The organism is Pseudoalteromonas sp. ABE4_541, from assembly GCF_056312285.1.
This window is the reverse complement of record NZ_JBSVEM010000003.1, coordinates 230,686-288,244: the sequence shown is the minus strand read 5'-3', so window position 1 is coordinate 288,244 and position 57,559 is coordinate 230,686. Positions and strand designations below refer to the sequence as shown.

Annotated in this window: 44 protein-coding genes; 15 read left to right on the top strand and 29 right to left on the bottom strand. The window is 42.2% G+C overall.

What is annotated here, in order from left to right; all coding sequences use genetic code 11:
* Positions 1–306: 306 nt before the first annotated feature.
* The 8 genes from ACW689_RS05150 to ACW689_RS05115 all read right to left on the bottom strand — a co-directional run bounded on the left by ACW689_RS05150 (position 307) and on the right by ACW689_RS05115 (position 8,939).
* Positions 307–648, bottom strand: coding sequence for a hypothetical protein (locus ACW689_RS05150; RefSeq protein WP_476288993.1), 342 nt, complete (start codon positions 646–648; stop codon positions 307–309).
* 125 nt (positions 649–773) lie between these two features.
* The gene (locus ACW689_RS05145; RefSeq protein WP_476288991.1) at positions 774–1,073 is read right to left on the bottom strand and encodes a DUF3088 family protein; all 300 of its coding nucleotides are present in this window, start codon (positions 1,071–1,073) and stop codon (positions 774–776) included.
* A gap of 140 nt (positions 1,074–1,213) precedes the next feature.
* On the bottom strand, positions 1,214–1,702 hold the full coding sequence (locus ACW689_RS05140) for a 2-thiouracil desulfurase family protein (protein ID WP_476288989.1): 489 nt from the start codon (positions 1,700–1,702) through the stop codon (positions 1,214–1,216).
* 339 nt (positions 1,703–2,041) lie between these two features.
* Complete coding sequence (locus tag ACW689_RS05135; protein ID WP_476288987.1) at positions 2,042–3,175, bottom strand: alpha/beta hydrolase; 1,134 nt, start codon at positions 3,173–3,175, stop codon at positions 2,042–2,044.
* A 60-nt stretch (positions 3,176–3,235) separates the two neighbouring features.
* Complete coding sequence (locus ACW689_RS05130) at positions 3,236–3,538, bottom strand: YciI family protein (protein ID WP_476288985.1); 303 nt, start codon at positions 3,536–3,538, stop codon at positions 3,236–3,238.
* Between the two features lie 225 nt (positions 3,539–3,763).
* A complete protein-coding gene (locus tag ACW689_RS05125) occupies positions 3,764–5,566 on the bottom strand; it encodes an alpha-keto acid decarboxylase family protein (protein ID WP_476288984.1) in 1,803 nt (600 codons plus the stop codon).
* 60 nt (positions 5,567–5,626) lie between these two features.
* The gene (locus tag ACW689_RS05120; RefSeq protein WP_476288982.1) at positions 5,627–7,597 is read right to left on the bottom strand and encodes an FAD-dependent L-amino acid oxidase; all 1,971 of its coding nucleotides are present in this window, start codon (positions 7,595–7,597) and stop codon (positions 5,627–5,629) included.
* A gap of 556 nt (positions 7,598–8,153) precedes the next feature.
* On the bottom strand, positions 8,154–8,939 hold the full coding sequence (locus ACW689_RS05115; protein ID WP_476288980.1) for a hypothetical protein: 786 nt from the start codon (positions 8,937–8,939) through the stop codon (positions 8,154–8,156).
* A 529-nt stretch (positions 8,940–9,468) separates the two neighbouring features.
* Here ACW689_RS05115 and ACW689_RS05110 point away from each other — a divergent pair.
* Entirely contained in the window at positions 9,469–10,257 is a 789-nt protein-coding gene (locus tag ACW689_RS05110; protein ID WP_476288978.1) for a PhzF family phenazine biosynthesis protein, read from the top strand.
* A gap of 231 nt (positions 10,258–10,488) precedes the next feature.
* On the opposite strand, the gene ACW689_RS05105 is transcribed toward ACW689_RS05110, so the two are convergent.
* The 5 genes from ACW689_RS05105 to ACW689_RS05085 all read right to left on the bottom strand — a co-directional run bounded on the left by ACW689_RS05105 (position 10,489) and on the right by ACW689_RS05085 (position 18,252).
* Positions 10,489–10,860 (bottom strand): hypothetical protein, encoded by a 372-nt coding sequence (locus tag ACW689_RS05105; RefSeq protein ID WP_476288977.1) that lies wholly within the window; start codon positions 10,858–10,860, stop codon positions 10,489–10,491.
* A 632-nt stretch (positions 10,861–11,492) separates the two neighbouring features.
* A complete protein-coding gene (locus ACW689_RS05100; protein ID WP_476288975.1) occupies positions 11,493–14,093 on the bottom strand; it encodes an ExeM/NucH family extracellular endonuclease in 2,601 nt (866 codons plus the stop codon).
* 273 nt (positions 14,094–14,366) lie between these two features.
* The gene (locus ACW689_RS05095; RefSeq protein WP_476288974.1) at positions 14,367–15,167 is read right to left on the bottom strand and encodes a putative porin; all 801 of its coding nucleotides are present in this window, start codon (positions 15,165–15,167) and stop codon (positions 14,367–14,369) included.
* A 142-nt stretch (positions 15,168–15,309) separates the two neighbouring features.
* Complete coding sequence (locus ACW689_RS05090; protein ID WP_476288972.1) at positions 15,310–16,515, bottom strand: hypothetical protein; 1,206 nt, start codon at positions 16,513–16,515, stop codon at positions 15,310–15,312.
* 87 nt (positions 16,516–16,602) lie between these two features.
* On the bottom strand, positions 16,603–18,252 hold the full coding sequence (locus ACW689_RS05085) for a trypsin-like serine protease (RefSeq protein WP_476288970.1): 1,650 nt from the start codon (positions 18,250–18,252) through the stop codon (positions 16,603–16,605).
* A gap of 341 nt (positions 18,253–18,593) precedes the next feature.
* Here ACW689_RS05085 and phnW point away from each other — a divergent pair, with 341 nt between their 5' ends.
* Positions 18,594–19,691 (top strand): 2-aminoethylphosphonate--pyruvate transaminase, encoded by a 1,098-nt coding sequence (phnW, locus tag ACW689_RS05080; RefSeq protein ID WP_476288968.1) that lies wholly within the window; start codon positions 18,594–18,596, stop codon positions 19,689–19,691.
* 684 nt (positions 19,692–20,375) lie between these two features.
* On the opposite strand, the gene ACW689_RS05075 is transcribed toward phnW, so the two are convergent.
* The 7 genes from ACW689_RS05075 to ACW689_RS05045 all read right to left on the bottom strand — a co-directional run bounded on the left by ACW689_RS05075 (position 20,376) and on the right by ACW689_RS05045 (position 30,672).
* Positions 20,376–21,347 carry a transposase gene (locus ACW689_RS05075; protein WP_476288966.1) on the bottom strand — a complete coding sequence of 324 codons (972 nt, stop codon included), beginning with the start codon at positions 21,345–21,347 and terminating at the stop codon, positions 20,376–20,378.
* 514 nt (positions 21,348–21,861) lie between these two features.
* The gene (locus tag ACW689_RS05070) at positions 21,862–22,548 is read right to left on the bottom strand and encodes a UTRA domain-containing protein (RefSeq protein ID WP_476288964.1); all 687 of its coding nucleotides are present in this window, start codon (positions 22,546–22,548) and stop codon (positions 21,862–21,864) included.
* Between the two features lie 123 nt (positions 22,549–22,671).
* Positions 22,672–24,099 (bottom strand): FAD-dependent oxidoreductase, encoded by a 1,428-nt coding sequence (locus tag ACW689_RS05065; protein WP_476288962.1) that lies wholly within the window; start codon positions 24,097–24,099, stop codon positions 22,672–22,674.
* A complete protein-coding gene (gene phnX / locus ACW689_RS05060; protein WP_476288960.1) occupies positions 24,099–24,908 on the bottom strand; it encodes a phosphonoacetaldehyde hydrolase in 810 nt (269 codons plus the stop codon). Before phnX ends, ACW689_RS05065 begins: the two co-directional genes overlap by 1 nt.
* Before the next feature lie 20 nt (positions 24,909–24,928).
* Positions 24,929–26,236 (bottom strand): DUF5690 family protein, encoded by a 1,308-nt coding sequence (locus tag ACW689_RS05055; RefSeq protein WP_476288958.1) that lies wholly within the window; start codon positions 26,234–26,236, stop codon positions 24,929–24,931.
* 72 nt (positions 26,237–26,308) lie between these two features.
* Positions 26,309–29,107 carry a TonB-dependent receptor gene (locus ACW689_RS05050; protein ID WP_476288956.1) on the bottom strand — a complete coding sequence of 933 codons (2,799 nt, stop codon included), beginning with the start codon at positions 29,105–29,107 and terminating at the stop codon, positions 26,309–26,311.
* Between the two features lie 209 nt (positions 29,108–29,316).
* Positions 29,317–30,672, bottom strand: coding sequence for an alkaline phosphatase family protein (locus ACW689_RS05045; protein ID WP_476288954.1), 1,356 nt, complete (start codon positions 30,670–30,672; stop codon positions 29,317–29,319).
* A gap of 330 nt (positions 30,673–31,002) precedes the next feature.
* On the opposite strand from ACW689_RS05045, the gene ACW689_RS05040 reads away from it, so the two are divergent.
* From ACW689_RS05040 to ACW689_RS05030, 3 genes are all read left to right on the top strand, one after another.
* Positions 31,003–33,417, top strand: a complete 2,415-nt coding sequence (locus ACW689_RS05040; protein WP_476288952.1) for an amidohydrolase — start codon at positions 31,003–31,005, stop codon at positions 33,415–33,417.
* 371 nt (positions 33,418–33,788) lie between these two features.
* Complete coding sequence (locus ACW689_RS05035; protein ID WP_476288950.1) at positions 33,789–34,706, top strand: lipase family alpha/beta hydrolase; 918 nt, start codon at positions 33,789–33,791, stop codon at positions 34,704–34,706.
* On the top strand, positions 34,703–35,554 hold the full coding sequence (locus ACW689_RS05030) for a lipase secretion chaperone (RefSeq protein WP_476288948.1): 852 nt from the start codon (positions 34,703–34,705) through the stop codon (positions 35,552–35,554). Before ACW689_RS05035 ends, ACW689_RS05030 begins: the two co-directional genes overlap by 4 nt.
* Before the next feature lie 257 nt (positions 35,555–35,811).
* Here the strand turns inward: ACW689_RS05030 and ACW689_RS05025 are convergent, their stop codons facing one another.
* The gene (locus ACW689_RS05025) at positions 35,812–36,690 is read right to left on the bottom strand and encodes a TolB-like translocation protein (protein WP_476288946.1); all 879 of its coding nucleotides are present in this window, start codon (positions 36,688–36,690) and stop codon (positions 35,812–35,814) included.
* Between the two features lie 397 nt (positions 36,691–37,087).
* Here ACW689_RS05025 and ACW689_RS05020 point away from each other — a divergent pair, with 397 nt between their 5' ends.
* Entirely contained in the window at positions 37,088–37,612 is a 525-nt protein-coding gene (locus ACW689_RS05020) for a cytochrome b (RefSeq protein ID WP_476288944.1), read from the top strand.
* A gap of 15 nt (positions 37,613–37,627) precedes the next feature.
* On the opposite strand, the gene ACW689_RS05015 is transcribed toward ACW689_RS05020, so the two are convergent.
* A complete protein-coding gene (locus ACW689_RS05015) occupies positions 37,628–37,993 on the bottom strand; it encodes a cupin domain-containing protein (protein WP_476289001.1) in 366 nt (121 codons plus the stop codon).
* Between the two features lie 264 nt (positions 37,994–38,257).
* Here ACW689_RS05015 and ACW689_RS05010 point away from each other — a divergent pair, with 264 nt between their 5' ends.
* Positions 38,258–38,863: a cytochrome b gene (locus tag ACW689_RS05010; protein ID WP_476288942.1), complete on the top strand. Its 606-nt coding sequence runs from the start codon at positions 38,258–38,260 to the stop codon at positions 38,861–38,863.
* Between the two features lie 50 nt (positions 38,864–38,913).
* Here the strand turns inward: ACW689_RS05010 and ACW689_RS05005 are convergent, their stop codons facing one another.
* Positions 38,914–39,738 carry an RNA polymerase sigma factor gene (locus tag ACW689_RS05005; RefSeq protein ID WP_476288940.1) on the bottom strand — a complete coding sequence of 275 codons (825 nt, stop codon included), beginning with the start codon at positions 39,736–39,738 and terminating at the stop codon, positions 38,914–38,916.
* Between the two features lie 667 nt (positions 39,739–40,405).
* Here ACW689_RS05005 and ACW689_RS05000 point away from each other — a divergent pair.
* Together ACW689_RS05000 and ACW689_RS04995 are read left to right on the top strand one after the other, a co-directional pair.
* Positions 40,406–40,534: a hypothetical protein gene (locus ACW689_RS05000; protein WP_476288938.1), complete on the top strand. Its 129-nt coding sequence runs from the start codon at positions 40,406–40,408 to the stop codon at positions 40,532–40,534.
* A gap of 79 nt (positions 40,535–40,613) precedes the next feature.
* Positions 40,614–42,551 (top strand): hypothetical protein, encoded by a 1,938-nt coding sequence (locus ACW689_RS04995; RefSeq protein WP_476288936.1) that lies wholly within the window; start codon positions 40,614–40,616, stop codon positions 42,549–42,551.
* A 447-nt stretch (positions 42,552–42,998) separates the two neighbouring features.
* Here the strand turns inward: ACW689_RS04995 and ACW689_RS04990 are convergent, their stop codons facing one another.
* From ACW689_RS04990 to ACW689_RS04970, 5 genes are all read right to left on the bottom strand, one after another.
* Positions 42,999–44,186 (bottom strand): aminotransferase class V-fold PLP-dependent enzyme, encoded by a 1,188-nt coding sequence (locus ACW689_RS04990; RefSeq protein WP_476288934.1) that lies wholly within the window; start codon positions 44,184–44,186, stop codon positions 42,999–43,001.
* 17 nt (positions 44,187–44,203) lie between these two features.
* Positions 44,204–45,067 carry a tryptophan 2,3-dioxygenase gene (kynA, locus tag ACW689_RS04985; protein WP_476288932.1) on the bottom strand — a complete coding sequence of 288 codons (864 nt, stop codon included), beginning with the start codon at positions 45,065–45,067 and terminating at the stop codon, positions 44,204–44,206.
* A 203-nt stretch (positions 45,068–45,270) separates the two neighbouring features.
* Complete coding sequence (locus ACW689_RS04980) at positions 45,271–45,753, bottom strand: aldolase/citrate lyase/malate synthase family protein (RefSeq protein ID WP_476288930.1); 483 nt, start codon at positions 45,751–45,753, stop codon at positions 45,271–45,273.
* A 757-nt stretch (positions 45,754–46,510) separates the two neighbouring features.
* Positions 46,511–46,819 (bottom strand): hypothetical protein, encoded by a 309-nt coding sequence (locus ACW689_RS04975; RefSeq protein ID WP_476288928.1) that lies wholly within the window; start codon positions 46,817–46,819, stop codon positions 46,511–46,513.
* A gap of 351 nt (positions 46,820–47,170) precedes the next feature.
* Entirely contained in the window at positions 47,171–47,914 is a 744-nt protein-coding gene (locus ACW689_RS04970; RefSeq protein ID WP_476288926.1) for a PAS domain-containing protein, read from the bottom strand.
* Positions 47,915–48,069: 155 nt separating this feature from the next.
* On the opposite strand from ACW689_RS04970, the gene ACW689_RS04965 reads away from it, so the two are divergent.
* Genes ACW689_RS04965 through ACW689_RS04940 form a run of 6 tightly spaced genes read left to right on the top strand, consistent with a single transcriptional unit; the run spans position 48,070 to position 54,749 of the window.
* Positions 48,070–49,227: a Gfo/Idh/MocA family protein gene (locus ACW689_RS04965; RefSeq protein WP_476288999.1), complete on the top strand. Its 1,158-nt coding sequence runs from the start codon at positions 48,070–48,072 to the stop codon at positions 49,225–49,227.
* The gene (locus tag ACW689_RS04960) at positions 49,220–50,278 is read left to right on the top strand and encodes a sugar phosphate isomerase/epimerase family protein (RefSeq protein WP_476288924.1); all 1,059 of its coding nucleotides are present in this window, start codon (positions 49,220–49,222) and stop codon (positions 50,276–50,278) included. Before ACW689_RS04965 ends, ACW689_RS04960 begins: the two co-directional genes overlap by 8 nt.
* Positions 50,279–50,282: 4 nt before the next feature.
* The gene (locus tag ACW689_RS04955; protein ID WP_476288922.1) at positions 50,283–51,506 is read left to right on the top strand and encodes an MFS transporter; all 1,224 of its coding nucleotides are present in this window, start codon (positions 50,283–50,285) and stop codon (positions 51,504–51,506) included.
* Positions 51,507–51,514: 8 nt separating this feature from the next.
* On the top strand, positions 51,515–52,129 hold the full coding sequence (locus ACW689_RS04950; protein ID WP_476288920.1) for a gluconate 2-dehydrogenase subunit 3 family protein: 615 nt from the start codon (positions 51,515–51,517) through the stop codon (positions 52,127–52,129).
* Between the two features lie 9 nt (positions 52,130–52,138).
* Positions 52,139–53,869, top strand: coding sequence for a GMC oxidoreductase (locus ACW689_RS04945; protein WP_476288918.1), 1,731 nt, complete (start codon positions 52,139–52,141; stop codon positions 53,867–53,869).
* A 13-nt stretch (positions 53,870–53,882) separates the two neighbouring features.
* Complete coding sequence (locus ACW689_RS04940) at positions 53,883–54,749, top strand: TIM barrel protein (protein WP_476288916.1); 867 nt, start codon at positions 53,883–53,885, stop codon at positions 54,747–54,749.
* Positions 54,750–54,850: 101 nt separating this feature from the next.
* Here the strand turns inward: ACW689_RS04940 and ACW689_RS04935 are convergent, their stop codons facing one another.
* Positions 54,851–57,496, bottom strand: a complete 2,646-nt coding sequence (locus ACW689_RS04935; protein WP_476288914.1) for a M9 family metallopeptidase — start codon at positions 57,494–57,496, stop codon at positions 54,851–54,853.
* Between the last annotated feature and the right edge of the window lie 63 nt (positions 57,497–57,559).

Below are 57,559 nucleotides of genomic sequence, written 5' to 3'. Positions count from 1 at the left end.
TGGTTTCCTCAATCCTTTGAGTGCAGGATCAAAGCTTAGGCGGCATTTTAGTAAGGCGCAAATTTGTGGTGGGTGTCTTTGGTTTCTTTTTGGTTTCTTTTTGGTTTCTTTCTGGGTGGCGCCTTTGGCTTAATAAACCTACATTTTGACGTAGGTCGTCACAGGGGGCGCAGCGCCGCCATCCGTCTAGAAGCAAGCCTACTTTACCGGGTTTGAGCTTGTCTTTTTTATACAAGCCGGCCTGCTGTTTGGACCTAATTCAGAAGGCGGAAAATAAGTGACCCCCTCAGAGGGAAAATAAGCTTGTTATAAGCCTTTGTTTATTTTACGCGACTTATGGTACATCGCCGTCCAGTAAGTTGACATTGCCCCACACCAAACTATTGCGAGTGCGACAATGTACATGAAGCTGTCTGTCTCGGAATTTTGGAATAGGGAATACAAAATCAGCAACCCAAAGGCACTTGCTAAAACTGACGCTACACGAGATTTCTTGGTGAAAATTGCAACAGTAAATAGCATCAATATTACTGCATCATAGAACTTGGAAAATTCAAAGAAAGAGTAACCACCATAGAATACCGATGCAGCAAATAGATATGCCGCCTGATTTTTTATTTGTTCTAGATAAACACTCGACTCTTTCATACTACTCTTGGCTTATAATGCCGTTGTAATCGGCTACAATTGGTTGACTAAAATTTGTGAGGCACGAACAAAGTAAATTGTTATTTGTCCGCATTTACGACCTTGTCAGGTTCACTCTACTCGAACTACGGGTGTGCCGCTGCCCCACCAAGTTCATTTGCTAAATAGTTAATAATTTCCACTGGTTCAGTGATCGTCTTATTATTTTCAAGTATAAGTACAGGAAGCCATTGGTTATCTTCACCCAATATATCCACTACTTCCTTTCTTGGTTTTGAAAACTCGATACGGTGAACTTCCACCATATCCTCCCAGTGTGTGTTTACTGACAATGCACCTTCAATAAGTGCACAGTGTGAACAGATCCACATTTTTCCAGGACCATCTTCAAATGGCATTTTTAAAACAAATAATTTAGGTTTCACCAATTACTACTCCATGTTGATATGCTCAAATTTTCTGAAAGCTTAACGTAGACCGCTGAGCACAAACCATTATACCGTAAACGCTTAACCTGAATAAAACTGAAGTCGCCAAGCGTTGTGAATTCATCTGGAATTCCTTGTTAGCTATGTTTTTCCAATGCTTCTCGGAGTTTAGCTATCGTATACTGGCTGTAGACTTTAATGCCATTGCGCTCTAACAATGCAGTCGCTACTCCTGAGCCATCGATTTTGACCCCGTTGAATGTGCCATCGTAAATCTTTGAACTACCACACGAAGGACTACCCTCTGCGAGTACCGCGTACTGTATTTGCTGTTTTTTGCATAGTTCCAAAGCTCTCTCTGCACCATTTACAAATTGTTTAGTAACATCAACGCCATCATTTGTGACAATATTTGCCAAACCATCTAATACATCAACACCGTTCCCTCTGATGATTTCAGCAGGTGCTCTTGGGATAGGAAGACCTGCTGATACCTCAGGGCAAAAGATCACGAGTTCTGTATTTGACTTAAGCCAAAGCAACTCAGACTCTGGCATTGATAAACAGCTCGCATTGTATCTAACGTTGTTTCCAACCAAACACGAACTGACGAGGACTTTGACCACTGGAATTCCTTTGTATACGAGAAATAGCTAACAGATAATTGGACTCCCTCCTGCTACGTTTATTAGTAGCTCGCTTTAAGCTTGGAGTCATACAGTTATACGCAATACTACAGTGACCGATGTTGGTTTGGCAAAAGATGTTCGGCAGGTTTGCATGTGCGCAAACAATCAGGTTCGCTCAAGAAAACAACTGAGGTCAGGTCTTGCATTTTGTGCATTGATATAAATTTTATCAAAGCCCAGTCCTCACTCATACCTGCTTGCCATCTTGAGCAAAACAACTCATCAACACGATAAAAGCAGATATGAGCGACGACATTAAAAAGCTATCCCTTATTTTCAGTCATTTACTTCTTTCTTACTGAGCTGCTTGTTCTGGCTAAGTATTTCATTTAAAAACAACGATGAATTCGCTTTGGCGAGTTTTACGGCTGTTTTAGACGCGTCTAATGCTTGCTTGGATTGTTTGTTTAGGGTGTAAGCGGTTGCTAGGCTGTCCCATAAAATTTCTGACTTATTAAACACTTGCACGCCTTTTTCTAAAATTTCGACACCCCATTGTGTTTTGCCTTCGTACGCGGCTTTTAGTCCGTATACGTTGTATTGATGTACGCCCAGAGGCATGTTGTAGCCATATTGCTGGCTTTTTTGCTGATAAAATGCATGGATCTGGCCAAGTGGCATCACGTCTATTTCAGGTATAGCATTCCAATCTTTAAAAAGGGTTTTGAGTGCGCTCATATTGGCGGGTAATGGCGTGCTATCGTGTGTGTCATTAGCAAAACGCTCTGAGTGCCAAGTCAGATTGGCAAGTGGTTGAGTGTTTAACGCGTCAAGCATTTTGGTGTAGTTATCAATCATCTCTCCAGGCTCGCTTGCCATGCTCAAAAACCATGAGCGGGCCGCATTAAAGTGTGTACTTTGAAGCGTTTTATAGTGTTTTATTAAACTGCCATTATCCCACCAAAGGCTGGGGCTGATAGAAATATAGTTTTGAAAAATGGCGTCTTTTTGAAGTGCTAGATAGCTGGTGAACAGTCCACCTAATGAGTGGCCAGAGATACTGTAATAGGGCGCAATACGGTATTTTTCTTTTAGTTTTGGGATCAGTTCTTGTTGTAAAAATGCTTTGAATAAATGCGCTTGGCCAGAGCGGCCAATAAATTGCTCATGCTCTGTGGGCGTGAAATATTGCATACGCTTAAGTACGCTGACTCCGACCGTAATCATCTCAGGGGTGATAGCGTAACTGCTTAAAAACTGATTGCTTGCGGTAATATGGTTAAATTGCATTGAACCATCGAGGGTTAACAACAAAGGATATTTAAAGGAGTCGGAATGACGGTAGGTGTCGGGTAACGATATTTGTACGGTAACGGTTTCGTCGATAAATTTTGAAGTAAAAGACAATCGCTCAGTATCTGCGTAAGAAAAATGTGTGAAAACTAAAAATAAGAAAGCGGCTATTCTCATGACAATCCTGTATTTACTGCGTTGGTGTTGAATAATAATGGGGCTGTGACATCTGGCCTTTTAAAGCTTTAATTGTTCTACAGGCACTAAACGTGCTTCACTCACTTCTATTTTTTCCCAAACTTGGTTGGTAACATAAGGGTCGTTCTCAAGCCATGTGTTCAGTGCGGCTCTATCTTCAAACTCTACATGAACGGACGAGCCAATCATTTTGCCATGGCTATCAAGCATGGCGCCGCCGCTTATAAATGAGCCGTTATTAACCATCTTTTTTATGCCAGCCATGTGTTCTTCTCGGCACGCTAAGCGTCTGTTTATCGCATCTTCGTCCATGTAGTCGTAAGCGGTGATGATAAATTGCATATTACATCCTTAATTTTGCTTGAGATTTAGAAGTTAGTTCTTTGATATTGCAGGTGTTTTATATCATACAATGGCATTGATACATAGCAATAGCAGCGGTTTAGAGGCTTAGTTGACTAAAAAGGATTTAAGTCTGCGTGTGTATATTCAAAAGCACACTGATATGATGATTTTGTAAAAGCCCTGCGTGATATGCAGGGCTAGAAAAGCTTAAATTAAACGTGGCTAAAATTTGCCAGCTGGTGGCCAGTTTGGATTGTCTATTTCATCTTCGCCGACAGCGGTGCCAGCTTCTTGGGCTATAGACGAAGGAACATTCTCTTTCGGAATACACACTTCGACCAGATAGTTTGTATCTGGGTTACAGCGAATTTCTTCCATCACCGCGAGTAGTTCACTCATATGCTTGACCTTGCGGCCGACACCGCCAAATGCGTCGGTTAGCTTAGAAATGTTCCAGCTCGGTAACTCGTTGTACGCATATACACTATCGAGAAGCGGATCTTGATAGTCAACAGGTGGTGTTCTGAATGGATTTGGATTAACCAGATACTGCTCAATACCGTAAATGCCGTTGGCAATAACAAATACCACGGTATTTTGCCCATAGGCATGTTGATCTGCGACCGCTTGGCAGGTTTCGTGGAAAGCACCATCACCTACAACAACAATTGAACGTTTGTCTGGATAAGCGCATTTTACCCCTGTGCCGGCGGCTACTGAGTATCCGATTGAAAGCCATGCAGCTTGCGCCACAAAACCATTACGGCTTGGGATCTTAACGCCTTGTGCACCAATTAATGGGAAGCCAGCATCAACAACCATGACATCATCTTCGGTGAGCCATTGACTCATGGTATGAAAGAAATTGTCATATCCTAATGTGCTATCTGAATTAGGGATCGTACAGGCTCTTAACTGGAGCTGTTTGGTTAAGCGAAGCCCTTGCATTTGTGCTGGGTTAGTTTTGGCCAACTCTGTAAACTGTTCGATCAGCTGGTTTAAGTAATCACCTAATTGTACTGACGGATAAAAGTTCGCGCCTACAAATACGCCATCATGCGCTGCCAGCACGGTTTTATCGCTACGAATATCTTCATTGCCAGTATCCTTGCCTGTTGTCCAGGCACCAATACCAACGAGTGCACCGTCGTCACCAACCAATGCGTCAATTTCTTCGTTTTTCAGCGTTACACAACCTTCAAACCAAGGGTGTGTCTCTTCAATGACCGATTTGCTCAGCGCTGAAGTAACGAAATGGATATGCTGATTTGGTAGTGTGTGTGAGTGATTAAGCAAAGCGAGTAGCTCTAAGAACTTATCTTGTAGCCCAAATCGCTGTAACTCAATACCTGCCCAAAAGATGCTGTTTGGTTTGCTAAGCATTAAGTCGACGGTCGCTTTCGCCGCATTTTTTGCTTCACTGACGGTGATTGTTGCGTCAACACCTGACTTTAGCTTTCCATGAGGCTTTTCACACGGTGTACGCCATACATCTTCAGCCACTTCAAAGTAAATAGGGCGTTTTTGGGTCAGCATAGCGGTGATGGCTGAATCAATTTGATAAGGGGCCTGCTGCGCATTGGTGATCCGTTCAGCTGCAACGGTGATCGGTTTAAACATATGAATATCAACAAAATCATAGCCAGTGGTATGCGAATAAAGCAGACCGGCTTGCTTTGAGATTTGATCTTCTTTGTTAGTTGGCGCGCCGTTTATTAAAATCACAGGCACTTGCTCGACAAAAGAACCCGCAATGGTGTTAAGCAAGCTAAATGCACCCACACTGTAGGTCACGTAAAGTGCGCTGACGCCTTTTAAGCGAGCATACGCGTCTGCTGCAAAGCCTGCGCAAATCTCATTAGCGTTACCAGAAATTTTGATGGGTGAATTGTCGTCGGATAAGATCACATCAAGTAACGCCGCGGTATAGTTACCCGCAACGCCGAACATTTGTTCTACGCCAATTTCTTCAAGTCGTGCTTTTAAATAGTCAGCAACGCAATATTCATTTATGACACTATTCATAATTTTTCTCGAAATGTTGGGACTAAAAAGGAGGTGCATGGCACCTCCATTAGGGAGAAGTTAAGCTTTATCGAAGTAAGTTAAGTTAACGCCTAGTACGCTGGTTAAATCGCGTGTATTGTCGATGGGTGCTTCACTTAGGCTTAATTGTGGGTCAATGTATTCATTGATAAGCTTAGTAGCGTTTTCTTCGTACACCGCCTTGATTGCAATTGCAGGCGGAACACCTGTTTGCTGTTCATAGACTTCATTCAGTGGCTCCAAGCCAAAACCTTGTTTTAATACAAGGTCTGTAGAGCGTAGTGCACCTTCAACCCAACCTTGGTAATCTGAGAAAGCTTCACCGCAGGTGAACAAGTTAGGTAGCGGTTCAGTTAGCTCTTTCATTACTTCTCTATCATCAGCACCTACTGCCCATTGGTGCACGCCGTAACCAAACTGCTGACTTGCGGGTAGATTAAAATCAACACTGCCTTCCCAAATACGTGCGCTGGTGAGAACAGGTTGTGGTACATAATGTGTATCAAAGATGTTTTTGAAAAAAGCGGTTGCTTGTTCAACTACGGCTTCTGATGCTGGGTAAATATCAGAAGGAACACTCTCAACATATTTATCTTGATGCGGGTTGTGATATAGCTCACCTTTGTTTTGCAAAGCGCTCCAGAAATTAATATTGAGATAGTCACAGTAAATGGTGAGTGCCGCTGGGCGATCGTATTTTTGCGCATCAATTATATCGAGCTTGGCTTGTGTTTCTTTGCTTGGTTGCGTTTTACGTTCTTCATACATCAGCGCTGCAACAAGTGGCTCATTGACTGCGTAGAATGGATACACTGACCCTGTTGGTAAATCTGCAAAGTTAGGGCCAAACTCAATAGAAGGGCGGCCTGTAATGCCCGTTGCCCACCACGCTGAATCATAATACAAATTGATTTTTAGCAGTGGCTGATTGGTCGCTGTTTGTAATGTGTTCCAAATTTTTTCAGACTCGGGCTTCGGTAAACGGTGGAAAGCATTAGAGCCAATGAATAGGCGCTCAAGCGCGAGTCTAGGTAAACCCAAGATGACTTTGTCTGCATGCACGTGTCCGCGATGTTCTTTGTTATTTTCGTCAATATGCGTGTAGCGAAGAATGTACTTTTTATGCTCTTCGTCGTAGTCAATTGCTTCAATTTCTGTTTGTAAATGGATGTTGTCAGTGCCTACTTTTTCTACTAGAGCATTAGGCAAAGTGCTGAAGCCATCTTTGAAGGTACGGAATTTTGCGTCTGCTGGGAAGTCTTCAAGTAGCTGATATGCGACACCGGCATTCATTTTTGATAAGAAAGTACCGTTGAAACCTAATGCACGATACAACATGGTAATACACTCTTGCGAGTAACCCATATCTGAGTATAGGTCCCACAACGTCCATTCATTTAGTGCTTTGTCTTTCCATTTGCAATCTAGACGAAATGCTTGCCAAAACTCAGGGCCTTTTACTGCAGGACGACTATCAAATTGAGGGTTAGCTTGCAGAATACGGTTGAATACCACATTAACAATTTCGGTTGGATTCATACCTTGCTCCGACTGATCAAGGTTATACAGCTGTGACCAAATAGCATAGTTGTCTTCTGCCGCTTGGTTTACTGAGAAGCTTTCACCACGGAAGAATAAGCGGTTGTTACCACCACTGTTCATTGGAAAAGGCACGATTTGATCTTGCAGATCAAGCTTTAAAAATAGTGCCATTAAGTCATCCATACCATCAAATAAGAAGCGCATACCACCTTGTTCTTCTTTTACTGTGATGGTTTGCGGTTGCTCAGGTCCCGACTTTTGGTTTTTAAAATTAATGAGATCTGAATCCAAGCGGCCGCCTGTAAGGTCAGAGCGTTCAAAGATGGCTATCTGTCCTGCATCTTTTACTTCATTTTGTATACGCCAAGCACTGTAAAGACCTGACATACCAGCACCAACAATCGCAACTTCAACATGGTGTGGGAGGGATTTACTCTTAATCTCATTGCCAAACTTATAATGGGTCATGATAATTCCTTGATCTAGTTGCTGCTTCATACAAGAAGGAAAGTAAACTCACTTGAAGTTGCTACGAGTGCCTTCCTTGCTTGCGATGCGAATAAACGTTTTTTGCTTGTTAACGTACTTTGGATAGTGACAGGTCAGTGTCGCCGAACTGAATGACGCTCAACGTTGTCTGCAAAGCACATTTGATTAAATGTAGCAGATGTGTAAATTAATGTGAGTTACAACGTATTACAGACTGTAATTTGGTGATGAAAGTGAATTTAGTCTATGAAATAAAACACTTTTTATTTCCGTATTTTTTTATACCAATCCGCTTAACTAAGTAGTCTATATTGAGGCAAGAAAACCTTGCCGGTAGCACTGCGATCGCCAAGGCAAAAATTTCATTATTTAGTTGTTCTAAATGAGAAATTTTTAACGCAGCTATCATCAGGTTTAGTCACTCAAAATGATTAAGTGTTATTGCAAATTAGTATTAGACCTGTAACCGTGAGTATTGAACAAAAAAGCCTTCCGACGGAAGGCTCAAAGATGTAAACAAAGCGACTTTGTAAGCCTACTTAATGATTAATTCGTCTTCAACAGCATAAATGACGTCAGGGTTAGTTAATGTCAGTACTTTTACTGCCATGGTTTTACCTGCCGCATTTGAACACTCGATGATTTGATAAAGTACTGGTTGTCCAGCTTGAGAATTATCAACGGTTGTTTCGCTCATGAACACATCAGAATGGAAAGGCCCTTTTCTCCCCTCTGAGTGAAATAATCCAAGTTCAACACCACGGTTTGACAATGTGGTGCAGCGACCGCTGTTGTTTTGGTTATTTACACGCAAATGGCTCGTCACTTTATATGCACTATGATAACCGTATGTATTTGGTCGGTGCACGAATTCGCCTTGAGGCTCTGCGCTTAGCTCCCATTCTACGATAGGGGCACCAGGTATATTAACTAATACATCGTAATCCTCGCCTTCAGCTGTTGTACAAGATACAACTAAACGTTTATTTGTGGTGAGGTATTGCTCAGGGATCTCAGCATCGGCCTGCTGAATGAAAACTTGAGCGGGCACTTCTGATACATTGGCATGTGCGATCTGTTCACCCGTTTCATGGCTATACACGTTACCATAACTACATGAGTCACCTTTAGCGCGTGGGTGTAGGTAAACGTTAAGGTGGTGCGCAAACTCACTGGTGATAATAGAAGTTGCGATTGGACCTTGACTATACTCAGTAACACGCTCAAAACCATCAGTATCGAATGCTTGGTTAGGTAATGCCATGCTGCTGGTAGAAGCGAGTACTGTTACTAAAGATAAAGCCATATTGAACTTTTTCATTACAAATTGTCCTTTTGTTTTCATTTAAGTTGACTAGTTAATGCGGAAATGGGCCCTTCCTTGCTAGCGAGTTGACAATAACTATTGATGACAGCGTTGTCAAAGTTGTTTTTATTAAATTTAATGATTTAAATCAAAAAATTATCTAAAGTTCATATTTGTGAATTTATATGATCTATATGGTTGAATAATAAACTAATAAAATTTGATAGAGATCAATATTGTTTATTTCAAAGTGCTGTTAATCGTTGTTAAATTTTCTAAAGTATAAAGTTTGTATTGATATTGGTTGTTTTCCTACATAATTAATGTTTCAGTATTATTTCAGCGCTACATTTCAAGTTTGAAAGCTATTCAAGTTGTTCATAATTAGACAAATAGTTTTGCTTAATGTGCTTTTTGGCCTTTTCTCAGTAAAGGTTAAAACAGTATTTTTCCAAAAAAACTAAATTAGTGCTGTATAACCCTTTAGCCTTTTGTTTTATAAATGTTTAAATTAGATATTCATGTAAAAAAATCTGGAGCTTCAATGAAATTACCCATTTATCAGATCGACGCATTTGCAAATGCGACTTTTCAAGGTAACCCTGCAGCTGTCATTCCTTTACCCTATTGGTTAGACGACGCGCTATTACAAAAAATTGCTCAGGAGAATAATTTGTCTGAAACGGCATTTTTTGTAAAAGGTACAGATGGATATGAGCTTCGTTGGTTTACACCAATGGATGAGGTGGACCTATGCGGTCATGCCACTCTAGCAACCGCTTATGTGATGTTTAAACACCTAGGGTATGAGCAAACCAATGTGCAGTTTCAAACTAAAAGTGGCACTTTAATTGTCTCGCGACAAGATGATATCTTCATTATGGATTTTCCAGCATCCAAATTAGAGGAGATCCCAGCTCCACTGGCTTTGTTGGGAGGGCTGAGAGAGATTGAACCAGAGCAGGTATTGGCCGCATTTGACTACGCCGTTGTGTTAGAAAGTGAAGAGCAGGTGAGGGCGTTACAACCTGACTTTTCAGCTTGGCGAAAGCTCGATAAACGAGGAGTGATAGTGACGGCGAAAGGAAATGGCTGTGACTTTGTTAGTCGTTGTTTTTTTCCTAAATTGAGTGTGGATGAAGACCCAGTAACAGGATCTGCACATTGTGAACTGGCGCCTTATTGGGCTAAGCGACTTAACAAAAAAGCGCTGGTCGCGCAGCAGCTGTCTTCACGCAGCGGTAGAGTTTTGTGTGATGTACTTGAGGAGCGCGTGATCTTAAAAGGTGCAGCTGCAGATTATATGAAAGGTGAGATTACCATTAACGAATGAAAATTAATTTATTTATCAGTGATTTATCATGCGTTAGCCAGTTGCTTTTAATGATGAGGATTCACTTGGTCGATACTCACTATACAAAGAAATACGGCGGGCAGTGGTTTTCGCGCCAAGGCCCGAATGCAAATAATAAGTGCAGCGCGATTCTAAAGGTGGATATCTGCTTATTGTTATGCACAGATATCCACTTTATTGGCTCAAAATACTTATTAATTGGGGCTTAAATTAGTAGCCTGTTTCGTAATCCATTGTTGCAGATACGTACTCTATGGTGCCGTCCTTGTAATGGATGTAGGCTTCGCCACGATCCACACTATAAGCGCGCACCGTTACTGTGCATGAGGTACCAGAAGTACAACCATCAATCCAACGGATTGAGTTATAAGGCTTTGAAATGTTCTTGATTGTGTAGCTACCTGTTGTTGAGTTGCTAAAACTAAAATCAAATGCACTACAGCTTGATGTGCCATTTCCCCATGTTTGCCCACCTCTTTTAGCAGAAATATGGCAAACCATATCGGCTGCCATCGCCGGAGTGGCAATTACAGCACCTAAAGCAAGCGATACAGGTAGAGCGAGTCTTTTTATTAGTTTCATAATTCATTCCTTTTGTAGTTTCTAATAACTTTTTGTTTTTATGCTTATTACTGCAACATGGTAATGAGTTATTACAATGCTAAAAAAAAGTTAGCAGTGAGATTGCAAGTTGTAAAATATTATTTCTAGTTAGTTCTAATGAACTTTTTAATTGCAGAGTAATAAGTTTTTATTTCAAAGCGTTATTAACTTTAGAAATTTAACTTTAGAATGTGGCGAGGCTCAATTATCTAATGTATTACGATATTGAAAGGTTGTTTCGAGCGATGATTTAGCCTTAATTTAAGGGTTGAAGCCTCTAGAATACTCAATAATATCTCGTAATGTAATCGAAAAGTACGTAGTTTTCTGCACGTAGATTGTTTCTTTATATTAAAGAGCTGGCTCGAATTCGCTTGATGGTGGGTATATAAAAACACCTGTGCTTTAAGCATAAGTTTATTATCGGCTGTGATTTACAAGGTGAATAAAATAAGTAATTAGAGAAATTAGGCTGTATTGGATATGTCGGTTTGATTGAGTGGCAGTGAGTAGTTGAGTGCAGTTACCTTAATGAGTTGAACCTCTCAAAGCGTCATGCAATAACAGAATAACCGCCAGCACTGCTGGCGGTTATTTATTAGCAACGCGGTTTACTTAGTTGCTTTGTATTTTAGCGTCACGTTTGCATATGGCAAAATACCACGTACGCCAAAGTGCCAAGAACCCGCCTGAGGATTGTTTAGCGAACACTGTTCTTCACTGCCCCAAAGGTAAGGGCGACAGTCGTATTTAAAGAAGCTGGTCTTTTTATCATGACGTACATAAAGATCCGCTTCACCTTCACCACTGATACTTACCTCAAGGTTTGTATAACCTTCTGGTAAGTCGATTGAAAAGCGTTGCCACCAAAACCAACCAGATAGACCAGTGAACTCGCCTTCGATCACTTCTTCCTTTGCTTTGGTTTTTAGCTCAATTACGATTGGGTCGTGGTCTGAAGCGCGATAAGCGTTATCGGCATATAGGCTTGCTAAGTGTTTATCTGACTTATATTCCATGTTGTAATCAAGTGCTACAGGTTCGTCTGCATTTATGTGCCAATCAGCAATATCGACGATTTTTTCCATCATAGATTCACTGGCAAACGCATGGTCAAGGCTACCAATACGGCCTTGGTAAACATATGAGTAGTCAGTGGTAGTTTGATGTAGCTGCTTCTTGATATCTTGGTAACCTTGCTCAACATAGGTTCTAATAGGGTCTTCTTGACCGTATGCGTTCATGTCGCCAAGAATAATCGTATCGGGATCTTGTAGGCCAGTTGGTGATGTTGCAATCCAGCTAGATAGCGCCTTAACCGCATTTACACGCGTTAAGTTCCAACAGCCTTGGCCATCTTTTTGATCTTGATCCAAGCCCTCTGCCTTTGAGCAGCTGCCTTTTGAGCGTAAGTGTGCAACGACTAAGTTGAATGTTTCGTCACTTTGTAAGTCCGTGAACGTTTGCATAACTGGTGGACGGTTGCCATAGTCAAACGGTACTGTTTCAGTAAATGCGGCCGTACCCACTTCTTTTACTTTGTTGCTACGATAGATGATGGCTGACATGATGGCGTCGCCACCAACTTTTTCAGTACCAAGGTTAACGTATGCATAAGTATTTTCAGCATCTTGTGCGTTCAATGTAGCGGTTAAATCTGCTAATGCGCTAAGCTCACTGAAACCATCGTTTTCCATTTCTAGAATACCGAATAGATCAGCGTCTAGCTTCAGCATTGCTGCAACTGTTTTTGCTTTTTGACGTTCAAACTCTGCTTGTGTGTCAGCACCACGTGGTGTTGGGTAACCAGCGCCTTGTCCATCACCATTGAAGTAGTTTAATACGTTGAAGCTCGCGATGCGTAGGTCACCACGAGTGGTTACTTCAGGTGCATCTGTACGAGTATTCGTCGCGATAAAGTTAGGTTGAGTCGTTGGGTGAATGCGGTACTGGCTATAACCATAGCCTAATACACCTTGTACGCCCGTCACTGTATCGCCTAAGCGTAATGTGTTGTAGGCATCCAATTCTGGGCTTGGATAAGGGATCACGTCAGGGTTTTGTGCTGAAGAGCCATCGTCTAGTAAAATTTCTTTTTGCTTATTTTGTGCTTCTACTGCGTTTGCAGCTTCACCAGGCAGTGCAACTTGAGTTGATTGATATAGACGTTCAGTACCAAGGCGCAGCTCACCATAACGCTTAAGACCATAGGTATCGTTAACAACTAGGTCGTTGCTTACTTCAACAAGCATACCTTCAACTGACTCTAAGCCCGCTTCGACTGGTAGAGTAATTGTCGTAGCAGGAACAGACGCTGATGTACCACACACTTTAACTGCATTGACAGAAGTTAGTTGTGTTTGGCCGTATTTTTCTTCTACTTTACCCGCAACTTTAACGATATCACCGTTGTTAACTTGGGTAGTTTTGAAATATACAAAAATACCTTCTGAAGTCATTGGGTCGTTGTCTTGATCTGTTAATTCTTCTTGTAAGAAGAAGCCTTTCAATTGGTCATCGCCTTGCAGAGCAGAGGTTACCACACCTTGGATCTCAACCGTTTGACCTGCAAGCGGGCTCGCATCGCCAGCACCTTGCACTTGGCTTATCAAAACGTTGTTTGTGTCACAAACAAGATCTTCAGGCTCCGGTGGTAACTCGTCTGAGTGTTTACCGATATTTGAGAAGTCATCTTTAGCGTTTGCAAACCATTGTGTAGAAGGTAAAAATTCATCACTTGCGTTTGTATCACCGATCATAAACTGAGGTTTACGAACTAAGCTTTTGTCTTTAGTATTGGCTTCATCGTCTGCCCAGCTAGTGCCGGGATCCACACCAATTTGGCCTAAGCTATCAATGATGCTGTCAGCCTTAAGCAGCGCAATCGCGTCGTCGCCATTAAACCAACTACCGCTTGATAAAAGCTGTGCTTTTGATGTTAGCTCTTCACTTGCACTTGAATGTGCAATCACGAAAGTTGCTTTTGGATCTAAGCTGCCCTCAAGTGTAATCGTGCGACCTGCGTCGGTGTTACCGTTGAAGTAAAAAGTGACGACGTAGTCAGCTAAATTTACAGCTTGATCGCCTGTATTATACAGTTCTACAGCTTTGTTATAGCTGCTGCCTTCTACGTACTCAGAAATGATTAGCTCTGCATGAGCTGGTAAGCAAGCCGCTGAGATCAGGGTTGCAAGAATTGTTTTTTTTAACATTTTATTATAGTTCCCGTGTTTAGCACTAATCTAGCTCTTTGGCCAGATTTGGATATTCTACCCGAAAATAATTACATTTGTGTTTAAAAAATTTCAACAAAGGCAGGAATTAGATGAATGAATGTAAATATGGAGGTTTCTTTTTTGGGAATACAATAAATTAGAGTTTTTAGATTAATTGTGATTTATGTAACCTATTCGCAGCTTGGTTAACATTTGCGCAGTATTGCTGTCATGAAAAAGGCGGGTATATTGCCCGCCTAAAATCAATCATTAAAAGTTTGCATGGAAGGAGATTGATACTCTGTCACCATTATCATCGTCACTGTAATTTGCACGGTAATAGTACTTATCAGAGAAGAAGAATTTTGCTTCTAGTTCTAAGTCTGAATCGTAAGCGCCTATACCAAATGCCCAGTTTTCATTGACATAGTAACTAACCATCGCACGAGTAAAAGAACCTCTGTCATGTGCGAAGTCTTCGTGGCTTACATCAAGCGCGAGGTACTGACCACCCTCTAGCTTTTTGAAGTAACGACCAGAAATCGACCAGTCGTCAGGGTTGTCTTTGATGCTTACAGAGACCCCTAAATAGTCTGAGTCGTTAATTTGGTGATTGTAGGATGCGCCTACCACCACATCATCGGAACGGTTATCATAACGAAAGCTTGTTATAGAAATTTTTAAGCTGTCATTATATAAGTAACCAAAGCCAATGCTGTGATTATCTTCGTGGCTAAGGTCGCTGATGCTGGCATTCATAAACCAATTGTTTAAAAATGCTTCACCTGACACGCTAAACGCGTTGTCATAGTCTGAATCAACATAACCAACGGATATTTTTGAGTCAGTATCTAGGTAACCATAGTCATCCCACACGCCTGTACTTTGCTGTGGTGCAAGGTAGTAGGTACTCGACAAGTCCATTATATTAAAGCTTTTTTTACCAAATACACCATGATCACGGTCTTGGTGCGTATAACGTGCTGCATTAAACCACTGTTTGTCAGCAGAGTCATTTGCAAAAGAAGTTAAGGGCAGCATTAATGCCAGACATGGAATTAAATAACGCATATTAAGTGTTCCTTACACTGTTAATTTAAAAATAGCGATCCCGCTATTCCAAAGTTGCCAATTGCGCACAAGGTACTGTTTGTTATATGCCTTTACAATATGAAAAGTGTAAAACATTGTTATAACTGGAGTAGTTACTCTACTAGCTGTGTTCAAAGTAAATACGATAAGTTGCCGACCAGATTGGAAAGTCGACGTCCATTAAATAGCAAACAAAGTCTTCAGGCTTCAGTTGAGCATAATTGAGTAAGTAATTAACTTTAGCGAGCATTGTGGGTGTTTGACTCAGAATATTGTGTGGATTTTGCAGGCTTACTACCCGTAATTCAGGAAAATCCGGTAAGCGTTCAGTCCACATATCTCCGGCACTGAGTTTACCTTCTTCGACTTTCTGATTGCCGTGGTAACAGCCCACATTGACGTTTGAACTTCTATCAATGGCCTTATCAACCATTACCAGCAAGGTAAGGCGTTTTGCTGGGTTTTTAATTGAAATACTCGTTGAGCTACATTGGCTTTTATGTGTAAGCGGGTTGACGAGCTCATCAGGGTTGTTGAAAACAAAGGTTGCATCAAAGCTTGAAACATCGGGAAGTTCATCAAAAACGATTCCTGAATTACTTGGCGAATAGCTACTGTATGCTTGCTCTAACCCTGATGTTGAAAACGCTTCAGCAATGCCTATGGAGAACTTGTTGGGCTCAACTTTACTGGCATGAGAGAGTAACTCAGGACGCGTAAAGTCGCTGGGGTGGGGGTGAGTGTAAAACTGTACAAACGGTGGCGCACCGCGTTGACGCTTGATACCGGATTTACTGATCAATGCCACTTCTTGCAAAAAGTCAGCTTTTTCATGCTGCCTAGTGAGTATGTAGGTGCAGAAAATCTCATCGACACTAAATCCCAATAAAGACTTTGCCGCGTAGTATAGTTGTGCACGTTTGTCTTGTTGATGAGGCGTTTCATCCACATCGGGCGTATTGAGCTGTTGTAACTGACGTTTGAGATCAGCATGGCTGCTTGCATGTTGTTTGACATTCTTAGCAAACAAAATAGCTGCCTGTTGCAACTGTTGATGAATTTGGGGCGAAATATGTGTTTGCAGTTTATCTGCGAACTCTTCTAGTGCTTTAGCGCCGGGTAATTGCAACAGTACTTGATCGCCCGTCGCTGCTTTTTTGGCATTGAAGATGCGTTGGCAGTTTGACCTATGGTAATTTAAAAAATTGGTTAAACCATTTATGGTATGTGCACTGGCGGGGAGCTCAGAAAATACAGCGTTTAGATTTTTTTTAATTCGTTCACCAAGTCGGGTGAGTTCACTGACGCTTTGCTGATTAAGTCCCATGTTATCAAGTCATTATTTAGTCATAAAAGTTAGATTACATGGGACTTAGCTATTTTTAAAGTCCGGTTGAGAAATTAAAAACTGTGATTACTGGCAGTTACCTACACGAGACCATGGACCCCAAGGGCCTGAACTTTGTGGATTTTCACCTTGTACCCACCAGTTAGCTTGATAAACAACACCCTCTACTTGAGCAAGATCCCCTTGCTGGTACACGGTTTGAGCAGACCATGCCTGAACACCGTTACAGTTGCCAGTCCCGCCATCGGTAACCGTGACCGACTTAGATACCGATACAGACTGATTATTATTATCTACAACAGTCAAGGTGACTTGATAGCTGCCCGCTTGTGCATAGGTGTGGCTAGGTGCGTATGCCGAACTCGTAGACCCGTCGCCGAAATTCCATTGAACTGCTGAGATGTCACCCGTACTGTTGTTGCTAAAGTTCACGGTTAAACCGCTGGCAGCAGCGCTGAAATCAGCAACAGGCACTGATGTATCGCCACATGCATTGCCTTTTTGCCACACGCTTGGGTATAAATCTGGCTGTGCACCTTGTGACCACCAAATTGCAGTATATTCGTAGCCATTAAAGCTCACTTTGTCATTGAGTGCATATGACTTAGATGCACTCCAAGCATCAACCCCGTCACAGCCAATCGGTCCTGAGCCATCCGTTACTTTAACTTGCTTAGAAGTGGTATTTGTTTGACCTTTTGTGTCAGTCACAGTGAGTTGTACGTTGTAAATACCCGACTCGCTGAAGCGATAAGTTGGGTTCGCTTGGTTTGATGTACCGCCTTGGCTGTCACCAAACTTCCAGCTATGACTTTGAACACCTTTGTCATCTGTTGAGCGATCTATGAACGTGACCGATAAACCATCTGCGCTAAAGTCAAAGTTAGCGACTGGTGCTCTATCATCAGGGTCAGTTGTACCAACGCCTGTTTTAGCTTTAATCCAGTTTAGGTAGCTTGTTGTTCTTGTGAACGCCGATGCCCCCTGACATGCAATGCCCCAACTTACCGTACCAATACTGTAAAAGTCATTGCCTACACGCACAGCATAAGGGCCACCGCTGTCACCATTACATGCTGAACGACCACCTTGACCACCGCCACAAATCACAGAGCTTGGGATGTTGAAGTTCAATTGACTGCTACAGCTTGAGTTTGAAATAACCGGCAAAGCGACTTCACGCAAAGTGTCACTTGCGCGGCCTCTATTTGAGGTTAAACCCCAGCCTGATACCGTGACATAATCGCCAATATTTGCATATTGTTGTTCAATCTCAGCGTTTGCCAACTTAGCTGGTGTGTATTGACTACTTGCTGGCGATGCTAAACGCAGTACCGCAATATCGTAGCCAGAACGGATGCTATTTGCACCACGCCATTGTTCGTGACTAATAATCTGAGATACACGTAAGGTTTGGCCGTCGTTTCTACTAATTGAGTGTGCACCCACACGTACAGTAAGGCTACTTGTTGAAGCATTGTCAACACAGTGTGCCGCCGTAAGAACCCAATCTTGACTGATCAACGTACCGCCACAACCTTGGCGACCATTCATCAGTAGTGCTACTTGGTAAGGTCTTGATTGTGGTTGTGATTCTGAACCGCCCACAATAGCAATTTCTACATCAGGAGCCGTTGACGTTTTGGCAGCTAAAAGCGGTGAAGCTAGAGTGCCTAAAATCGTCAAAGCGATAGTTGTCATTTTATTCTTGTACATGTTGTATCCTTGTTGTTACTCGTTAGTGAGTAATCTAGAAATAATCTGAGATATATTTTAGATCAATAGGTAGGTTAAGCTTTACCCAAGGTCAGACCAGTGTGTTTTACACGCTAAGTGCAAATATAAGCCAATAAATTAATAGGTTATCCGTATCGAATAATTTACAAATGCAATGTAAATGGATGTAAATATAGTGGTGTCAATGTAACTTTTTTGTGGTTTAAGTGGTTTTCAGAGTGTTTTTTGGTCATGAACGCTTATCTGTAATCTAACGTTCATAAACCTAGGTTCATTTTATGATTTAATCTTTCTGGTCTATACCAGATTGAGAGTGAATTATGGAAAACTATTTATTATTGACACCGGGCCCCCTTACAACATCGAAAACCGTCAAAGAAGCGATGCTGAAAGACTGGTGCACATGGGATGACGATTACAATCGGCAGATAGTGCAAGCGATTAGAATGCAATTGGTTGAACTTGCAACTGCCAGTGACGGCTATACAAGTGTGTTGATGCAAGGCAGTGGCACCGCCAGCGTTGAGGCTGCATTGGGTAGTCTTGTAACGAAGCGAGATTGTGTGTTGATCATAAACAACGGCGCTTATGGTAAACGTATGGCGCAAATAGCCCAAGTACTGAATATCAACCATCAAATACTCGAATTTGCAGAAACCCAGCTCCCTGATTTGGCGTTGATAGAGCAAGCGATTAATGACAATCCGGCGATTAGCCATATCGCGATGGTACATTGCGAAACAACCACGGGCATGTTGAACCCAGCCTATCAAGTGGGTCAAATCGCCAAGCGACATAACAAGTTGTTTATGCTCGATGCAATGAGCAGTTTTGGCGGCATTGAAATGGATATTGCCGACTACGGCGTAGACATACTAATCAGCTCAGCCAACAAATGCATTCAAGGTGTGCCTGGTTTTGGCTTCGTGATATTGAAAAAGCACATTATAGAAAGTAGCCAAGGTCTTGCGCGCTCACTGAGTTTAGATTTGTATGATCAATGGAAAACAATGGAGCAACATAATGGCAAGTGGCGCTTTACGTCTCCCACGCATGTAGTGCGTGCCTTTTTTCAGGCTCTAGAAGAGTTACGCCAAGAAGGAGGGGTGGCGAAGCGTTACCAGCGTTATGCACAAAATCAAAAAGCGCTGGTAAAAGGTATGCGTGAACTTGGCTTTACCACATTATTGGCCGATGACTTGCAGTCACCGATCATCACTTCATTTTATTCACCACAAACAAGTCGTTATAACTTTGAGCTTTTTTATTCAGTGCTAAAAGAGCAAGGGTTTGTGATTTACCCTGGCAAGGTATCAGAAGCGGCATGTTTTAGAATTGGTAATATTGGTGAGATTTATTTGCACGATATTGAAAGGCTACTCGCAGCGATTGAAAAAAGTCGATTTTGGTTAGATTGATTCGAACTTGCAACTAGCCAATAAATATTTGGGCGTTCAATGGGAACGCCTTGAAATATGACTAATTTGTAATAGCTCATACTCGAACTTATGGTTTAAAAGAATAGGTTTAGACTGTCGTCTGACAGGCGGCTTTAAGCGGTTCAAGAGACGGTCGTCATTATATGGCTATGTTGCTTCATTCTACAAAGCGGTCGTTCATTTAACTCATTCCTGTCCCAAAATGAGTTAGAGTCTCAATCGAATGAGAAGCAGATCTTTGTTTTCTCCATATTATGAAGCAAGCGGCTTGACCCCTTTTTCTTTTTGCTTGATCAGCGTTCCAGCCTCCGAAAACTTTACATAAAAGCAACTGGCCTTGCTCGGCTAATACAAAATTTCCATGAGGGTTGAGGTTATTTACAGTAAACATAGTGATTTCCTCCTGCGGGAAAGTGGCCTTTCAGCCACTCTTAAATAATTAACGACAGAAAAATAAGTGACACCCATCACTATTAATATTCAAGCTGAGGCAGTGGAGTAAAAACGTATAAAAATACTCCAATCACTGGGTACAAGAGCTCTTTTCGACAAGCCAATTTTTAACGCCAGAGTGTATCTCTACACCAAAACCGAATTATCGCGCACGACAAAGCGCTATAAATACATCAGTTATAGACTTTTGAGTTGATAGTGTTTGTCTGACTAAGACAACAAGCGCTCGCAGTTTGTTAGATTCGTGCGCCGTCGTTTTTGAAGTGTTTCGCAGTAAGTAGTTACTGCTCGCTCTCGACCAACCGCGCCGCGGAATACCCGAGAAAATTGAGTAGTGAGTCTTATCCAGTTCTCAGGTTCTATATTTATTCGAGTAAGAATGGGCTGCGCTTCGTTGATATAACCACGCTTGTCAGCGCGAATACATTGGCCTGTTAGTTCAACTAATTCAATATAGGATTTGAGCTCAAAAGGCAGTCCTTTTGGCATCTGTTTTCGAGGGCTGCCAGCAAAGCGTAGTAGGCTTTTTGGCTGTTTTCCCTGCTTAGCGTGGTCGATGCGCTTTTTGATGCTTGTATAGTCTGAGGTTTCAGGTGTTGCGGCGATTTTCGCTCTAATGGGGTTTAAATCTACGTAAGCGAGACAAGCAGCCAGTGCGGCTTCATCCAGTAATGCTTGAGATTTAAATCGTCCTTCCCAGAATCGACCTGTACAATTATCTTCTTTATTTGCTTTGCGGGCGATGTCTTCGTTAAGTACCCGCATAAACCAGCTAATATCCGCGAGTCTTTCCCTGTACTTGGCGACATGCTCATCGAGTATCAACTGCTCCGACTCTTTGAGTGGCGCTCCCTCAACGAGCTTATGTGTTATCCAATTGCCTTTGAATAACTTGTGCCACCGTATCACAATTGCTTTATCCGACAGACGCTTAGCCTTTTTATCATCAACATATAAAACAATGTGAGTATGATTACTCATCACGGCATAAGCACAGATATCAATACAAAACACAGACCCCAACATCAGGAGCTTTTTTTCAACCCAATCCCGGCGGTGCTCGTATGATTTGCCCGTAAATCTATCTTCACCGCACAGAAACGCGCGCCTTACACAACGGGAGATACAGTGATAGTATTTGGTGTCGGTTAAACTGATTTGTCTTTTACGGGCAGTTGCCATAGTTTGGTTTCCTCAATCCTTTGAGTGCAGGATCAAAGCTTAGGCGGCATCTTAGGAAGGTGCAAATTAGTGGTGGGTGTCAGCGATTTGTCAGCGATTTGTCTGGCAAGTATCTACTTCCTAGATAGAGAAGATATAGAATGGCTAACTAAAAAGCATTGGCCTTTGAAATAGATGCCTAACAAGTGCTTAAAGTCGGATTGCCACCCGATGGCATTTTTGGTTCGGTTTGGCTTTAGTGATTACGGTGGTCTGTTTAGGTGTCGTGTATTGGCAGCAGCTTAAGCAGGCGCTAGCCCATAGAAGTTTTTATGCGAAATTCATCTAATACAGGCGACGACCTAGAATGTTTCTGTCCAAATACGACTTGGGTGAACATCCGTTATTGCAACTGGAGTTAAGGTATTAAGTTCTATTGAACGGCTGAGTTTGGCTTATACGACTGTCAGATTTGATTAAGCCTTAACAATCAAATCGACAGATAAAGTTAAGACTTATTCAGCTAATTAGATTATTAGTGTCCTTCCATGACCATTTCAATCGCGTCATGCAGCCAGTATTCGATATTGTAATCGGCTAACTTACCGTCGCTTTCGTAGCGCTTGCGGATCACTTTAAGACACGGTGCACCACTATTTTTTTCGAGCAATATAGCCACGTCATCGGGTAGTACGGTCACGCTAATCGTGCAATGCTCATTACTGATCTGCACGTTATACTGCTGCGCCATAACTTGGGTAATCGAGCCGTCCAGCGGCATTTGCTCTAGTTGTTCAAAGCGGGTGGCATCGCAAAAAATATCTTCATACATGACGAGCCTTTCGTCCAAGCTTCTTACACGGGTTAGGTGAAATAGTTGGGCGCTGTCAAAATACGGTGCCAATGATTGTGCGCTTTCGCGACCAATGCTGATAACTTTGGTGCTTGGCGTAAAACCTTGCTCTGTAGCAAGTTCATTAAAGTTGACCTTGGTGGCAGGGTGCCACTTGAGCTTTGTAGCGGTAACAAACCAACCTCGGCGCTTTTGACTATAAATAAGACCTTCAGCCTCAAGGCGAATTAAGGCTTCTCGAACGGTTATTCGAGTTGAACTAAAATGCTCTTGCAAAGTACGCTCTGAGGGGAGCTTTGAGCCTGCTGTCAACTGCCCCTCACTAATCAGCGTTTGAATATAATTTCTAATTTTTTGGTATAACAACATAGCGATTAATTAGTGCACTTTTCCTGCGTCATGGTTTTAAAAGGTGATTACCGCTGTAGCCTAACAAGTTATGCCGCATTAAGCTCTAAATACCGAAAATAATACAATATGCAAAAAGCAATATTATGACAGTGTGTCAGCTTTGGCTGCCGAGCCAGAAAACCTTGCTAAATATGCATCAAGTTTGTTTACCGGGCGGTTGTTATCTTCTCGGTATTCTTTTCTGCGAATGGCATTTCTGACCATGTATGCGCCGAGTGTACGAATGGGCTCTACTGGAAATTGTGCTAACTGTTGATTGACTAAAGCGCAGGTTTGCCATTTATCTTGTTTATTGAGCAAAAGTGAGCTCAGTATTTTACCGCCTAGGTAAGACTGCACCACGCCATTGCCCGAATAGCCAGAGCCATAGAAAACTTGGCTTTGATTATTCATTTCACCAAAAAAGGGAAATCCGCTCACACTTCTATCTGAGGGCCCCGTCCATGTACGTTCAATGTCGACTTGGTTGTGGCCAAAAAAGTACGCGAGCGAGTTACTTAAAATTGTTTGATAGCTGCTAGGGGCATCGAACCTTTGGCGTACTTTATTGGCAAAACTGAAGAAATTGCCGCCTTTGCCAAGCATTAAACGACCATCTGAGGTGGTGCGATAGTAGTTAACGAATATACGAGAATCAATTACTGACGCACCGTGGTTTAAGCCTAATGCTTCAATCCGTGCGGGAATTTGAGGTGTTATCATCATATCGGAGGAAACAAGTACCACTTTACGTGAAAAAGAAGGGACTAAGGTGGATAGCCAAGCATTCACTGCAAAGACAAGTTGATTGCACAATAAAGCGCCTTGCGAGCCTTGATGTTGAAAATTCAAGGTGATGGGCGCATTGCCTTGATGATTTAAATATTGGCAATGTTCAAAAATATCAACACCCATTTCGTGCGCAACACGTTTTAAGCCTCTGACTAATAGGGCTGGCTGTACGCTCCCAGCATGGGGTGAATACAGCGCAGCGAGATGTTGCCTTGATCCTGTTCGCGCCATTTGCTCAAGTGGCACATTACGCCAATGATTTAGGCCAGCTTGAGTGAGCGCTTGCATACATGGCTCAAGAATACCCAGTTGCGCACGATTTGATGCACTCATATACACCCCATCAACGCGTAAATCACACTCAATATGATGTGTTTTCGTGAAGGCTTGGATGTCATGCACTGCTTGCTCCGATGTTTGCACGAAAAATGCAGCTTGTTCTTCGCCAAAACGCTGTTTTAGGCTTAGGTATTTACTTGACCAAGTTAACATGGCACCGCCATTTCGCCCTGAGGCGCCTTGCCCACACAAATCTTTCTCTATGATGGCAATACGTTTTTCGGGGCGCTGTTGTTTGACTTGGATTGCGGTCCACAAGCCAGTAAAGCCACCACCTACAATGGCAATATCAATTTGTTTACCACTAGGTGAGCGAGTATCATTTGATGGCTTATGTTGAGCGCCCATTTGGCGCTCATACTGCATGGCTTGATCAAACCAAAATGGCTGAAAAGACATTATGGACGCTCACCACGTGCTAATCGCGCATTGATTTCATTAAGCACAGGCTCAATATCCGCGAGACTGTCTATCACGAAATGTGCACCGGCTTGATATAAATGCGCATATGCTTCGCGTTTTTTATTGGTTTGTTCTTGTGCTGATAAGTCTGACCAATCTTCTTTACTTAAGCCCACAGCATTACCACTGAGCGCCACGCCCACAGTCCACATGCCCGCGTTTAAGCCTTCCAAAATGCCCGGCGTAGAATCATCGACTTTGACACAGGCAGCGACGTTTGAAACACCCAGTTTTATGACATTTTCAAGCGCCATCCACGGGCCAGGGCGAGAGCCCGCTGCAAGTTCGTCACTGGCAACACTGTGATCAGGTCGGTAGCCATAGTCAGCGGCTGCGCGCTCTAGTTCTTCCATTACGGTGCGCGGGTAACCAGAGCAACTGCCAATTTTAACGCCTTGTTTTTGAAGGCGTTCGATTACTTCTAAAACGCCGTCAATTGGCATAGCACGTTCTGCTACCTTAGCTTTTTGTAGTGGCATAAAAGTTTGATAAATATGATCAATCTGAGCATTACTCATTGGCTCACCGAATTGTGCACACCAACGTTGATTAACTTGTTTCAGCTTGCCCAGTGCTTCAATGTGTTCCCACTTGCCCATGCCCATAGGGATACGCGCTTCCTCAAGGGAAATATCGAAATCATAAGCGGTTTTAAAGGCTTCAACAAAAATGCTGGTGGGTGCTATGGAGCCATGGTCGACGACTGTGCCAGCCCAATCTAAAATAAGTGCTTGAATATGTTGCATAGTTTTTCCTTAGTGAATAATTAGTAACTGGCGGCAAGCGTTTTGCCACGCATTCTGGGCGATAAAATGATGTGAAAGTACACTGTGGAGCTGGCGACAAGTCCGGCAGCTAAAATGCTCACCCAATAACTGGTTGCGATAAAGAAGTTCAGCCAAGACAGATTGGGTTGTGCAATGGTGCGATAAAGTAAAATGCTAACCGAGCCGATGTAACCGGCAGAATCGGCAAGATATAGTAAGAACCCAACATTGGCCGTACCACCAACAACGGCAACCATGCGATCGAATAAAAAACAATTGTAGGGAATGTAGGCAATGTACAGCCCTGCGCCTAAGGTAACCATCCACGTCTTGGCATCGATAAATTGTGATTCGAAAGCATAAGTGCTGAGCCCCAACAGCAGTGCGCCAAATAGAATAAAACCATGGTTTACAAAAAAGGCTTTTTTATTGTTTTTGACTAACACCATGGCAGCTAAAGCCAGCAGTACAAAAAATGCGATGCGAATACCCGCATAGGCGAAGATACTCGGCTCTGAACCATACCCGAGTGCCTGCCAAAGCTCGGCAGAAAAGTTATCTCTAAAGTCTCTAAATCCGGTGAACAGTAAAAAGCTGAGTAATAGTGCACAAATGCCAAACCAATAACGTGTAAAAAACTGCCAGCGGGCTTTGCCATCCATTGGTACACGCACCTTCCGCTGAGCAATATCCTGCGCATTGGGCTCCGGCAATAACGCTAGGCAATATACGCTGATAAATAACAGGGGTAAGAACAGGGCGCCTGTGGCAGCGGGCATCCATAATTCATCAACAGCAAACGCATCCATGAGGTAACGGCCAACCGTTTTGACAATACCTGACGCCAAAATGAAGGTAATACACAGTATCGCACCGAGTATCTCGGTTGTACGTCTGCCTTCGAGAAAGCTAAACACTACACCCCAGATCATGCCAAGAGATAAGCCATTTAAGAATAAGCACACCACATTAAGGCCAACAGGCAGCAAGGCAAAAAGCACGAGTGACAACTGGGCAAGCAAGATCATCAAAATAATGGCGTATGCGCGTTTATTGTGATGCATTTCGGAAATTATTTTGACGCCGATAAATTTCGCCAGCATATATCCCAGCACTTGGCTTAACACCAGCGCGACCTTGTAACTGACTAGCCAATCAAAGGTGTCGATGTTGGCATAGCTGACGGCAGAAAATGGTTTTCGAAATGCGTACATGCAAAAGTAAGTGATAAATGCACTGGTTGCGGCGAACAACACAAAAGCGGGCCCTTGTGCTTTATGCAGCCAATGCGATGAAGGTAACGACATAGATTTACTCATTCAGTAGAACTCAGTTTTAGGCGCACCACGAACCCTCTTGTTCGTGGTGCAGCGTGCTAATTAAAAGCGGTAATTCAAGCCAACCATGCCGCGAATACCGTAGTATTCCACTTGCAGCGGTCGGTTTTCGTTGCCTTGGTAATACTTCAGCGGTTCGTTGGTGAGATTATTTAGCTCTAAGTAAACTAGCGCATCGTCGTTAAGTTGATATGACGTGGTAAAATCTACGCTGGTGTTGTCACCGTAGTAACGGTCTTGTTGTGCGGTTTTACCGTGTTCTTCAATGTATTCTCCTTTGTGGTTAACCGCTAAGCGCGCGGCAAATACCGTGTTGTCGAAATACAAGGTCATGTTGTACAGCGCATCCGCTTGGCGAGGAATTGCCACGTCTGCTCTGTCAGGCGTGGTCATTTTTGAGTCCATAAAGGTGGCGTTGGCCATTACCCCAAAATATTCCAATGACGGTGCGATAAACCCTAAGTCTCGATTAAAGGCAACTTCTAAGCCCATGAGTGACGCATTTTCACCATTTTCAGGGCGAAGTAGGTTTACGCCTTGTTTATTACCATAGCGACCTACCGAACTGTTTTGGAAAATGGGGTCTTCAATATCTTTATAAAACACACCTGCTGAGAACAAGCCAACGCGCTCAAAGTAGTGTTCATACATGAGGTCAATATTATTCGAATAGGTCGGCTCTAGGTCAGGGTTACCTGAGTGCAGTTTGTTTTCTATTTCTAAGTAAGTGGCACCCGGCGACAAAGAACCAAAATCAGGGCGTGCGAATGTACGTGTCAGTGCTAAACGCACGTTGTTCATATCATCAAAACGATAGGTGGCGTGTAGTGCTGGCAGTACAGACAAATAGTCATTTTCAGCTTGGTTGCTCACTACGCGTTTTTCGTCTTTTAAATAGGTGTAGCCATCTACTTTCGTGTCGGTGCGTGTCAGCCTCACGCCACCGAGTATTTCTAGTTGGCGACTGGCTTGATAAGTTGCCATGGCATATGCGCTGGCATGTTGTTCATCCACATTAAAATTGCGACCGAGTGCGCCGCCATTGCTCACCAAAGCGGACTCATCTTCAACCAGTCTAAACTTATGCTTATTTTGCGTCCAAAACTGGGCTAGTTCATCAGTGCTGGCAACTTGCGAAAACTGGCTGTGATAATCGATATTAAGTTCGCTTAAATAGTCGCTGCGACCGGGTTGAGAAGAGAGCTTAAAGTTAGCGAGAGTAGGGGCATCACCATAATTTGTATCATTCCATTCATAAAACTCGTCGGCAAAGCTGGCTTGGCGCACTTTATCACGATATTTCACGCCAAATTTCACCACTAAGCTGTCATCAAGCTGCCAATCTAAATCGGCAGAAAATACCACGCGGTCTTTTTCATTCACGAATACTTTGTATAACTCGACCCAAGCGAGTTTAGTTTTTGTTGGGTCCATACGAAAATCACTGGGTAGGTGATTGCTGATAGCATTCCAAGGGTCTGAGCCGCCATCTATCTGATTATATGCGTAATTTTTCCCTGTTTCTCTATCTTCAAGGCCGATGTAACCAACATCCTTTTGATCAAAACGTACTACAAAATAGCTGTTGTCTTCGGTATTGGGCATATCACCATAGCGGAACTCGTTTTCGTAACTGGCCAAAGACCAAGTGAACGTTTTATCAAAGCCAAAATATTGCTCACCAGCCAGTTCAAAGCCCTGCATTTCGGTGATGAGTTCGTTGCGAATGTGCTGCACTTCAACGCGGTCTTTATCAAAGCGCATGCGGTGTTTATAGTGAGTTTCATCATCAATTAGGGTGCCATACATGGCGCTGGCACTGAGGGTGCCTTGCTCTAGGCGGTACTCAACAGAGCCGTTTAAACCATAGGTTTCACGCGTGCCTGTGTAATCACGCAGCTCCAAACGGTGAATACCTATGCCATCATTGCCGCGACGAGGTTCGTAGTTATCGGTGGCCCAATCACGCTGCCAAGCTGTTGCGTTAATTAAAAAACCGAGCTTGTCGTTCAGCAAGCGGTCGCCATACAAAATACTGGCAGAGTAATTTTCACCATCCGATAACTCATTAGTGCCTATAGCAAAGTTGGTATTAAGTACAAACTCATCAGGGGCCTTTTTGGTAATAAAGTTAACATTACCACCAATGGCATCGCCTTCTAAATCTGGGGTTATCGCTTTTGATACTTCAACAAACTCAATTAATTCGCTTGGGAAAAAATCGAACGCAGTGGCACGGCTGGTGGTTTCCTCTTCTGCTGTTGGTAAACGGTTGCCATTGATTGATGCGGAGCTCCATTGCGACGGTAGGCCACGTACAGCGACAAAACGCCCTTCGCCCTGATCGCGTTCAATCGATACACCAGGGATACGCTGCACTGCTTCGGCGGCATTGCGGTCTGGTAGTTTACCTATGCCATCGGCTGAGATCACATTAATGATGTTGCTGGCATTTTTTTGCGTGTTGGCTGCGGCCATTTCGCCGCGTTGAATTTGCCCTACCGCAACCACTTCTTCAATGCCGCTTTCTACCTGCGCATTTAATACAATGGGCGTAAGTGCTTTACGTTCGTCGTCAGTTACAGTGATGCTCAGTGTTTTGGACTGATAGCCCATATAGTTCACTTCAAGCTGATATGTGCCTGCGGGCAGTTTTGGTAATTCAAAGCGGCCATTAAAGTCAGTGACTGCGCTTTTATTACTACCAACCACTTTGATCAGTGCGCCGGATAAGGTATGTTGCTGATCTTTTACGATACCGGATAGTTTTGCGTCTCCAGCAAACAAATGAGGGCTGGTCAGTAATAATAAGCTGCTCGCTAAGGTAGAAAGTTTGTTCATTGTCGGTTTCTCAGTTGGGTTTGTTCTGGTCTAGACCAATTATTTGAAACTTATAATAGAGACGCTTTTTTACAAAACCGTGACGTTAAGATGAAACCAGCATGATCGTACTGATTTTGTAAATAGTTAGATGATTGAAGTGTTATAACGTGAAAACAAAAACGCATGACGAAAGCCATGCGTTAGAGCTCTACGTGTTTATGCGCTAATTAGTTAGCAGGAACTGTGGTGATAGGGTCAGCGGTACCACCACAATCAAATTTGGCAACATGCTCATTGCTGCCTATGGTACTTGGTGTGCCCGCTGATGCATCCCATTCTAAACCGCAGTGTTTGCCACTGATGGTGGTATAAATAGTGCTGCTAGATATACGAACAGGATCGGCTTTGTCACTGCAGTCGAACTTAGCAAGGTGTTCATTGTCGTCAAGCGCCGATGGCACACCGTCGCTTGCTTGCCATTGTAAGCCGCACGATGAGCCATAAATATTGGCATAAATGACGTCATTCATTACCAATAAAGGATCGGCTGAACCACCGCAATCAAACTTTGCAACATGCTCTGAGCTTTGCAAAATTGAAGGTGAATCTACATCTGCATCCCACTCAAAACCACAATTGCGACCAGAAATTGGGCTATACAGTTTGTTGTGATCTTGACGGCTTAGCAAAGAAAGGCCATCAAGCGATGGGTCGAATGAGAGCTGCATAAAGTCGATGATGGTTGGGACGATTGAGGTTTGTGCAGGCTGATTGTACAGGCCAGAGAAATCTTGATTGGCAACGGAAATATAGCGTAGGTTTTGCATCGATAATGACTTATTACTGGCAATGAAGATGGTTTTTTCGCTGAGAGTTTGATTGCCATGACCGTAGCCATTGCTGCCATTGCGACCGTGATCTGTGGTTACAAGTACTAACCAATCTTCTCCCGTACTTTGCTCACGTTGCTCAACCGCATCTAACATTTGGCCAAGGCGTCTATCACTATCGATGATGGATTGATCGTACTTTGCTCCCCAACCATGGCCATGGCCAGCACCATCTGGCTCATCTAAATGGATAAAAACAAAGTCAGGCTTAGCGCTTTGCAAAGTATCAATAACCCGTTGCGTACTACTATCATCACTGCCACCTTCCGAATGTGCGCTCAGTAGTGGGATATCTTGAGAAACGATTTGCGAATTAATCGTTCCCCATGTGGAGAAAGAGTAGATCTCGGCACTCGCGTCATGCTGGTGGATGCGCCTAAAAATACTTGGCCAGTTTGTATTGATTGGGCCCGTGTAATTATCAGGAATTTGGTGCTTATTTACCCATACGCCAGTCAAGATGGTTGCCCAGCCTGGACCGCTGCTGGTTTTTTGCTGTGAAAAGCGTCCATTTATGCCACCGGCATACGCTTTAATTAGGTTTAGCCTATCAAACGCGGGGGTAGGTAAGCTTTGAATATGCTCAAGTTGAGCGCCATCAACGCCTACCAGTAGAACATTTTTATCCATTTGTGCTGCCATGCTGGCAAAACTTGGCAGTAGCGCGATTGCGCTTAGTAGTGCTTTTTTCATTTTAGAATTTTCCTCATTTCCAGTTAAATGTGTCTCAATCGGGTTCTGGTATAGTCCAGATTTTATGTGATTTTTTAGTGACAGGCATAAGAAGGATCAGAGCGATTTTTATGACTTGGGTCATAAATTAGCCGTAATGGACGAAAGTGGCGCGATTTAATACGTCTGTAATGTGGCGTAATCGACTAATTTATCAGTTGTTTTTACTCTTATTAGTGAATGTATGGTTGTCTTGCTTATGTGAATGTAAGTGGGCCACTGTGCAGAGATAAAACTCTATGCGTATCAAAGTAGGTTTATACGCAGAACCTACCTTTTAAAGGAACGATGATGAATAAGCTAACCAAACTGTCGTATTTATGCGCATCTTTGCTTGTTGCAGGATGTAATTCCACACCCCAAACAGTTGTACCAGAGCCAATTGAAAATGACCCAAGAGAAGCCGTTTTGGTTTTTTATAATGGCGATGTGATCACGGTTGACGACAGCAAAAAATTTGAGATAAAGCATGAAGACAAGCCAGCGGTTTTGGTTGTTGATGGCATCATCAAAAAGGTAGGGCATAAAGACAAGGTAAAAAACATTATTCAAGCAAACTACGTGGATGACACAAAATATAATGTTCAATACATAGATTTAAATGGTCGCACCTTAATGCCTGGCTTTATTGAGCCACATGCGCATTTGGAGATCACAGCACAAGCGGGCATGGTTAAAAACCTCATGCCGTGCTTACCTAACAAATACCAACAAAAACTCGATACCGACTATGGTTGGTTTTATTACCCCAAGGATAAGAATGGCCAATTTTCAGGCTGTTATTTGTATTTAGATGACGCGATTGCCAGTGTAGCGACCGAAGGCACAGTTGTTAATGGCTGGAAAGTGGGCAACGGTTTAGATCCATCGCGTATGGTACAAAAAAAATACGCGGAATTGGGTTTTGACGAACGACTCAATAAAAATAAAGAGTTCCTCAACTTTCCAATGTCTTATATAAAAGATGAGCAAGGACAGCTGATGACGGAACACCCCGTTTTTCTCTTTGATCAATCCGGCCATTTGGCTTATGCCAATATGAAAGCTTTTGAAAAGTCGGGGTTCTGTGACAAGACGGTTTCACCGTCAGAATTGGCTTTACTTTCACCCAACGCGAAAGAAAAGTTGTTAAAACTGGGCTACTCGTATAGCAGCTCAAGTGATGGTGTTTTATTAAGTTGTTCTGGTAAAAAGCAAGACATGCAGCGCAATCAGATTATTTTGCAAGACTTATGCTTTAGTGATGGTGAGCTTGCTATAACGCCAATGATAAAAGGTGATGAACAAGCTGACTGGCAATACTCAGGCCTCATCAAAGAGTCGAGTGCTTACATGATGTTTGTTAATGCGATGATGAGTAAAAAGAGCGATGGAGCGTTGAACATTCGTGGCATGATCAAACATGGTGCTTCTGAAGGAGCGCAAGCAAAATGCCCGATCAGTGAAAGCTCGGTACAACAGAATGAGCCAGCCAGTCTAGCTTTGATGAATACCATGAAGTACATCTTAAATACTTCCTCACAACAGGGCGTAACTATGTTTGTAGAGGGCGGTACAACGCCTGAGATGAAAGCGAACTACACAACACTTGCAGATAATGATGAAGCTTACACCCGTATTCGTTCACTTTATGATTGGCGTGAATTTGATGATACAACTACCCGTGTGCCTCTAGATGATGAGGTTTATAACGGGATGTTTTCAGCGGAAGGGATTAAGTTACTATCCGATGGTTCGACCCAAGGTTGTAGCGCGAATTTAGTGAATGATTACAGTGAAGATGGGCTCTGTGAAGCATTTGGGCGAGGCCATGAGGATTATAATCAAGATGAGATCCAAAAAAACCTACAGAAATTTGCCGATTGTGGTTGGTATTTCAATATCCATGCTAATGGTGACCAAGCTATCAAAGACTCCGTTGGCGCTTTAATTGCCATGAAAGGTAGTTTAAGTGATGCTTATGGTAGCGATGTGGCATGTAAAAATAGGCAGCAGCAAACGGACTATAGCCAGCTACATCATACTATTATTCACTCAACAGTGAGCAATAAGCAAAGTGGTAAAGCAAAGAATGCGAGTGCAAAGTCTGACAATGCGATTGTAGAAAATTACCTTGAGGCACGAAAAGAACTACCTAATTTGTCTCCTAGTCACTTGATTGCACATGTTGCTTATTGGGGGGCATCGATGAGAAATGAGTTGGGTGATGCACGTGGCAACAATATAGACCCAATGGGCGATGAAAAAAGGGCTGGAATTCCGTTTTCAATGCATAGTGACTTAAGTATCAGTCCGTTGTTCCCTCTGTGGTTTATTGAGCAAGCGGTGACACGTAATACATGGGAATATCCTAATTTAGAGTTTCCAAGTCAGTCATTGAATACTGAACAAGCGATAACAATTCAAGACGCGATTAAGGCGGTAACCTTGGTACCAGCGCAACAACATAACATCGCCGATAAATTAGGTTCAATCACAGAGGGCAAATTGGCAGATCTAATCGTTTTGGATCAGAACCCTCTTGAGTTTGATACGGACGAAGAAGGCCGTCAAAAAACAAACATTCATAGCATTAATGTTGAATGTACCTTTATATCTGGGGAGCAGATTAAGTGGTTTGACCTTAAAGCGTTACAAGATACAGGAGAGGAAATTGTAAAAGGCCCAAACTGTGCTTTGTTACCAGGTCGACTCTCTGATCTGTAATCACTGACTTATGGTGCTCAAAAAGTTGAGCACCATATAAAAACCACTTTTCCTGCCGAAAATATTCCGTAATAGACCGCAGTTTTTGAGTAAATAACCTAATTCAACTAATTAAATTGAAAATTTTTTCCTTAAGCGAACAACAAAACTAGAAACAAACATCAATTACTCAAACCAAAGAAACAAAATCGCTTAATCAAACGCTTAAGCCAATTTCAAATATACGATTATTGAAAAAGTTGTATATAAAGCGCATTGCAAATACCTGTTGCATTGCAATGGAAAGTACAAATTTTACACTGAGAGGCTTGACCTCTTACCACCTTGCTTTATATTTTTTGTTACTAAACTGTTACATTTGGAGCAAGAAAATGAAGAAAATTATTCTAATAACTTTTATAGGGTTTATGTCGGTTTTTGCACAAACTGCGCAATGTGATGACGAGCTGGAATATCCAGTTGTGCTGGTCCATGGCTTGTTTGGCTTTGATAATTTACTTGGTGTGGATTACTTCTATCGCATCCCTTCGGCGATACAGCAAGAGGGTGGGAATGTATATGTTGCAGAGGTGTCATCGGCGCATAATTCTGAGTTAAGAGGTGAACAGTTACTCGAACAAGTTGCCCTTGTTAGAGCCATTACTGGCAAAGATAAGGTTAACTTAATTGGTCATAGCCAAGGTGCACAAACCATACGCTATGTTGCTTCGGTCAAACCTGAATGGGTGGCATCGGTTACGAGTATTGGCGGCGTAAACTGGGGCAGTCGCTTTGCTGATGTAGTGCGTGGCAGTGTGGACCAAGGCTCTTTCTCTGAGCAATTTTTAGCATCGCTTGCCAATGGGTTAGCGGGGTTGATAGATTTATTATCGGGCAAAGCAACGGCGCCCAAAGATGCGTTAGAAGCGCTAAGTGCGTTGACAACCGAGGGCACTGTGGCATTTAATCAAAAATATCCAGAGGGCGTACCAAGTGCCTACTGTGAGCAAGGTGATATGCTTGCTGATAACGGCGTATACTACTTCTCATGGAGTGGTGCAAAAGCATGGACCAATGTATTTGACCCTGCTGACAATGCGCTTGCACTGTTCTCACAAGTGTTTGATGAAAAAGGCGATGGTTTAGTGTCGTCATGTTCAAGCAATTTGGGTTATGTGATTGGCAACGACTTTAAAATGAACCATCTCGATCAGGTTAACCAAACCATTGGTATTCATCACCTGTTCGAGACTGATCCAGTTACTTTGTATCGCCAGCATATCCGTCGCTTAAAGGCGCTTAGCTTATGAGATTTTGGCACCTTTTTTCACTCGTTAGTTTGGCTGTAGTCGGTTACTTTTTATTAATTGACTTGAGTGTCACCGATAAGAAGATTGACCAAAGCAGTCTATCTGAAGAGTTTGCTGTGACTAAGGTGCCAGTGGATCCCCTATCGTCCACAGTGCCAGCCAATGTTGAGCATTGTGGTAAGATTAGCAAAGCGCATAAGCACCAAATTGATGATTGGTTACTGGCGCTACAAACACAAGACAAGCTGGATGACTGGCAAGCGAACTTAGAGCGCTTACCCGCATGCTTACATGCTATTACCAAAGATTACTTATCATACAAACAATCGCTGGGTGAAGTGGATGATAACCTGAACCTTCATGAGCGATTAACGGTATTAAAATCATTGCAAACACAGTATTTTAGCGAACAAATCATCGATGCATGGTTTGCTGATGAAAACGCGTGGGATAGCAACGCGTTAACACGTTGGCAAATACTCTCAGATAAATCACTCAACGCTGCGCAAAAAAATGTGTTAATAAGTGCTCATCTTAGCCAACTCCCCGAGGGAGAAAAGCAACTGATCAATTCGGCTCAAACCTTTAGCCAATTGGCCAAGCAGTGGCAAACAATGGACTACAACCAGTTGCGCGAGTCATATGGTGATGACGCGGCACAGCGACTGCTCCAATTACAGTCACAACAACTTCACTGGCAACAACGGGTGGACGACTTTAAAAAACAGCGAGATGACATCATCACCCGCTTCGAAGGAGCACAGCAACATGAAAAGGTACTAGCATTAAAGCAGTCGTTATTTAGTGACAACGAACTAAAACGCCTACATATTTTACTAGATGACTAAGGGGTGGAAGCTTGGTGTAGGTTGGCATCAGCGAAGCGGCACCCGACTATGGATTGGTATAGTACGGCAATAATCAAGATGCGCAAATAAGATTAATCGCCAAGATGTGCTCTTATTGGTGAGTGGTTAATAAAATGCGCACCTTTTAAGAACCAACGGAATGGGACGGCTGAAGCTATACTTCAACCGTGCCAAATTTTGATGCTACAAGCATCTGATCCTAGTTCCTAGAATCTGTTAGATATGAGCGAACAAATTCACAATGCCTTCGGCTTCAGCTTGTACAGTACTTCAGCACTTACCCAATAGATATCCCCGTCACTGTCTTTAAATTCTTTTGGCATACGGTTAAAGAAAAGGTATTTACCATCCGGTGATACATAGCCGCCAAGTTCCGCGCCTTCAGAGTTTACTTCAGCGCCTAGGTTAATCGCTTCACCCCAAGAGCCATCTTTTTGCTTGAAGCTGACATATAAGTCTGAGTCACCATGCCCTTCTTCTCTTTCGCTATCCCAGATGAGGTAAGACTCGTCCTGTGCGATAAACGGGTGTGCAGTCCATTTTCCCGAGTTGATGTGTGGCGGAAAAAGTTCCGGTGATTGGCGTTTGCCATTTTTGATGGTTGAAAAACGCAATACATCATTGTTTTTTGCATCATCAAACACATAGGTTCCCTTGTTTGATGAGGTTAAACGCATGATCCCATAGTCTTTTTTATCAATCATCGGGCCGATACTTTTTATCTCTGACCAACCGTTTTTGGTAAGCGTTCTGTACTTTTTTCCTAAATACATAATCTTGCCATCATGGCTCACGATAGGGCGGCCAACCCTTGGCCCAACAACTGACTCTGTCCATTGGTTGTTTTCGAGCTTAAAGCGCATTAACCACCATTTGTTCACGCCGTTTTCCTTCCTCGTAAAGTAAAATTCGGTCATGTCAGGCGTAAACGAACCACTGAAGTCACGATTGTCTATTGAGACATAACCAGGCGCGAATACTTTGGCGGTCATCCCCGGTGGCGTTTGCCCAAGATAAGGCCCTGAGAGTTGCTGATGTTGTTCTTGGCTAAAACTACTAAAGCTGCTTAATAAAAAGAGACTCGATACAAACGAGCGCTTAAAAACGTTGGTCATGACTTTACCTCATATTTTGACTTTGACTACTTTTGGATAGACGACAACTAAGCTCTCATGTTCATGTTTTGCGTGCTTGATGTTCATTTGATTTTTAACTGACTTCTTAATGAATCGATCTCAACCTTTTGATTATATTGCTAACATTTTTATTTCAGGGAGGTGATGCTATTTGATGCAGGCGTGTATGTATGAGCGCAGTAGCGCATCAATGTTTATGTAAATTGATATATGTCAGTTTGCTTTTTCTCTCGCTGTGCACAGTAGCGCAAAAAACCACCAATAAGCCAAAGTGTATTACTCGATTTATCATTCTATAACTGGGTTACATTGTCTATATTTTAACCTTTATTTAACTTTGTGAGGCGTAAAGTCAATCAGAAAAGGAATTGAGATTATGAATGCAACATTAAAAGAAATGCGGTTTGATTTGACTTCTCGGCTTTTGCATTGGCTCTCTGCGGTCATCATTATTTGGGCAATGATGTCAGGGTTGAGCATCGTATTTTTTGAGTTAGACGATAGCTGGCGAAAGTCGATACAGAAGTTTAATGTCTCCATTACGACTTTGTACATTCCATTTTTTTGCTGGCGGGTAGCGCATATGCTGAGGCGCTGTAAACCTAGTTATCAAAATGTGTTAACTCCCTTACAAGTACGCTGCGCATGTATTGCACACATGTTGATTTACGTACAGGTGGCTTTGGTCTTGGTTTCAGGGATTTTAATGATGGATAGTCAGTATGATGTTTTTGGTTTGGTTGTGTTCGAGCCTATCATAAGCGAAGCACATGTGCAGCGTACTTTTGCAAAGTTACATCACTATTGCAATTACCTGTTACTCGTTTTTGTGATTGGACATGTACTCGCTGTGGTTAAACATCAACTCGCAGGGCGAGCGATTTTGAAAAGAATGCTTTAAAAGCGGCTGAAATGGTTATATCCATACGTCGTTTTGTGCAGTGAGCTCGCCGCCAGCGTCCCCAGTATTGACAACGTTGTTTGGCTCAATGATCATGACTTTACATTCTTGGTCAGCAAATGGTTTGTGTTCAATGCCTTTGGGTACAACGTACATTTCACCCTCAGAGAGTGTGACCGTTTTGTCATGAAATGCGATGTTCAAAGTACCTTCGATGACCAAAAACACTTCATCTGTATCTTTATGATCATGCCAAGTGAACTCACCTTGTAATTTGACTAATTTGAATTGGTAGTCATTCATTTGCGCGATCACTTTAGGTGACCAATGCTCCGTAAACTTTGAAAATTTCTCTTCGAGGTTTATCTTCCCTTGCGGCATCATTTCCTCCTGCAAAAATAAATTTAATTAAATAGAGCCGACTGGTTGTATAACATGATTTTACTACTCAAGATAGTGATTAGATAAATTAAAATAACCATGTCATATTCCAAATTGGGATTATATATAATGATTAATTGCATTGCCTTCTGTCACCTGTAAGCATCGATTTAGTCAAATAGTGAGATGCTATTTAAAGGGATGAATGTCTTCTTAAATGGCAGGTTTGGTGTATTTTTATTTCGAATGGAGCAGGGGAAGGCTATGAAAGGTGCAACAAATATGCTGGTCGATAGCAATAAATTTAAAGTAATGGATGGTTTTAATGCTGAAAATTTTGAAACACACGGCTGCGAAAGTACCCTCGTTGAAAAGTACCAGCCTATGCAAAGGTTTTTTCATTGGATTTCAGCGGTTGTAATACTATGGGCGACCATCACTGGATTTTCGGTCGCGCTTGGTATTTTTTCCAGCGAGTACAAGAATATAATTGGTAATTTTAATGTGGCCTTAACACTTGCTTTTATACCTTTTTTCATAATCAGAGTATTCACATGTATTTGTATGGGAAAGCCAAAAGATAGTCGATTTTCAAAAAAACAAACTAAGCTAATATTCCTTGCTCACTTTTTTATCTATACATCTATTTCTGTTGTTTTGATGAGCGGATTGCTTATGATGGAGAGAAACATTAATTTATTGGGATGTTATACATTTAAACCTATTTTAGAAGTGGGCTATTATACCGCGCTGTCTCTTGAGGTGCACCGATATAGCTGCGCTGTACTTGCATCTTTTATACTTGTACACATATTCGCTGTCATTTATCACCATAGTAAAGGGGTGAATGTAATTAACAAAATGACTTGAATATAACTTTTTTATATATCTTATTTTATATAAGCCCATTCCACATGGATTTATGGGCTTATTTCGCTCAGGTCAATAGAGTAGTTTTTATTTGCTCGTACCCTTTCTTCTATCAGATTTAACTTTCCTATATATTCTTTTGCCCTTTGCCACTTTTCTCTATTAATGTAACCGTGTTTATTTTTCAATTTACACTTACATATAGACGCTACTTTGATTGTTATGTTTGCTTTACAGTTGCAGCTGGGTGTGTGCTTGTAATGGCCCGACATAAACTCAAGCACATTTTTACGAGCCCTAGACAGGCGTTGTCGATAATTTGCATTGCTAATGTTTAGGATACTCGCCGCTTCTTGTGGTTCAATGTCAAAAATCTCACCTAGCAAATACGCTTCTCGGGCTTTAATGTCTAGGCATTCGATCATAGCGATGCTGCACGAGATACTGAACTCTTCTAAAACTCTTTGATAGTGCGGTGTGTCTGACTCGTGGTAATATTCTTGCGCTGCAATTTCATGAATATTTTCATAAACACCTTCAAAACTCATTTCTTGCTCAGCACGCTTTTTTTCCCTCATTGTTATTAGTGAGTTTATTGCAATTCTGTATACCCAGGTGGAAAATTTTGACTCCCCCCTGAAGCTGTCTAGGTTTCTAAATATTTTAAGAGCAATCTCCTGACGAGCCTCCTGTGCTTCATCGCTATCGTTTAAAAAACGATATGCGATGGCATAGGCGTGCTTGCTTAGGCGACGGAACAACAATTCAGTCGCTGCTTTATTGCCTATTTTAGCTTCGTAAACTAGCAGATCTAACTCTTCAATATGATTATTCGAGGTATTTTTATTTTGCCATTTGTTACTTCTTCTTGTCATTTTTTAACTCAAATAAATTGCAATAATAGCAGTGTTTTTTATATATGATGTTAACTTTTCATTGTGTTTGCGAGCTTTTATGATTTCTCCCCTCCACTTGTGTATTTAAAGAGAGTTTTTAGTCCTGTTATTTTTATTTTAATGATGTTGCCTTTTAATTATTTCAATGATTGGAAGTTTGCATTTATTTTTTAAATTATTTCTTGTCACATATGTGTTTTCTTTTTGTCTAACAGTTCGAGTGGGTGATTTTTAAGCTTCTATTTCATTCGTTGTCGAAAAATGTATGTTTTAAATTTTTATATTTCATTAAAAATTAATGGAAATGTCGTACGGGAATTTGTATGTGAAAATCGGAATATAAATTGGAGATAATATTTTTTTATTAACCTACTCCTAATTTTTATGTGCTTTAAAATTCTCTACTTTTTGAAGTGGCGCTCACTTTTAGTGCTAAATGGTTAATATTTTTGTACGAGTAACTTGAATACGACGTTCGGCGATTAGTCGCACCTAAATGAACGGCCAGATATGTTTTTTATGAATAAATTCATTGGGTTAAAAGGGGGTAGTTATGTAAGTTGTAGTTGAGGTAGCGCTTATCAGAGTTAATTCCAAAAATAGATGGCAGCTATACCCAAATGAGGTGTTGCTTAGAGAGGTTCGAATGATGTCGTTTTACATGGAAGGTGCCAAGTCACGTAATTCGTTCAAGTATCGCTCAATTGCTTTGAGCTTCTTTATTCGCCAACTGACCGTAACTTCTGAGCTGCGATCACTGGCTAGAGCTTGGTGACACAAAACTTGCCTTTTGTGTTATCAAATTTGGCTTTTTATTAAATGGATGATTATTTAAAACAAGTTAGAGAACAATTATGAATATTATATCAAAAGCTTGCCTTTTGGGTGCAATCACGTTTTATAGCGCTTACTCGTTCGCCCAAAATGAAACAATATATTTGACCAACGAAGATTTTAAATTTGGTACTTACATTATTGATGAGCCAGGTACATATGTTTTGAAAGAAGACATAAGCTTCAATCCCAATAGTATTGAAACATTAAGTATCACCGCTATGCAGCGCCCTGATCTTGCCGAACGCTTTCACTTGGCTTTACCAGTGAACCCTTACGAATCAGGGTTTCCTTTATTTACCCAATATAAGCTTGGTCCATCTTCCAATAGTGAGTTTGCTCCATTTACCAGCAAATACGATCCTGCGGCTTTTAGTTTAGGGTTTTTTGCCGCTATTGTTGTAAGCGCTGAGAATGTTACGATAGATCTGAATGGCAAAGAGCTAAAACAAGCTGAAGAGCATGCCTTGGTGCAACGTTTTTTCTCATTGATAGAGCTTGCAAATCAGCCATTTATTCCAAAACAGGGGCCCGCAGATTTTGGCCAAACGTTTGTTCCTGCAAAAAATGTAGTGATTAAAAATGGTAAGTTAGGCCTATCTGCACATCATGGAATTCATGGCAATGGTAATGTCAATGTACGTATTGAAAATGTTGACTTTGATGGCTTTGAAGTTGCAGCGGTGGCACTTAATGGTGTAGATGGCTTACAGATCACTAATTCGTCAGCAAATAATCAAAAGCATATTCCTGTGCTGGGGCTTTTTTCGGCGGCACAATTTATTAAACACTACGTGAACTACTTAGAACGTATCGACTCTGCAACGGTATTAACGGTGAATGGTGTTGAGCTGAGTGTTCATGATATTAAAGAGAACTTACAAGCAAGCATTAACGATGCATTTTGGGACATTGCTAAATATGGCAAAATTGACAGTGCCACTCACCCTGATGAATACGCCATGTATTACAACAAGTCAGGTTTGCTCGATGGTAATTCCTATTCTTATTTAGTGAATCATATGGGGGTGGCGGTGAATGGTTTCCCTGTGATGCCACAAACTGCGGATAAGTTTCCAGCTCGAAATGTGACGTTTACCAATGTGACTGTTGAAGAGCAGTTTGTCGATATAAAAGAAGTGGTTGCAATTAACAACAATGGTCGCGCAGTGATCGACCCGAATGGCGCCGTCTTTCAGCTTTTTAATCGTCATCCAGACACCGGTAAGTTGATTACGATTTCAGATGAGTCATTAGACAAGGCAATGTATGTGGGTAATGCAGTTAGCAATGCTCAAGCGTTTGTTGCTAAAGCAAAGCTTAATGGCGAGTTTCAAAATGCGCCGTTTGACTTATCTAGACTCAATATTAGTCAAGAATTATTGAATTGGGTGGAAGGTAAGCCTGGTAATGAACACCTGTCATCCATCGTCAATTTACCAAATGGCCTATTTTGTAATGGCGATAGCATGTTTCACGTAAATAAAGGAGTCATTGGCTTTAAACTGGATGGCGCTGAGCATGTCTCTTTAGTAAACACTAAAATTGGTAAAATTAAAAACTTTAGTCAACCGGGCTCGTCGTTATGTGGCGATCCTAATAAGGTTAAGTCACACCCAGCAGCAACCTTATCTGGGTATGGCGGCACCGCGGCGCGAGGCTACTCTGTTTCGGGGAGCGCATTTGTAAATATTCTTGGTACTGACATTGGCGAAGTGTATTCAGCACATGGCAATGTAAGCGGCATTGACGTATTAACCAACTCGCAAATGGTGACTTTAAATAGCATTTTGCTGAGCTGGCTTGAAGATGTCTCAGGTGTTTATCACCCCGCGGGTATTGAAGTTAGTAGTGACACGTTTGGTACCGTTGTCCAAGATGCTTGTTTGCAATCAAACCCAGAAAATACATTGGTTGATCATAGCCAGATGATTTTTACTTTTACACCTAATTGTTAGTACAACCTTTGATACATTTTAAAAAGGGCACAAAGGTTTTGTGCCCTCTATTTTCGTACTTTTTTGAAACAACACAATGAATTGAACTGATCAGTCACACGTCTTGGTAGCTATGGTTGTGATTGGCGTATGTGGGTTATTTTTCTACCTTGTTCGTAGGGTTATTTACTGATTAAACATAATGTCGCCAATTTAATGCCATTTGCTTTGCTGATCCCCATATGTGGCATTATTGGTGCTAATTTACTACTGCTAGAGTATCTCACTCATCTTGAAGTGCTGGGAGCTGGAATGAGCATAATGGGAATAGTGATCAGTGTGTCAGGTAATAGGTTCAATGTAGCTAAAATTGCTAACAAGGTGCGTATAGAAAAAATGAAGTAAGTGGATATTTTGGCTCAGTAGGTAGTATTTACTTACTTACCATCTGAGCCTGATATCAACAGCTTAAAATTGGCTATTTGCAATATCTTCCATCACATTCAATGCTTGCTCAAGCTGATTTTGGCTAACGTAAGGAGCAGGCCCTAAACGTAGTTGCTCACCTCGGCTATCTGATTGAACGCCATGTTCATGTAATTTGGATACCCATTTGCTTGCGTGTGGTGTTGTCAGCGCCAAAAAGCCGCCGTTATTTTCATGTTTATGACTAGCAAATGTAAACGCTTGAGCGAGCTTTGGAGATGATTCAATACCGCTTCGTAGCGTTGCGATTTGCAGTTGGTTAATCGAGCGAAGGACATTGATATCCAGATTTTGTTGCTCAAAAAAGTCGAATACGGCGGCTGCACGATAATGACTGCTCGGATCGTAAGTGGCGCCTTCGAAGGCATGATATCCAGGCCCATACGCGACTTGACCGGGCGCTTGATCTAAAACACTAAACTCTGCATACCAGCCTGTAATAATTGGACTACCGTTGTACCCTTGAGGTATGCGCATCATGCAGTTGCCCTCACCGGCTTGGCAGTATTTGTAGCCACCTGAGACAATAAAAGCATCTTCAAGTTGCCAAGCTTTTATATCAAACGGCACCACGTTCAGTGCGTGATAGGTATCGACTAGGCACGGCACATTTTGTTGGTGAGCGTGCTTAGCTACCACGCCAACATCGCGAAAAATCTCGCTGGTGCCATAAAAAACTGCCGAGATCATGACGGCATCGGTGTGTGCGTCAATTTTATCAATTAAACGTTGGGCTAGCGTGTCGCTTGGCGCGACGCTCACTACTTCAATTTGCATATTGAGTTGTTTGAAGCGATTAAGCTGCCTACGCATAGAGTGAAATTCGCCATCTGTTGTGACGATTTTCACAGGGCGACCAGTTGGCTTTTTAAAACAGTTTAGGTCAGATAAAAACCTGAGCAGCAGTTCGTGTGTTGACTCACCTAAGGTGATCTGTGCGTTATCTTCACCAAGTAATTTTGCGTAAAAATCTTTAACCCGCTGTGCTTTTTCAAATGCTTTACCCCATTTATCATCAACATGTGCGGCAGCGTCTTGAAAACATTCCAGCAAGCCATCTTTGGCAACATTTGGCCATGCTTGATGTGAATGACCTGAAAGCAATATACGCTCGCTGACTTTAAAATCACTGTAGTGAGACTGTAGCGTTAATGAAAGATCCAATGACATAGTGTGTGCTCCAGCGGTTACAGATGCGTTCTTAGCTCAAAAAGCTCAGGGAAGAAGCTAATATCAAGGGCTTTTTTCAAAAACTCTACACCTGAAGAGCCGCCAGTGCCCATTTTATTTCCGATGATGCGTTGTACGGTATACATGTGTTTAAAGCGCCATTGTTGAAAGCTATCTTCAATATCAACAAGTTTTTCGGCAAGCTCGTAAAGGTGGAAATACTTATCGGCATTTTTATATACGGCTAACCAAGCATCTAATACGCTTTGATTTGCTTCATAAGGCTGGCTAAAGTCACGATTTAACACACAGTCGTCAATGGGTAAGCCTTGTTGTTTTAGTGCATTTAATGCTTCTTCATATAGGCTGGGTTTGTGAAGAATGTCGTTTAGTTCAGCATGCACCGAGGGGTTACTTTCATGTACTTTTAGCAGCTCTGTATTTTTGTTCCCTAATAGGAATTCGATTTTTCGGTACCCGTATGATTGAAAGCCTGATGAGTGGCCCAGTGCATCACGAAACTTTAAGTAGTCAACGGGGGTGAGTGTGGACAAAATGCCCCAGGACTGCGTAAGCTGACTTAAGATCTGTTTTACGCGAGAGATCACCTTAAAGGCATGCCCAAAGTTGCCACTTTTTATGTTCTCGATTGCCTCATAAAGCTCATGTCCAGCTAACTTTAGCCATAGCTCGCTGGCTTGGTGAATGATGATAAAGAGCATTTCATCATGTTGATCCGACAGAGGGTGTTGCGCATTAAGTATTTGTTCCAAGTTAAGGTAGTCACCATAAGACATATCATCCTTAAAGTCGGTATGAATGTCTTTTTCCATTGCACGGTAGTTACTTGGCTTGTTATCTGAGTGGTATGGGCAACTCATAGTTTATTCCTGCCGTTTATAATAGTTGAACAACTCGAATTTCTTATTCGACACTTTCGGTATCGGGCAAGAATAACAACCAATTAACAGATCAACAAAGAAACGGAGGGCTAAGGCACTTTGGTTGTGTTTATTTTACTTTACAGCATATTTATTCCTAGCAAAGGCCACTGAGTGTCGCCTTTGCTCCAAGGTAGTAAAGATCATAGTAAGTAATCTCTGCCATCTTTAGCTGTATAGTGTTTGGCGCAAGGTGCGTGTTGTACGCCGTGTAAAAAGCTCATCCATAATCGAGAAAATGTATTTGACTGTGCAGATTGCTCTAGACTGCTTAGCGGCGTTTCAACTTGAATATCATCAATATGGGCTTTGTCAGATTTTCCTGTATCACCACAACGATTGAAAGCCATTTCGATATGTAAACCATCTCTCTTTTTAAGTAATAGTGCCGTAGGATCATCTTTATGTCCGCACAGTGCAACAAATTGCTTGGGGTACTTTAGACCACAGTGACTGCCGTCTGCAAAAAACGCCATTAGATGATTGTAATACACCACGTAATGTGTGGCTTGTAAGTGTGAACCATGGTCAAGCGGGCAATGCTCATCCAAGTACTGTTTTGCAATATCAAGCTGCTGGCAATGTGTTGGTAGTAACTCGAAATTTGAACGGGTTAGAGCTGTCATTTGATGTTTCCTCATTCTAAAAAAGCGTTGTCAGTTGTTTTGTGAGAGTTCAAATTGAGTGTATGCAAGTTTTACTGAAAATTTCACAAAAAGAATTTTACAGTGTAAATTTTACAATTTGCGTGTTTGTCATTCGTTGAATTTGCGCAGAACCACAACCGGGTTCGCTAAAATTTTTTAGATCTACAGAAGCAAGCGAGTAAGAAAAACTTTAAGGTTGTTTAAAGGTCATGGCCTAGAAGCTTGACTGAGAGCGTTATTGGTTTGCTCTAATAGTGTGCGAGCAAGCTCAGCAATGAAGAAGAAAATGTGTGTTCACATGAACGTAACTGGCCAACCAAAACAATCATTACAAATGATGTTGTTGATTTTTCTCTGGATTTATACGGAACAAAAGTATTAGACATACCTTGAAAGCTAATTACCTTCTAATGTTGATATTACCTGGCCATTATCACGTAACACTTCCAAATGTGATTAAACAATTTTAAAAGTTTGGTGCCGTTGGGGTGTGATTTTGGGAGCAACAGATAACTATGCTTGGTTATAAATGGCGTTTGAATGTGTGTAATATCGTTTATTAGAACGGCAGGTAAATGTTTTGAAAGCTGTTGATAACCAAAATTTTTCTCTTGCGGGTAAATATCAATCCTGCCTTTGAGAGGTAAACCAAAGGCTTGTTGATCAGTTGATACTCGTTGCATGATTATTTGTCCGCTGTTGATTCAGCTATCTATTTTTTCTCTGTAGCTAAAGTTCAACAAACCACCAAAATACAAATCATATAATTGTTCCGTTGTGTAAGCTTGATAGTTATTTTTTCGGTGGAAAAAAAAACATGTTGCTCTTCTAACACACTATTTGAAAAGTAAAATGTTTTCTCCCGTTTCGGTGTTTTTAACCACACAGCGGTGGCATCTAAGCGTCCTAATTCGGCTTCGCGATATGCTCGACTCCCAGGAAAAAAAATAAATTCAACGTCCTTCTCTGCTACTGCAAACACTTCTCGTATGAGTTCAGCAACCACACCTTGAGATGGCATATCTTTAGAAAATAAGGAGGCCATTCTCCCACACCAATCTTGATAGTGGAGCAATAGCCAAAGTTAGGAGAGATTAGCAATAAAAAGGTTACAAAGGTGACTCTATAAAGCCAAAGCTGATTCAAAGCAGACATAACCCCTCAATATTCCTTTATTTTTTATTTAAATATCAAAAGTTTACTCATTTAAAAACTGAGCGGTAACGACCATTACTATGTATAAAGTATAGCTTACCTATACGCATTATGTTTTGATTGATTTACAACTTAAGGCACTAAGCTAGTATGAACTTAGTAGCCAAGTTGTAAAAAATTTAACAACCCTATATTGTATAATGTATTCTTTGCGGTGTTTTTTTGTATTCACCACAAAGAACTATGAGATAGCATCAAGAAAGCCCTCTTTTCTTATCTGTGAAGGTGTTACACCAAAGAAGCACTTGAATTGTTTGGCAAAATAACTTGGATCAACAAATCCTGTTTCAAAGCAAATAGAGGATATGGGCATAGAGGTTTCGACCAAAAGCTTGCGTGCTTGCTCTAATCTGACTTCGGTTAAAAATTGCTTTGGTGTTTTAGCTAGATATTTTTTGAATCTTCTTTCTAAAGCGCTGACAGATAGATGAGCGACTTGCGCAAGTTGCTCGATAGAGATCGCTTTTTGATAGTTATGACGAATATATTCAACGGGGGCTTTTATAGCGTTGATGTGGGCAAGTGTTGTAGAGGTTTTTTGTAAATGGCGAGTTATGCCGTATGTGCCAATAACGTTTCCATGTTTGTCTTGTAGTGGCCGTTTAGAGGTTGTAAACCAAGCTAATTCCCCCGTTTTAGTTTGATTGATTTCAAACCTGTCGGTCACGCTTGCGCCTGCTAAGACATTTTTATCGTCTTGCACAAATTGTCGTGCAACGTGTGCTGGTGAAAAGTCAAAGTCGCTTTTACCAATGACATCGTCGAGTTTAGAAGCACCAACATGCTCCAAAAAAGTTTGATTAGTATAAATGAATCGATGCTTATAATCTTTTACCCAAAAGAGTATGTCTGGTAGCAGGTTGAACATACCTATCACTTCATTTATTTCAATATTTTCAATATCTTTTTTGTTTTTTGTTGTCATTTTTATTAACCCATTGGCTGCGCATTTAAAAAGTACCATGAGCCGATTTTGTTATATTATTGACTGAAATTATCTTAACAGCTTAGTGAGGCAAAATCATACACTGATCGTTAATCAGTATTAAAAATAGGTGACCATTAGTGAGAAAAATAAGAATGGGCATGGTCGGGGGTGGGCCAAATGCATTTATCGGCGCTGTACACCGAATGGCAGCAGTATTGGATGGTGAAGTTGAACTTGTTTGTGGTGCATTCAGCGCTTGCGAAGCTGCATCTATGGAATTTGGGCAAGCACTGGGACTGGCGCCACAACGCAGTTATGCATCCTACCAACAAATGTTTAGTGAAGAATCTCAGTTACCAGCCAATCAAAGAATGGACTTTGTTGCGATAGTAACGCCCAATCACTTACATTTCCCCATTGCCAAAATGGCACTAAATAAGGGGTTTCACGTATTAAGTGATAAACCTGCAACTGTGAACCTAGCCCAAGCGTTAGAGCTTGAAAAAGTGGTGAACAAATCGGGGTTACAATATGGATTGACGCACACCTACACCGGTTACCCGCTGATAAAACAAGCTAAAGAATTGGTTAACGCGTTAGAATTTGGAAAAGTTAAGAAAGTCGTTGTTGAGTATAGCCAAGGCTGGCTTGCAAAGAATGAACAAAACAAACAGGCGCAGTGGCGTTTAGACCCAAAACGTAGTGGTATGAGTTGCTGCATCGGTGACATAGGAGTACATGCAGCCCATTTAGCTGAGTACGTGTCGGATTTAGAGGTTGAGGCAGTGTGTGCAGAGCTTAACTCTATTTATCCTGAGCGAGCCTTAGATGATGATGCTTGCGTGCTACTTAAATTTAATAACGGTGCCAATGGCGTGTTGCTCGCAAGCCAAATAGCTGTGGGGGACGAAAACAACCTAACGCTCAAAGTTTATGGCGAACATCAATCTATAGAGTGGTCACAGTTGGAGCCAAATACACTGTGGTTAAAATCATCTAATCGACCGACTCAGCTATTTAGAACGGGTAGGGAATATGTGAGCCAACATGCAATTTCTGCGACCCGTTTACCTCCAGGTCACCCCGAAGGTTATATTGAAGCCTTTGCCAATATTTATCGGAATTTTGCACAGCAAATACGTGCCCATCAAAAGCCGCAAAAGGCACGAGAAGAAAATTTTGACGTACCAGGGATCACAGATGCAATCCGAGGTATGGCGTTTATAGAAAATGTAGTATTTGCTGCCCGCTCCGAGGTGAAATGGCACCCATTGTCACTGATACCAAAAGAAGGGGCTTTGAATGAATAAGATCAAAGGACCCAGTATTTTTTTAGCGCAATTTATCCAAGATGTTGCGCCGTTTAATTCCCTTGAAAGAATGAGTCGTTGGGTTGCATCGCTCGGTTATAAAGCAGTGCAACTACCTACTTGGGATAAACGTATTTTTGATCTTGAGCTTGCTTACGAGAGTCATGATTACTGTCAGCACGTACAGGGCATGTTGCGAGATGTCGGGTTAGAAATTAGTGAACTGTCGACTCATTTACAAGGCCAGTTAATTGCGGTGCATCCAGCCTATAACCAGCAGTTTGATGCATTTGCTCCAAGGCAAGTTTGGGGGCAGCCTCAAGAGCGGTTTCAGTGGGCGACAGCGCAATTGAAAATGGCGGCCAAAGTCAGTGAAAGGTTAGGATTGAATGCGCATGCCAGTTTTTCTGGCGCGCTGCTTTGGCCTTCTGTTTATCCATGGCCTCAACGTCCTAGAGGGCTGGTGAAAGAAGGGTTTGAGGGTCTGGCCAAAAGGTGGTTGCCGATTTTAGATGAATTTGCACACTTTGGCGTAGATGTGTGTTTTGAGTTACACCCGGGAGAAGATTTGCACGATGGCGTTACGTTTGAGCGCTTTTTGGATGTGACAAACCACCACTGTGCGGCGAACATTCTGTATGATCCTAGCCATTTTGTATTGCAGCAAATGGACTACCTTGCGTTTATTGATCATTACCATGAACGCATCAAAGCATTTCATGTTAAAGACGCCGAGTATCGAATGAATGGCAAAAGTGGTGTGTATGGCGGCTATCAAAATTGGCGACACAGACCCGGAAGGTTCCGCTCTCTTGGCGATGGGCAGATTGATTTCAAACAAATTTTCAGCAAGCTCACTCAGTATGGATATGACGGATGGGCTGTATTGGAGTGGGAGTGTTGTATAAAGGATCCTGAGCAAGGGGCGAGAGAGGGCGCACCATTTATCCAACAGCATCTCATTAAACCTGCACAGCGCTCGTTTGATGACTTCGCATCAAGTAACACAGATACACAGCTAAATCGCCAAATTCTAGGCCTAACGGAGTAAAAACATGAGCCAACAAAATTCAAACAGACTATTTGTTGCCTGTTGCGTGGCTTTGACTGTTACGGCAATGACCTTTGCAATCAGAGCGGGAATATTAACTCAGCTGAGTCATGATTTCGGGCTGTCAGATGCACAACTGGGTTGGATCAATGCCATGGCATTTTTAGGATTTCCCGTGGCGACTTTATTCGGTGGCGTCTTGTATAACTGGTTGGGGCCTAAAAAGCTGCTAATAATTGCCTTCATAGGTCATATTTTGGGACTCGTACTAACAATAAGTGCAACGGAGTTTTGGTCATTAATTATATCGAGCTTTTGCATTGGGTTTGCAAATGGTGCGGTTGAAGCAGGGTGTAACCCGCTCGTTGCTCAATTATATCGCTCTAATAAAACCACCATGCTCAATCGGTTCCATGTCTGGTTTCCTGGCGGTATTGTCATCGGTGCTTTGGTGTCGTATATCATGACCCAACAGGCTCTACCATGGCAAAACCAAATAGCAATAATGCTCATGCCTACCGTACTGTATGGTTACTTAGTGCTAACGCAAACCTTCCCTTCAAGTACCGCAGAGCAGTTATCTACATGGCGTAACGCGAAGCATCTACTTAGCCCATTATTTATCTTTATGGCATTTTGTATGTCGTTAACCGCTGTTACAGAACTTGGAACGCAACAATGGATTGAAAGAATTTTAGGTGCTTCCGGCGCGAGCCCCATGATTATCATGGCAATGATTACAGGGGTGATGGCGGTGGGACGATTTTTTGCAGGGCCCTTAGTGCAGTCTTTTGATGCATTAGGCGTGTTGCTTATTTCGTCTATATTTGCGGCATTGGGTATATTTTTAATGAGTACAGCACGCGGTGCAGAAGTCTATTTTTCGGCATTATTGTTTGCATTTGGTGTTACTTATTTTTGGCCGACGATGCTTGGGTTTGTTGCTGAAAAGTTACCAGATACAGGTGCACTTGGCTTGTCAGTTATGGGGGGGATCGGCATGTTGTCTGTGAGCTTATGGAGCCCTGTAATTGGTAGATGGATAGACTTAGCGAGAAAAGAAACCAGTCAATACGATTTGAAGGCGGAGCATGCAGAACTCATCGCAGGTCAAGGCACTTTAGGCTTTTTAGCTATATTTCCGAGTGTATTAATCATCGCATTTGCTGCTTTGTTAGTACGACAAAAAATAAACAAGAAAATAAGAATGAATAAAGGACTTGTATAGGGTGTGATATGAACCAAGTGAAAAACATTGATAAGAATAAGCGTCAATTTTTGCAGCACTTGTCTGTTTTTCTTGGCAGTGCGACCGCCGCGCAGTTTATCGATGGCTCTGCATTATCAAGTGCGCTTGCATATTCAATGCATGAAGACAGTGCCAATAAAGACGGAGTGTTGTTTAAAAAAATACATATGCAGTTGCTCAAGAGTATCGTTGACTTAGTTATGCCCAAAACAGAGACCTTGTCAGCCAGTGAATTAGATGTACACGGCTTTATTGATCATCAATTGAAAGTTGTTCACAGCGAGCTGCAGCAACAAAGCGTGAGACACCTTTTACAAAAAATCATGCACTTTAGTCAAACTAAGTTCGACACCGCTTTTGTGACGTTAACGAGCGAACAGCAACTCGATATTATGCAATGCGTTGAAGCGCAATCTGACGGGTTTGATATACAGGATAGAAAAACGCTTAAATTTCTTAAGAGCTTAATTGTATTTGGGTATTTCACAACCGAATATGGGGCGACTCAAGTACTTAACTATCAAGCAATACCTGGTGGTTTTCATGGCTCAATTGAATATGCATCGGTGGACAAATGTTGGGGTTCTTTAGGATTTTATTAGGCTAGTGTGATGAGTGATTTATACATAAAAAATAGCAAAGAAACGTTTGATGTTTTGGTGATTGGCTCTGGCATAACAGGCGGTTGGGCAGCAAAAGAATTTTGTGAGCGAGGTTTTAAAACACTGATGTTAGAGCGAGGCCGCATTGTTGAGCACCGTAAAGATTACATTGGTGAACATAAGGGCCCTTGGTTGTTTGACAACCGCATGAAAGTCGATAACTTGCTGGTGAAACAGCAGCATAGTGTGCAAAAACAATGCTATGCATTTAGTGACTCAACGAAGCATTTTTTTGGCAACGACCGAGATTTGCCCTATGAAACGGCCAAAGGTACAGGGTTTAGTTGGATCCGTGCCAACCAATTAGGTGGTAAATCATTGCTTTGGCACCGTCAATCTTATCGCTTTCATCAATGGGACTTTCAAGCAAATAAGGCGGATGGTTATGGCAATGATTGGCCTATTCGCTATGATGATTTAGCACCATGGTACGCGCACGTAGAATCCCATGCTGGTATTGCTGCAAACCTAGATAACCTCGACACTTTACCCAATAGCGTGTCTTTGCCTGCGTTTGAATGGACTGCGCCTGAAAAAATGATCAAAGAAAAGTTTGCCAAGCTTTACCCTGATAGACCCATGGTGATGGGCAGAGCGGCACATTTAACCAAGCCTACTCAGTTACATTTGGCACAAGGTCGGGTGCAATGCCAAGCACGTAATGAATGTCAAAAAGGTTGCTCCTTTGGCGCCTACTTCTCAACACAAAGCTCCACATTACCAGCCGCGGCACAAACTGGAAACTTACATATAGCCCCAAACAGTGTGGTGCATAGTTTGATTTATGATCACACTAAAAACCGTGTTGTGGGTGTGAACGTGATTGATAACGAAAGCTTAGAAACAAGAGAGTATTACGCTCGAATGGTGTTTTTGTGTGCCTCAACACTGGGTTCAACACAAATTTTACTCAATTCAAAGTCAAAGGCTTTTCCAAATGGCATTGCGAATAGCTCTGGTGTGTTAGGTCATTATCTGATGGATCATAACTATAATGCTGGGGCGGTAGGCATTGTAGAGGGATTTGACGATAAGTATTACTCGGGGCGTCGTCCAACTAGCCCATATATTCCCAACTTTCAATATAAGCCGAGTCGATACGCTAAAGGTTATAAAAGAGGGTATGCATTAGCTGCATGGTCAAGTCGAGAAGACTGGCGAGCAACATCCAAGCAAGATGGATTTGGTGCTGATTTCAAAAATAGTTTGTCTCAAGCTGGGCGTTGGCGCTTTGGTTTATCTGCGCAAGGCGAAATGTTACCGAGGTACGAAAACCATGTTTCATTACACCCGACGAAAACAGACAAGTGGGGGATCCCACAACTGCTGATTAATTGCCAATGGTCCGATAACGAAAAGTTAATGATGGATGATGCCGCGCAGACCGCAAAAGACATGCTGATCAAAGCTGGACTGAAAGAGGTTTATAGCTACACACGCTATCACGAGCGCCACCCTGGGCTTGCAATTCATGAAGTCGGTACTGCAAGAATGGGTTTAGACCCAAAAGAGTCTGTGCTGAATGGTTTTAATCAAAGTCATGACATTCCAAATTTATTTGTAACCGATGGTGCCAGCTTTTGTTCAACGGCAACGGTAAACCCATCATTGACCTTCATGGCAATTACTGTGAGAGCGGTTGATTATGCAGCAAATGAATTTAAGAACCGTAGAATTTAAGGGAAACTGAAAAATGAAAAGAAGAACACTAACCATTGCACTTCTTGTGGGTGCGACCTTATCAGGGTGTCAATACGCTAAGCAGGATAGCCAACAGCTAGCAACGCTCAATAAAAAAGTAAGCGTACAGCTTTGGTCAGTTAAGGATACATTAAAACAAGACTTTAAGGGAACATTAACCCAGTTAGCGGCGATGGGCTTTGATGGGGTGGAGTTTGCAGGAGAATTTGGTCCTTATAAACATGATCCAAAAGGGTTACGTCAGTTTTTGGACTCTTTGGGATTGCAAGCAAGCGGTGCGCATATCGATTTTCAGCAATTTTCTGAAGAAAAGTTTAATGATTCGGTTAAATTTTATCAAACGCTGGGAGTGAAGTACTTGATTGACCCTTGGGAAAAGCGAGCATGGGATCACGAGCAAGTCGCAGATGTAGTCAAAGATTTAAACAAGCTAGCCGATAAATTGGCACCGTATGATATGCAAATTGGTTATCATAATCACCAACATGAATTTGCCCAACATGAGGGAGCGACATTCTGGGACTTTATCGCAGAAAACACCAAACCTAACGTGGTGTTACAGCAAGATGTCGGTTGGACCTCTTTTGCGGGGCTGGACCCTGTTACTTATGTGAGAAAGTACCCTAATCGCACCAAAACTACGCATTATAAAGTGGTTATTCCTGATCAAAACTTGCAAAACCTTTCTCCAATTATTGGTTTAAACAATGGCATAGATTGGCAAAACTTGACTAAAGCGCTGTATGAACAAGGCGGCGTTGAATGGATAGTCTTGGAGCAAGAGCACTATCCACAAGGGCTTAGCCCATTGCAGTCAGTCGCACTGTCAAAACAAAATTTAGATAAAATTTTACAGTGATGCATGAGTGCATAGAGGTGTCATCCAACGCCGACATAAAAGTCATTAAATAGCTGTAACGTTGGATGACGCTTCGCCTATCCCGACCTACCTCGGTAAAGCTAGCGAGTATAAGAGCCGGTTAGTGTTGCACCGCTAAACATAGGATCTGCGCTTAGCATAATGTAATAGACGCCACCCGTTGTGCTATCAAAGTGACATGTTTCTCGGTTGCCTACTTTCCAAGGACGGCACTGATAGTCTGTTTTGCTTGGCTCACTGCCAAATTTCACATGCATATCTAGTTCACCCGTTCCGTCTGTGGTGCTAAAGGTGATATCTTTCGCATCGGCTGGCACGGTCATGGTGTACATCAGTTGCCCGTGGTTGGCAACATTAACAGGAACAGCGATGCCATTTTGTAATTCGTTATCACCGACAATGGGTTGCTGAATATAACGGGCCAATAAGGTGGTGTTTTGAAAACCGTTCTCTGAATCTACAGCAATGTAATGCCAACCTTTTTGAATGTTATCGACAGTAATGGTTTCGCTGTTGTTAGGCTCCTTTGATTCATGCGTATACTGCCAGCCGTTGTCTGGACGACCAAATTCATAGTAAAGCTCTGCATTACCACTACCATGGCGTAGCGTGATCTGTAACGATACATTTTTTAACCCATCCGGCACATACAAGGGATATTCTTTGATTCTGCGGGTGGGATCGGGTGCAACACACAATGCATGACCTGCTTGGCTGCGAGTGTCTGTTGTGGGAGGTTGCACTGCACAGGCATCTAGCCCAACTTTGTCACTGCCTTGAATATCATCAACATTAACGGGCTCGATTGGTGAAGGAGGTCTCGTGCTATCGGTACTGCATCCGCTTGAATCAACTTGTTGCAGCCAAGTAGCAAACGAGCTATCAAATAACTTTTGCGATACCCATTTATCAACCAGTTCAGTGCGGTAGCGTTGATACTCACCGGCTTTAAATAGCGCTAACATGTCAAAAAGTGCGTCATTTTGCTGTTCATACATGTATCTGGTTGCAAGGTAGCCCCAATCATAAATACGTGTTTGGCCAACGCCATATTCATTGCTAAAAATGGTGCTGAGCGAATAAGTACCTTTTCTGGCTTCTTCTATTGCATTGGCGTTACATGTTTTTAGAGAACTATATTCTGCAATGCCTTCACCAAACCAGACCGTGCGGCCGGCATCATTACTATCACGAAAATCACCTTTGGAGATGTATCGTCCTTCTAAATAGTGAACATATTCATGGCGTAAATTCCAGATATCAAAAATAGGCCGCTCAGACACATGTTCATAGGCATAAAATGTGGCTTGATCACCGGCTTTAGCGGGGTCCCCTTCTCGGTAGGTACCGCCGTTACTGGTGCTGACGTTAAACAGCACGCCGCCATAGGTTACCCATTCTTTTTTATCGTTGAAGATCACCATTTTCAAAGAATCGTTGTCATCAGGTGTGACCGGAATGCGGTTAGTGCGTAGTAATTGGTGAAAGTGGTCATCGTGGTTTTTTAACGAATTACAGGTCCATGCTAATTGTGCATCATCCATGTCTTGAGCCCAAATAAACAAATTGCCTGATGGACATTCCACGCGATTGTTTAGCACCTGCTCGATAATTTCTGCTCTTTTGTTACACACAGAGTAAGCGTCGCATTGGCGGTTGTAGTTAATCGATTCTAAAACCGCTAAGTACAAGGTACGCTCTTTATCGGTTTTCAATGGCCCGTAGGCCGTGAGTACTTTTGAGATCTCAGTACTCAGTCTTCCCTCTATAGCGGCAAAATGCGAGTCGTTTTTACCTTTGTAAAGGTTAACTAGCTGGTAGCCCAAATTAAATAAATGATAGTCATTGGCTGATTTACGCAACCAATTTAGGTTGTTGTAAATAAACCCTGTAATAGCGTCAATAAAAGCCGTGTTATGTTGCTGAGCACGGCAGGTTTCGTCTTTGGCACAGTCATTCAATACTTGCCAAAATAATGGCGTTGCTGAACGGGCCCAATTATTGATGTTCTCGTAAGACTCATCGAAACGCGCGAGTACGCCCAGTGTCATAGGGACCAAAAACTGGCCGATTTGCGCATTTTTAATAATGCCCGTTGCGCTTCTAACTACTTGCGCATGGATGGCGGTTTTATCAAAAAAATGGCTGTTCGCATAGAGGGCATTGACCGCTTGTGTCATGGCTTGTTTTGTTGTCGGGTTTACAAAGCGTCGGTTGTCGTAATATGCATATGCTTTTAACCAGTAGAATAGACTGCTCAGATATGCGGCGTTTGTTTGTCCATCATAGTTGTGAAGCTGGCTTTTTAACTCGGTGATAACGGTATTAAAGTTAGCGTCGGTATATCCACCTAATGTTAGCGTTTCGGGTTTATCGTTAAATAAAGTATCAATACATTCGCGGCCATAATTTTTAATCGCATCTAAAAATACCGAACCACTGAGGTGGCTAAACGCCCCCGCAGGGCAGGTTTGCGTTGTTGCAGCTTGGCCGCTCATGAGCATCAATTGCGGCTCGCTCAGTTTGGGCTGAGTCAAGTTTATCGTTGGTTTATCGCTAGGTAACTTATCGTTGAACATCGCATCGGGTGTGTAATCTGCATGTGCACTGATATGTGCAATGTCAGTAGCATGGTCAAGGGTTCCTATATCTCTATCATCTTGTGCCCAAGCCCATGTGCAGCTTAATGCTGCCACCAAAGGTGTGATCTTAATTGCTTTATACATGTTGTTTTCCTGAGTTGGTGTGAGTGAATATCGGGCACTTTTAACGCTCAATTGTGCCCGATA

What these genes read in the sequence shown, in the direction of transcription:
- ACW689_RS05150 (WP_476288993.1), bottom strand. Translation starts at nt 648, where the DNA reads ATGAAAGAGTCGAGTGTTTATCTAGAACAAATAAAAAATCAGGCGGCA.
- ACW689_RS05135 (WP_476288987.1), bottom strand. Translation starts at nt 3,175, where the DNA reads ATGAGAATAGCCGCTTTCTTATTTTTAGTTTTCACACATTTTTCTTAC.
- ACW689_RS05130 (WP_476288985.1), bottom strand. Translation starts at nt 3,538, where the DNA reads ATGCAATTTATCATCACCGCTTACGACTACATGGACGAAGATGCGATA.
- ACW689_RS05125 (WP_476288984.1), bottom strand. Translation starts at nt 5,566, where the DNA reads ATGAATAGTGTCATAAATGAATATTGCGTTGCTGACTATTTAAAAGCA.
- ACW689_RS05120 (WP_476288982.1), bottom strand. Translation starts at nt 7,597, where the DNA reads ATGACCCATTATAAGTTTGGCAATGAGATTAAGAGTAAATCCCTCCCA.
- ACW689_RS05115 (WP_476288980.1), bottom strand. Translation starts at nt 8,939, where the DNA reads ATGAAAAAGTTCAATATGGCTTTATCTTTAGTAACAGTACTCGCTTCT.
- ACW689_RS05110 (WP_476288978.1), top strand. Translation starts at nt 9,469, where the DNA reads ATGAAATTACCCATTTATCAGATCGACGCATTTGCAAATGCGACTTTT.
- ACW689_RS05105 (WP_476288977.1), bottom strand. Translation starts at nt 10,860, where the DNA reads ATGAAACTAATAAAAAGACTCGCTCTACCTGTATCGCTTGCTTTAGGT.
- ACW689_RS05100 (WP_476288975.1), bottom strand. Translation starts at nt 14,093, where the DNA reads ATGTTAAAAAAAACAATTCTTGCAACCCTGATCTCAGCGGCTTGCTTA.
- ACW689_RS05095 (WP_476288974.1), bottom strand. Translation starts at nt 15,167, where the DNA reads ATGCGTTATTTAATTCCATGTCTGGCATTAATGCTGCCCTTAACTTCT.
- ACW689_RS05090 (WP_476288972.1), bottom strand. Translation starts at nt 16,515, where the DNA reads ATGGGACTTAATCAGCAAAGCGTCAGTGAACTCACCCGACTTGGTGAA.
- ACW689_RS05085 (WP_476288970.1), bottom strand. Translation starts at nt 18,252, where the DNA reads ATGTACAAGAATAAAATGACAACTATCGCTTTGACGATTTTAGGCACT.
- phnW (WP_476288968.1), top strand. Translation starts at nt 18,594, where the DNA reads ATGGAAAACTATTTATTATTGACACCGGGCCCCCTTACAACATCGAAA.
- ACW689_RS05075 (WP_476288966.1), bottom strand. Translation starts at nt 21,347, where the DNA reads ATGGCAACTGCCCGTAAAAGACAAATCAGTTTAACCGACACCAAATAC.
- ACW689_RS05070 (WP_476288964.1), bottom strand. Translation starts at nt 22,548, where the DNA reads ATGTTGTTATACCAAAAAATTAGAAATTATATTCAAACGCTGATTAGT.
- ACW689_RS05065 (WP_476288962.1), bottom strand. Translation starts at nt 24,099, where the DNA reads ATGTCTTTTCAGCCATTTTGGTTTGATCAAGCCATGCAGTATGAGCGC.
- phnX (WP_476288960.1), bottom strand. Translation starts at nt 24,908, where the DNA reads ATGCAACATATTCAAGCACTTATTTTAGATTGGGCTGGCACAGTCGTC.
- ACW689_RS05055 (WP_476288958.1), bottom strand. Translation starts at nt 26,236, where the DNA reads ATGTCGTTACCTTCATCGCATTGGCTGCATAAAGCACAAGGGCCCGCT.
- ACW689_RS05050 (WP_476288956.1), bottom strand. Translation starts at nt 29,107, where the DNA reads ATGAACAAACTTTCTACCTTAGCGAGCAGCTTATTATTACTGACCAGC.
- ACW689_RS05045 (WP_476288954.1), bottom strand. Translation starts at nt 30,672, where the DNA reads ATGAAAAAAGCACTACTAAGCGCAATCGCGCTACTGCCAAGTTTTGCC.
- ACW689_RS05040 (WP_476288952.1), top strand. Translation starts at nt 31,003, where the DNA reads ATGAATAAGCTAACCAAACTGTCGTATTTATGCGCATCTTTGCTTGTT.
- ACW689_RS05035 (WP_476288950.1), top strand. Translation starts at nt 33,789, where the DNA reads ATGAAGAAAATTATTCTAATAACTTTTATAGGGTTTATGTCGGTTTTT.
- ACW689_RS05030 (WP_476288948.1), top strand. Translation starts at nt 34,703, where the DNA reads ATGAGATTTTGGCACCTTTTTTCACTCGTTAGTTTGGCTGTAGTCGGT.
- ACW689_RS05025 (WP_476288946.1), bottom strand. Translation starts at nt 36,690, where the DNA reads ATGACCAACGTTTTTAAGCGCTCGTTTGTATCGAGTCTCTTTTTATTA.
- ACW689_RS05020 (WP_476288944.1), top strand. Translation starts at nt 37,088, where the DNA reads ATGAATGCAACATTAAAAGAAATGCGGTTTGATTTGACTTCTCGGCTT.
- ACW689_RS05015 (WP_476289001.1), bottom strand. Translation starts at nt 37,993, where the DNA reads ATGCCGCAAGGGAAGATAAACCTCGAAGAGAAATTTTCAAAGTTTACG.
- ACW689_RS05010 (WP_476288942.1), top strand. Translation starts at nt 38,258, where the DNA reads ATGAAAGGTGCAACAAATATGCTGGTCGATAGCAATAAATTTAAAGTA.
- ACW689_RS05005 (WP_476288940.1), bottom strand. Translation starts at nt 39,738, where the DNA reads ATGACAAGAAGAAGTAACAAATGGCAAAATAAAAATACCTCGAATAAT.
- ACW689_RS05000 (WP_476288938.1), top strand. Translation starts at nt 40,406, where the DNA reads ATGATGTCGTTTTACATGGAAGGTGCCAAGTCACGTAATTCGTTCAAG.
- ACW689_RS04995 (WP_476288936.1), top strand. Translation starts at nt 40,614, where the DNA reads ATGAATATTATATCAAAAGCTTGCCTTTTGGGTGCAATCACGTTTTAT.
- ACW689_RS04990 (WP_476288934.1), bottom strand. Translation starts at nt 44,186, where the DNA reads ATGTCATTGGATCTTTCATTAACGCTACAGTCTCACTACAGTGATTTT.
- kynA (WP_476288932.1), bottom strand. Translation starts at nt 45,067, where the DNA reads ATGAGTTGCCCATACCACTCAGATAACAAGCCAAGTAACTACCGTGCA.
- ACW689_RS04980 (WP_476288930.1), bottom strand. Translation starts at nt 45,753, where the DNA reads ATGACAGCTCTAACCCGTTCAAATTTCGAGTTACTACCAACACATTGC.
- ACW689_RS04975 (WP_476288928.1), bottom strand. Translation starts at nt 46,819, where the DNA reads ATGGCCTCCTTATTTTCTAAAGATATGCCATCTCAAGGTGTGGTTGCT.
- ACW689_RS04970 (WP_476288926.1), bottom strand. Translation starts at nt 47,914, where the DNA reads ATGACAACAAAAAACAAAAAAGATATTGAAAATATTGAAATAAATGAA.
- ACW689_RS04965 (WP_476288999.1), top strand. Translation starts at nt 48,070, where the DNA reads ATGGGCATGGTCGGGGGTGGGCCAAATGCATTTATCGGCGCTGTACAC.
- ACW689_RS04960 (WP_476288924.1), top strand. Translation starts at nt 49,220, where the DNA reads ATGAATAAGATCAAAGGACCCAGTATTTTTTTAGCGCAATTTATCCAA.
- ACW689_RS04955 (WP_476288922.1), top strand. Translation starts at nt 50,283, where the DNA reads ATGAGCCAACAAAATTCAAACAGACTATTTGTTGCCTGTTGCGTGGCT.
- ACW689_RS04950 (WP_476288920.1), top strand. Translation starts at nt 51,515, where the DNA reads ATGAACCAAGTGAAAAACATTGATAAGAATAAGCGTCAATTTTTGCAG.
- ACW689_RS04945 (WP_476288918.1), top strand. Translation starts at nt 52,139, where the DNA reads ATGAGTGATTTATACATAAAAAATAGCAAAGAAACGTTTGATGTTTTG.
- ACW689_RS04940 (WP_476288916.1), top strand. Translation starts at nt 53,883, where the DNA reads ATGAAAAGAAGAACACTAACCATTGCACTTCTTGTGGGTGCGACCTTA.
- ACW689_RS04935 (WP_476288914.1), bottom strand. Translation starts at nt 57,496, where the DNA reads ATGTATAAAGCAATTAAGATCACACCTTTGGTGGCAGCATTAAGCTGC.